The sequence below is a fragment of the Collinsella sp. AF08-23 genome (assembly GCF_003479805.1).
Classification (GTDB): Bacteria; Actinomycetota; Coriobacteriia; order Coriobacteriales; family Coriobacteriaceae; genus Collinsella.
Genome location: NZ_QUHV01000013.1, coordinates 13,657 through 65,739, shown reverse-complemented (window position 1 = coordinate 65,739; position 52,083 = coordinate 13,657). Strand labels below are relative to the sequence as shown.

At 62.8% G+C, this 52,083-nt stretch carries 47 protein-coding genes and 1 other RNA gene; 20 read left to right on the top strand and 28 right to left on the bottom strand.

Features of this window, described 5'->3' with window-relative positions:
* Nucleotides 1–2,485, bottom strand: a 2,485-nt coding sequence (locus tag DWV48_RS07810) for a Sau3AI family type II restriction endonuclease (RefSeq protein WP_118654248.1), incomplete at its 3' end; no start/stop codon positions are given.
* 172 nt (nucleotides 2,486–2,657) lie between these two features.
* Here DWV48_RS07810 and DWV48_RS07805 point away from each other — a divergent pair.
* The gene (locus tag DWV48_RS07805; RefSeq protein ID WP_118654247.1) at nucleotides 2,658–3,188 is read left to right on the top strand and encodes a cysteine hydrolase family protein; all 531 of its coding nucleotides are present in this window, start codon (nucleotides 2,658–2,660) and stop codon (nucleotides 3,186–3,188) included.
* Between the two features lie 137 nt (nucleotides 3,189–3,325).
* On the opposite strand, the gene DWV48_RS07800 is transcribed toward DWV48_RS07805, so the two are convergent.
* The gene (locus DWV48_RS07800) at nucleotides 3,326–4,303 is read right to left on the bottom strand and encodes an endonuclease domain-containing protein (protein ID WP_233546235.1); all 978 of its coding nucleotides are present in this window, start codon (nucleotides 4,301–4,303) and stop codon (nucleotides 3,326–3,328) included.
* Nucleotides 4,304–4,931: 628 nt separating this feature from the next.
* On the opposite strand from DWV48_RS07800, the gene DWV48_RS07795 reads away from it, so the two are divergent.
* Entirely contained in the window at nucleotides 4,932–5,492 is a 561-nt protein-coding gene (locus DWV48_RS07795; protein ID WP_040360524.1) for a ferritin family protein, read from the top strand.
* 246 nt (nucleotides 5,493–5,738) lie between these two features.
* On the opposite strand, the gene rlmH is transcribed toward DWV48_RS07795, so the two are convergent.
* From rlmH to DWV48_RS07735, 12 genes are all read right to left on the bottom strand, one after another.
* Nucleotides 5,739–6,245: a 23S rRNA (pseudouridine(1915)-N(3))-methyltransferase RlmH gene (gene rlmH / locus DWV48_RS07790; RefSeq protein WP_255413667.1), complete on the bottom strand. Its 507-nt coding sequence runs from the start codon at nucleotides 6,243–6,245 to the stop codon at nucleotides 5,739–5,741.
* A gap of 46 nt (nucleotides 6,246–6,291) precedes the next feature.
* Nucleotides 6,292–7,848 carry an aminotransferase class I/II-fold pyridoxal phosphate-dependent enzyme gene (locus tag DWV48_RS07785; RefSeq protein ID WP_369834846.1) on the bottom strand — a complete coding sequence of 519 codons (1,557 nt, stop codon included), beginning with the start codon at nucleotides 7,846–7,848 and terminating at the stop codon, nucleotides 6,292–6,294.
* A gap of 276 nt (nucleotides 7,849–8,124) precedes the next feature.
* Nucleotides 8,125–8,499 (bottom strand): YbaN family protein, encoded by a 375-nt coding sequence (locus tag DWV48_RS07780; protein WP_118654244.1) that lies wholly within the window; start codon nucleotides 8,497–8,499, stop codon nucleotides 8,125–8,127.
* Nucleotides 8,496–8,966 carry an ABC transporter transmembrane domain-containing protein gene (locus tag DWV48_RS07775; RefSeq protein WP_255413666.1) on the bottom strand — a complete coding sequence of 157 codons (471 nt, stop codon included), beginning with the start codon at nucleotides 8,964–8,966 and terminating at the stop codon, nucleotides 8,496–8,498. The genes DWV48_RS07780 and DWV48_RS07775 overlap by 4 nt, the downstream gene beginning before the upstream one ends.
* Nucleotides 8,967–9,089: 123 nt before the next feature.
* A complete protein-coding gene (locus DWV48_RS07770; protein WP_118654242.1) occupies nucleotides 9,090–10,031 on the bottom strand; it encodes a hypothetical protein in 942 nt (313 codons plus the stop codon).
* A 471-nt stretch (nucleotides 10,032–10,502) separates the two neighbouring features.
* Nucleotides 10,503–11,348 carry a patatin family protein gene (locus tag DWV48_RS07765; protein ID WP_199588931.1) on the bottom strand — a complete coding sequence of 282 codons (846 nt, stop codon included), beginning with the start codon at nucleotides 11,346–11,348 and terminating at the stop codon, nucleotides 10,503–10,505.
* A 129-nt stretch (nucleotides 11,349–11,477) separates the two neighbouring features.
* Nucleotides 11,478–12,242 (bottom strand): ChbG/HpnK family deacetylase, encoded by a 765-nt coding sequence (locus DWV48_RS07760; RefSeq protein WP_118654241.1) that lies wholly within the window; start codon nucleotides 12,240–12,242, stop codon nucleotides 11,478–11,480.
* A gap of 113 nt (nucleotides 12,243–12,355) precedes the next feature.
* A complete protein-coding gene (locus DWV48_RS07755) occupies nucleotides 12,356–13,807 on the bottom strand; it encodes a PTS transporter subunit EIIC (protein WP_118654240.1) in 1,452 nt (483 codons plus the stop codon).
* Between the two features lie 372 nt (nucleotides 13,808–14,179).
* Nucleotides 14,180–15,019, bottom strand: coding sequence for a PRD domain-containing protein (locus DWV48_RS07750; protein WP_118654239.1), 840 nt, complete (start codon nucleotides 15,017–15,019; stop codon nucleotides 14,180–14,182).
* Between the two features lie 60 nt (nucleotides 15,020–15,079).
* A complete protein-coding gene (locus DWV48_RS07745; protein ID WP_233546233.1) occupies nucleotides 15,080–16,009 on the bottom strand; it encodes a class I SAM-dependent methyltransferase in 930 nt (309 codons plus the stop codon).
* A 14-nt stretch (nucleotides 16,010–16,023) separates the two neighbouring features.
* Nucleotides 16,024–17,070, bottom strand: coding sequence for a hypothetical protein (locus DWV48_RS07740; protein WP_118654238.1), 1,047 nt, complete (start codon nucleotides 17,068–17,070; stop codon nucleotides 16,024–16,026).
* Between the two features lie 260 nt (nucleotides 17,071–17,330).
* Entirely contained in the window at nucleotides 17,331–18,362 is a 1,032-nt protein-coding gene (locus DWV48_RS07735; RefSeq protein ID WP_118654237.1) for a 3-deoxy-7-phosphoheptulonate synthase, read from the bottom strand.
* A gap of 395 nt (nucleotides 18,363–18,757) precedes the next feature.
* Between DWV48_RS07735 and DWV48_RS07730 the strand changes: the two genes are divergently transcribed.
* Nucleotides 18,758–19,156: a hypothetical protein gene (locus DWV48_RS07730; RefSeq protein ID WP_118654236.1), complete on the top strand. Its 399-nt coding sequence runs from the start codon at nucleotides 18,758–18,760 to the stop codon at nucleotides 19,154–19,156.
* Nucleotides 19,157–19,162: 6 nt separating this feature from the next.
* On the opposite strand, the gene DWV48_RS07725 is transcribed toward DWV48_RS07730, so the two are convergent.
* Complete coding sequence (locus DWV48_RS07725) at nucleotides 19,163–20,011, bottom strand: type III pantothenate kinase (RefSeq protein WP_233546232.1); 849 nt, start codon at nucleotides 20,009–20,011, stop codon at nucleotides 19,163–19,165.
* A 90-nt stretch (nucleotides 20,012–20,101) separates the two neighbouring features.
* Between DWV48_RS07725 and DWV48_RS07720 the strand changes: the two genes are divergently transcribed.
* Both DWV48_RS07720 and DWV48_RS07715 read left to right on the top strand, forming a co-directional pair.
* Nucleotides 20,102–21,811 carry an OPT/YSL family transporter gene (locus DWV48_RS07720; protein WP_118654235.1) on the top strand — a complete coding sequence of 570 codons (1,710 nt, stop codon included), beginning with the start codon at nucleotides 20,102–20,104 and terminating at the stop codon, nucleotides 21,809–21,811.
* 570 nt (nucleotides 21,812–22,381) lie between these two features.
* Nucleotides 22,382–23,995, top strand: coding sequence for an alpha-amylase family glycosyl hydrolase (locus tag DWV48_RS07715; protein ID WP_118654234.1), 1,614 nt, complete (start codon nucleotides 22,382–22,384; stop codon nucleotides 23,993–23,995).
* A gap of 361 nt (nucleotides 23,996–24,356) precedes the next feature.
* Here DWV48_RS07715 and DWV48_RS07710 read toward each other — a convergent pair whose 3' ends face one another.
* The gene (locus DWV48_RS07710) at nucleotides 24,357–26,873 is read right to left on the bottom strand and encodes a Tex family protein (protein ID WP_294158850.1); all 2,517 of its coding nucleotides are present in this window, start codon (nucleotides 26,871–26,873) and stop codon (nucleotides 24,357–24,359) included.
* Nucleotides 26,874–27,150: 277 nt separating this feature from the next.
* Here DWV48_RS07710 and DWV48_RS07705 point away from each other — a divergent pair, with 277 nt between their 5' ends.
* Nucleotides 27,151–27,639, top strand: coding sequence for a low molecular weight protein-tyrosine-phosphatase (locus DWV48_RS07705; RefSeq protein ID WP_118654233.1), 489 nt, complete (start codon nucleotides 27,151–27,153; stop codon nucleotides 27,637–27,639).
* 9 nt (nucleotides 27,640–27,648) lie between these two features.
* Nucleotides 27,649–28,365, top strand: coding sequence for a DUF554 domain-containing protein (locus DWV48_RS07700; protein ID WP_118654232.1), 717 nt, complete (start codon nucleotides 27,649–27,651; stop codon nucleotides 28,363–28,365).
* A gap of 178 nt (nucleotides 28,366–28,543) precedes the next feature.
* On the opposite strand, the gene DWV48_RS07695 is transcribed toward DWV48_RS07700, so the two are convergent.
* A complete protein-coding gene (locus DWV48_RS07695) occupies nucleotides 28,544–29,662 on the bottom strand; it encodes a hypothetical protein (RefSeq protein ID WP_118654231.1) in 1,119 nt (372 codons plus the stop codon).
* A 250-nt stretch (nucleotides 29,663–29,912) separates the two neighbouring features.
* Between DWV48_RS07695 and DWV48_RS07690 the strand changes: the two genes are divergently transcribed.
* Entirely contained in the window at nucleotides 29,913–30,134 is a 222-nt protein-coding gene (locus DWV48_RS07690) for a helix-turn-helix domain-containing protein (protein WP_118654230.1), read from the top strand.
* Nucleotides 30,135–30,138: 4 nt separating this feature from the next.
* A complete protein-coding gene (locus DWV48_RS07685) occupies nucleotides 30,139–30,324 on the top strand; it encodes a DUF554 family protein (protein ID WP_233546231.1) in 186 nt (61 codons plus the stop codon).
* 84 nt (nucleotides 30,325–30,408) lie between these two features.
* Here the strand turns inward: DWV48_RS07685 and DWV48_RS09455 are convergent, their stop codons facing one another.
* Both DWV48_RS09455 and DWV48_RS07675 read right to left on the bottom strand, forming a co-directional pair.
* Nucleotides 30,409–30,534, bottom strand: coding sequence for a hypothetical protein (locus DWV48_RS09455; protein ID WP_255413665.1), 126 nt, complete (start codon nucleotides 30,532–30,534; stop codon nucleotides 30,409–30,411).
* Between the two features lie 476 nt (nucleotides 30,535–31,010).
* Nucleotides 31,011–32,624, bottom strand: coding sequence for a peptide chain release factor 3 (locus DWV48_RS07675; protein ID WP_118654227.1), 1,614 nt, complete (start codon nucleotides 32,622–32,624; stop codon nucleotides 31,011–31,013).
* 320 nt (nucleotides 32,625–32,944) lie between these two features.
* On the opposite strand from DWV48_RS07675, the gene hisG reads away from it, so the two are divergent.
* The 9 genes from hisG (at nucleotide 32,945) to hisE (ending at nucleotide 41,030) form a co-directional block, all read left to right on the top strand.
* The gene (gene hisG, locus DWV48_RS07670; protein WP_118654226.1) at nucleotides 32,945–34,714 is read left to right on the top strand and encodes an ATP phosphoribosyltransferase; all 1,770 of its coding nucleotides are present in this window, start codon (nucleotides 32,945–32,947) and stop codon (nucleotides 34,712–34,714) included.
* Nucleotides 34,715–34,822: 108 nt separating this feature from the next.
* Nucleotides 34,823–36,238 (top strand): histidinol dehydrogenase, encoded by a 1,416-nt coding sequence (hisD, locus tag DWV48_RS07665; protein WP_118654225.1) that lies wholly within the window; start codon nucleotides 34,823–34,825, stop codon nucleotides 36,236–36,238.
* A 2-nt stretch (nucleotides 36,239–36,240) separates the two neighbouring features.
* Nucleotides 36,241–37,323: a histidinol-phosphate transaminase gene (gene hisC, locus DWV48_RS07660; RefSeq protein WP_369834844.1), complete on the top strand. Its 1,083-nt coding sequence runs from the start codon at nucleotides 36,241–36,243 to the stop codon at nucleotides 37,321–37,323.
* A 15-nt stretch (nucleotides 37,324–37,338) separates the two neighbouring features.
* Nucleotides 37,339–37,938, top strand: a complete 600-nt coding sequence (gene hisB / locus DWV48_RS07655) for an imidazoleglycerol-phosphate dehydratase HisB (protein ID WP_118654224.1) — start codon at nucleotides 37,339–37,341, stop codon at nucleotides 37,936–37,938.
* Between the two features lie 11 nt (nucleotides 37,939–37,949).
* Entirely contained in the window at nucleotides 37,950–38,675 is a 726-nt protein-coding gene (locus DWV48_RS07650; RefSeq protein WP_118654223.1) for an imidazole glycerol phosphate synthase subunit HisH, read from the top strand.
* Nucleotides 38,676–38,791: 116 nt separating this feature from the next.
* On the top strand, nucleotides 38,792–39,532 hold the full coding sequence (locus DWV48_RS07645) for a HisA/HisF-related TIM barrel protein (RefSeq protein ID WP_118654222.1): 741 nt from the start codon (nucleotides 38,792–38,794) through the stop codon (nucleotides 39,530–39,532).
* Nucleotides 39,533–39,535: 3 nt separating this feature from the next.
* Entirely contained in the window at nucleotides 39,536–40,318 is a 783-nt protein-coding gene (gene hisF, locus DWV48_RS07640; protein WP_118654221.1) for an imidazole glycerol phosphate synthase subunit HisF, read from the top strand.
* Nucleotides 40,318–40,641: a phosphoribosyl-AMP cyclohydrolase gene (hisI, locus tag DWV48_RS07635; protein ID WP_118654220.1), complete on the top strand. Its 324-nt coding sequence runs from the start codon at nucleotides 40,318–40,320 to the stop codon at nucleotides 40,639–40,641. Before hisF ends, hisI begins: the two co-directional genes overlap by 1 nt.
* A 71-nt stretch (nucleotides 40,642–40,712) precedes the next feature.
* A complete protein-coding gene (hisE, locus tag DWV48_RS07630; protein ID WP_118654219.1) occupies nucleotides 40,713–41,030 on the top strand; it encodes a phosphoribosyl-ATP diphosphatase in 318 nt (105 codons plus the stop codon).
* A gap of 93 nt (nucleotides 41,031–41,123) precedes the next feature.
* Here hisE and nagB read toward each other — a convergent pair whose 3' ends face one another.
* The 6 genes from nagB to DWV48_RS07600 all read right to left on the bottom strand — a co-directional run bounded on the left by nagB (nucleotide 41,124) and on the right by DWV48_RS07600 (nucleotide 46,443).
* Nucleotides 41,124–41,852 (bottom strand): glucosamine-6-phosphate deaminase, encoded by a 729-nt coding sequence (nagB, locus tag DWV48_RS07625; RefSeq protein WP_118654218.1) that lies wholly within the window; start codon nucleotides 41,850–41,852, stop codon nucleotides 41,124–41,126.
* Nucleotides 41,853–42,139: 287 nt separating this feature from the next.
* Nucleotides 42,140–42,637, bottom strand: coding sequence for a PTS glucose transporter subunit IIA (locus DWV48_RS07620; protein ID WP_118654217.1), 498 nt, complete (start codon nucleotides 42,635–42,637; stop codon nucleotides 42,140–42,142).
* Between the two features lie 81 nt (nucleotides 42,638–42,718).
* Entirely contained in the window at nucleotides 42,719–44,056 is a 1,338-nt protein-coding gene (glmM, locus tag DWV48_RS07615; protein ID WP_118654216.1) for a phosphoglucosamine mutase, read from the bottom strand.
* Between the two features lie 162 nt (nucleotides 44,057–44,218).
* Entirely contained in the window at nucleotides 44,219–44,614 is a 396-nt protein-coding gene (gene rpsI / locus DWV48_RS07610) for a 30S ribosomal protein S9 (protein ID WP_006720175.1), read from the bottom strand.
* Nucleotides 44,615–44,617: 3 nt separating this feature from the next.
* A complete protein-coding gene (gene rplM, locus DWV48_RS07605; RefSeq protein ID WP_118654215.1) occupies nucleotides 44,618–45,061 on the bottom strand; it encodes a 50S ribosomal protein L13 in 444 nt (147 codons plus the stop codon).
* A gap of 509 nt (nucleotides 45,062–45,570) precedes the next feature.
* Entirely contained in the window at nucleotides 45,571–46,443 is an 873-nt protein-coding gene (locus tag DWV48_RS07600; protein ID WP_118654214.1) for a patatin family protein, read from the bottom strand.
* A 224-nt stretch (nucleotides 46,444–46,667) separates the two neighbouring features.
* Here DWV48_RS07600 and ssrA point away from each other — a divergent pair.
* Nucleotides 46,668–47,035, top strand: a transfer-messenger RNA (tmRNA) gene (ssrA, locus tag DWV48_RS07595).
* Nucleotides 47,036–47,161: 126 nt separating this feature from the next.
* On the opposite strand, the gene DWV48_RS07590 is transcribed toward ssrA, so the two are convergent.
* The 3 genes from DWV48_RS07590 to DWV48_RS09220 all read right to left on the bottom strand — a co-directional run bounded on the left by DWV48_RS07590 (nucleotide 47,162) and on the right by DWV48_RS09220 (nucleotide 48,572).
* The gene (locus DWV48_RS07590) at nucleotides 47,162–47,584 is read right to left on the bottom strand and encodes a DUF2871 domain-containing protein (RefSeq protein ID WP_118654213.1); all 423 of its coding nucleotides are present in this window, start codon (nucleotides 47,582–47,584) and stop codon (nucleotides 47,162–47,164) included.
* A 109-nt stretch (nucleotides 47,585–47,693) separates the two neighbouring features.
* Nucleotides 47,694–48,377: a hypothetical protein gene (locus DWV48_RS07585; protein WP_233546230.1), complete on the bottom strand. Its 684-nt coding sequence runs from the start codon at nucleotides 48,375–48,377 to the stop codon at nucleotides 47,694–47,696.
* 57 nt (nucleotides 48,378–48,434) lie between these two features.
* Nucleotides 48,435–48,572 carry a hypothetical protein gene (locus DWV48_RS09220; RefSeq protein ID WP_158574848.1) on the bottom strand — a complete coding sequence of 46 codons (138 nt, stop codon included), beginning with the start codon at nucleotides 48,570–48,572 and terminating at the stop codon, nucleotides 48,435–48,437.
* Nucleotides 48,573–48,766: 194 nt separating this feature from the next.
* On the opposite strand from DWV48_RS09220, the gene DWV48_RS07580 reads away from it, so the two are divergent.
* Nucleotides 48,767–52,083, top strand: a 3,317-nt coding sequence (locus DWV48_RS07580; protein WP_199588930.1) for an alpha-L-fucosidase, incomplete at its 3' end; no start/stop codon positions are given.

The following is a 52,083-nucleotide window of genomic DNA, read 5'->3' as shown; positions in this document are numbered from 1 at the left end:
AGCATTTCCCAGTTGACAAAACTATAGGAACACCCCCCTCACTGGTAAGGATGGTTCGGGCAGGCGCGTCAACGGGGTCGGGAAAAGCCATGGCGCCCTCAGAATACCGATACGTAAAGCCCGTCTTTTTGTTGACGCGTGGCTCGTTCTTCCCACCCTTGAAATAGCGCCATTTGGCAAGCTTCGCCTCGTCGACGAAAAATTCTTCCGGCACCTCAGAATCGGAAACGAGAACGTCGCCCAGCGTCTTGCTCGGCCCTTCATACGCTGCCTCGACTTTTGCGGTCATAACTGTACAGCCCTGCATGACTCCCGCATTTTGAAACGGGGATGTCTTAAGCCCCACGCCGAAGCGCTCCGTGTTCTCAAAAGGATCGTCATAAATCGGAATCGTCGCTTCCGTCGCAACGCATCGCGCCGGAAGCGCATCCGCCATAACACCCGCGCGGAGTCGTTCCTTCAGATCCCAAGCGTCTTCCGTCCGCTCTGCGTAGATATACACTCTGCGGCGCTTCTGCGGGAACCCGTAATCCGCTCCATTCACCACACGCCATTCCGCGGAATATCCAAGCGAAGCCAAGCAAGACAGAATAATTGCGAAGTCGCGACCGCGTTGCGACGCGGGACTCTTGAGCAGGCGATCAACATTTTCGAACAGACAGTACTTGGGCTGCTTCAAACGCAGGAACCGATAGATGTCCCACCATAGAACACCCTTCTTGCCCTCAATACCGTTTGCCTGTGACAGGGGCTTTGCCACGGAGTAATCTTGACAGGGGAATCCGCCGACAACCATATCCACATCGGGAATATCGATCTCTCCCACTTCATAAGCGCCCAAAACCGCATGTATGTCTTCGTTGACCACGGAACCGTAGCCGAATCGCTCTTCATAACAACGCGCAGCAAACTGCCTGGCAGGAGAGCCCTGGGGCTCCCACTGATTCGCCCAAACCGTCACGAACGGCCCGGCAGCGGGCATCTCAAACTCCGGATGATCCTCATTGCTATAGCCCTCAAGACCCAGGCGAAAACCGCCAACCCCCGCGAACAATTCCGCAACTCGTATCACGTTTCCAGTCATTCCGCTGTGTCCTAGCCTCTCTTCAAGCGCTTCATCAGTCGGAGCGCGCAAATCCCGCCTTACTCTATCGATCTCGGATGCGATATAACGCGCGTTCAGCCAAAAGCACTTCTTCGTCTCGAACGATCCATAAGGCGTCGGAAGCGCATCTGCTTTGTTTCTGCCATGCGGCCTTACATGGCAACACCGATTTTCCGTTGATTTGACCGACTGGTCCGCATGACCGGATCTCACCCGCCGCTGCATTTCCTCATAACAGCGACGCGCTTCCAGCAGGTCCATGTCGGGCATCTGCCAAAAGAGCAGCTCAGCCAATCTAAACGTACCTTTATCGGCCGCGTCCTCCCGATATACAACGAAGAGATACTTCTGAGCCAAGTAACGCCTAAAGTCACTGGAATTGAACTCACATATCGCAAGGTCGCAGTAATCGAACGTCGGAAATGAAATCGACTCCTTGGGCATTCCGTTGCACTTGATCCTCATCGTCTTTGGCTTCACGCCCGCTTTCTCAAACTCCGCGATGCGAGAATCCTCGTCGACACCCAGGATGTGCTTCGTTATAAGCGCGCAAAGGTTCTTGGGCTTCCTATTTCCCTGCCACCCATATCCACACACGCTCGCCAATTCGTTTTCCGACAAGCCTATATATGGCTCGAATCTACGCCTCACCAACGCAAGCAAATCGAGCCCCGAACTTCCACTGTCCCTGCGAATTGCCTGTGCTTCTAGCATGCCGTTGAGCGCGACTGTCATATACGAAGGCTTTATTGCCCAAGCCCTCGGCTTGGCGGGGACATCCGAATACGGTTGCTCCGTTCGCTTCGCGGCATTCGCCGCTTTGGTCGCTGCCTCCAGATACAAGGTGTCCGAACCGGACAGCTCATGAGCCCTGCCTCGGCGAATCTTCCGCACGACGATATCCCAATCCCTTTTGAACGTCGGGATATCTTCATCCGGAATCCCCCAGAGCTCCACAAGCTTGACGAGATAATCAACGGGATTGAGCTCTTTGTCATATTGGTACGCAATGAGCAAGATCTGGTGTAGCTTCTTCTGAAGCGAGCTCGTCTCCCAAGTCTCATCAACAACGCTCATATAATTGATCATGCTAATTACCAGACGCTCTTTAGCCGAAAGTCGCCCGTCTTTCAATTGTTTGAGCGGAGTCGTTTTCAACTCAGTTCCAACTTCGGCAAAATCCGCATCAGGGTCGCTATTGATTTCATAATGGAAGTAGTACTTTTCAACCGCGTTGCCGAACGACCCCCTTCTTTTATGTGGGTCCTCGACTCGCTCCAGTCCCGGGCATTCCTCCCTGAGCGTATGGCCTTCAAGACGCTTGGCATACGCAAGGATTGACTCAATTGAAGAGCTGTCATATTCCAGGGTTGCGTCCACGATTTCCACCTTATTAGGAACGCCTGTTCGATCTCTGTATTGTACCGATCGAACAGACGTTCCTCAAAGTAGGTGCAGTCGGATTGGCGGGAACCAATGCTTGCCCGTATTCCCTTCGCATCGCCTATACAATATTGATCAACGCAATTCCCACACCAAAGGAGCCCTCGCCATGTCCAACTCCTACCTTGTCGTCATCGACATGCAAAATGACTTCATCGACGGCGCCCTGGGCACGCCCGAGGCGCAGGCCATCGTCGAGGCGGTCGCCCAACGCGCCAGCAGCTTCAGCGGCACGGTCGTTTTCACCAAAGACACCCACGGCAGCGACTACGCAACCACGCAAGAGGGTCGCAACCTGCCCATTCCCCACTGCATCGCCGGCACGACCGGCTGGGAGCTCGCACCCGCCCTCGAGACGGTTCGCACCCACCGCAGCGCTCCCGTGTTCGAAAAGCCCTCGTTCGGATCGCTCGACCTTGCCCGCTGGCTCGTCGCGCAAAACGACGCCGAGCCCATCGACTCCATCGAACTCTGCGGCCTGTGCACCGACATCTGCGTGGTCAGCAACGCCCTCACCATCAAGGCGCACCTGCCCGAGGTCCCGCTCAGCGTGAACCCCGCCCTGAGCGCCGGCGTCACCCCCGCCGCGCACGACGCCGCGATCACCACCATGGCGAGCTGTCAGGTGCAAATCCTGTAACCGGGCTCGGGCCTCGTTTTGCGGCGGCCTTTCGCCCCGATGACCCGCCTGAGACAGACCCCATACCCACGCACGGGCCTCACCCCGCGCCGTCTCTCGCGACCTTGCGATTGGCGGCGTTCTTGTTTTTTGGCCAGCTACCGTGCCAACGCTGCAGCGTACCATTTGAATGCTGGGATGAGCTGCATGCGCAGCACGTTGCGACGCGCATCGAAACCGCTGCTGCGGATTCTCAGCCGAATGCCCATCGCACGTGCAACGTCCACGACGAGCTGGTTGTACAGATGCTCTTCGACAATGTCCTCGTACCAGACGTTCAATATGGTCCAGCCCGAGCCAACCAGCTTGTTCTGCCTGCGGTCGTCGCGCTCGACCTGCTCGATCGTGTGGAACTTGCGGCCCTTGTACTCGAGACCGACCTTATGACCGGGGAATGCAACGTCCACATAGCGGTCCCCGTCGGCGGTTGAGACGCGATGGTTGAGCGAGACAGGCCCGAGGGCATAACCACCGAGTCGCCGCGGCCAGGTAAGCAATGCGCAAAGAACGGATTCCATGGGCGAGTTGGAGCCGTCACCGACCAGCTCAAGCGCCTCGCGGGCCCGGACGATCCCCGGCGCTCCGGGCATCGCATCCAGCACACGGGCGATCTGTTCGACGGAAGTCAGGGGCTTCGCCGTGTTGGTAAGACCATCCCATGAATCATCGAGGAGGTAGGTTCCGCACAGCTCGAGGCCGATCATCGCCAGCTCCTCGACGGTGCGCTGCCGCTTCTTGTGCAGGTCCACTGTTGCAAGATGCAGAAATGTCAGAGCCGGGCTCGTCACTAAAACATCCCTATTCACGTAAATAAGCGAACGAGGTGGCAACTCCGCCGCGCTGCGGTGGCACACGATGTCGTCGCGGCTGCGGGCGCCCGACTCTTTGGACACCAGGATGTGCACGGGACGCGTTTTCACACCCAAACGCCCCATGTCGTCCGCAAACATAGCTTTTGGCGATATGCCGCAGCCATCCAGTTTTTGCGTGCGTGGTCTATCCAAAAACTCCGGCGCCAATCGTCCGCTCGATCGCATAAATTCGAGCGCTGACTCTCCAAAAATGCATACGCTCATGACCGTCGCCCCCTCGGCCCGATACGTTTTGCTCAGTGTGGTCAAAATACCCTGATTGTGCGCTGAGCAATCAGTGACGCAGTTGCGTTTGCCCAGGATTGGGCAAACTGATTCCGCCGACCACGCGCCCTGGCACCCATTGCCTCCAGCCGCCATCGACAAAACCCCAGGATTGTCCCGCGCCAGAAAATATGCACGAGCGTTTTGGCCCCGCTTTCAGCGCACAATCAGGGTATTTTGACCACTTTTCCGAAAACGGATATATTGTGACCCCCTTTTGAGGGCTTGAGCGCTTTTTCGCGTGCCACGTTGCCGCCGCAGAACCACCCGCCGCCACCCCTCCCTGAGCGTCCAGACAAAAGCAGGGGTCCAATCAGCTCTTGGCCTGTTCGGACGGACACTTGAACGCCCCATCTGCCCCGTTAACACGCCGATCGCCATTACATGACCATCTCCCTAAGGCCTTGAACTGCACGTTCGCTCATTTGTGAACTATTTAAGAATGAATCCTAATATGTTTCCGTTTTAGGCCCATATGATTCTGGAACTGTGCCATAATGCAGTTGTCCGAGCGCGAGCCACCCACCGGTTCGCCCGCGCAATCGCCTGTGTTCAAAGGAGAACAAACATGAAGTTCGTTTGCCCCGTTTGCGGTTACGTTGAGGAGTTCGACGGCGAGGAGCTGCCCGCCGATTTCAAGTGCCCCCAGTGCGGCGTCTCCGGCGACCGCTTCACCAAGGTCGAGGAGGGCAAGATGACCTGGGCCGCCGAGCACATCGTGGGCGTTGCTCACGAGGAGGGCGTCTCCGAGGACATCATCGCCGACCTGCGCGCCAACTTCGAGGGCGAGTGCTCTGAAGTTGGTATGTACCTGGCCATGGCCCGCGTTGCCCACCGCGAGGGCTACCCGGAGATCGGCCTGTACTGGGAGAAGGCCGCTTACGAGGAGGCCGAGCACGCTTCCAAGTTCGCCGAGCTCCTGGGCGAGGTCGTGACCACCTCCACCAAGAAGAACCTCGAGATGCGCGTTGAGGCCGAGAACGGCGCTACCGCCGGCAAGTTCGACCTCGCCAAGCGCGCCAAGGCCGCTGGCCTGGATGCCATCCACGACACCGTGCACGAGATGGCTCGCGACGAGGCCCGTCATGGCAAGGCCTTCGCTGGCCTGCTGCAGCGCTACTTCGGCTAAGTCTTAGTCGCAAGTCCCCTAGCTTACACAAACGAAAAAACGCCGGCCTCCTGAGGTCGGCGTTTTTTCAACCAACATGACACCACATGTCGCCGTCTATATGAAACGTTTGAACGCTGGCGCTGTCACGGCGCAGCATATAGGGCGTACCCGAATATGGACGCCATCTATCACAGCCCGGTTTTTTACTCCACGCCCGCGAAGGTAGCCTCGCTCCGCTTGCGAGCGGCGCGCATCAGAAGCAAGCTACTTGTGATAGGGCTCTCCACGCATGATCTTGAATGCACGGTACACCTGCTCAAGCAGCACCACGCGCGCCAAGTTGTGCGGCAACGTGATCCGCCCGAACGAGAGGCGCTCGTCGGCGCGAGCGCGTACCTCAGACGACACACCGCACGAACCACCGATAACAAAGGTGATGGAGCTCTCCCCCCGTAGCATCAGGTCATTTAGATGCGACGCGATCTCCTCACTCGAACGCTCCTTGCCCCCAATGTCGAGCAGCACCACATGCGACCGCTCGGGAATCGCCGCCAAAATGGCCTTGCCCTCAAGCGCGCGCCCCGCCTCCTCGCCACCGGTCTTTGCCGGATCACGGTCGGGGATCTCGACCATCTTGATGCTCGCATACGCGCTCAAGCGCTTTACGTACTCCGCGCAGGCGTCCGCCCAAAAACGCTCCTTGAGCTTGCCCACTGCGACCACGGTGATCTTCACTGAATCCTCCTCGATAAACGCCATGGCGCGACTCACGCCACTGGGGCCACACGAATCGGCGCGCACCCTGTGGCTGGCGCCCCTACGCTTGACGATAGGTCTCAAAGAACTCAGCCAGATCTTCCATCGCCTCGCGCAGCACACCCATGCGCGGCAGATACACGATACGGAAGTGGTCAGGCTCGGGCCAGTTGAAGCCGCCGCCGCGGGTGATGAGAATGCCCTTCTGGTGCAGCAGGTCGAGGGCGAACTGCTCGTCGTCGTGGATGTTGAACTTCTTCACGTCCATCTTCGGGAAAATGTAAAACGCCGCCTTGGGCTTGACCGCCGTAATGCCGTCGATCGCGTTCAGCGCCTCGTACACGTAGTTGCGCTGCTCGTACACGCGACCGCCGGGCGCCACGTAATCCTTGACAGACTGGTGCCCGCCCAGCGCGGTTTGCACGATGGACTGCGCCGGCACGTTGGAACACAGGCGCATGTTGGAGAGCATGTTCACGCCGAGCATGAAATCGCTGCCCAGGCGTTTGTTGCCCGACACGATCATCCAGCCGATGCGGTAGCCCGCGATCATATGGCTCTTGGAAAGACCGGAGAAGGTGACGCAGAACAGGTCGGACGCCAGGCTCGCAATGGAAACGTGCTCGGCATCATCCATGCACAGGCGGTCGTAGATCTCGTCCGCAAAGATCATGAGCTGGTGCCTGCGTGCGATCTCGACGATGCCCTCGAGGACGTCCTTGGAATAGACCGCACCCGTGGGATTGTTGGGGTTGATGATGACGAGCGCCTTGGTGCGCGGGGTGATCTTGGCCTCCATGTCGGCCAGGTCGGGGTTCCAATCTGCCTGCTCATCGCAAAGATAATGCACGGGCGTGCCACCGGCGAGCGTGGCGCATGCGGTCCACAGCGGATAGTCGGGCGCGGGAATGAGAATCTCGTCACCGGTGTCGAGCAGTGCCTGCATGCACAGGTTGATGAGCTCCGATACGCCGTTGCCCGTGTAGATGCCGTCCATGCTCACATTGGGTAGGCCCTTGAGCTGCGCGTACTGCATGATCGCTTTGCGTGCGGAGAACAAACCGCGGCTGTCGGAGTAGCCCTCGCAGTCGGGAAGCTGTTCGCGCATATCCTGGATGACCTCGACAGGAGTGCGAAAGCCAAACGGTGCAGGGTTGCCAATGTTGAGCTTGAGAATGTGAGCGCCCTCGGATTCGAGGCGCGCGGCCTCGTCGACCACGGGGCCGCGGACATCATAGAGAACGTTGTCGAGCTTGGAAGACTTGCTAAAGGTGCGGATGGCGTTGGACATGGTAATCCCTTCGGGGTGCGAGCTGGCCGAGTCGACGGAGTCGGTGTTCTTGTCGAGGCGGCTCATGTGGATGCGGGGCTCGGGGGCGGCGGCAGGCCGCACCTCGGCTCGCCCGGGGGGATCGGAGGTCGTGCACGCGGAGGGCGCACTCTCCCCCATCAAGAAGCTAGGTTCAATTTCCAAAATATCGGATAGCAGCTGCACAACCGCGCGGCGCGGCAAGGTTTTGCCGCTCACGTACTGGCTCACTTGGCTCTTTCCGAGCTTGGCCCCTCGCTGGCTCGCCATCCGAATCAAGTCGGCCTGCTTGAGCCCTCGACGGTCCATGCCCTCACGCAAGTGCTGCGCGAACGATTCCGCCGTGGCAGGCGAATCGACAGGCATGCGCTTCTTCTCAACCATCGGCACTCCCAACAAGTCAATGGAACCAATAGTTCAATTTCTGGGAGTTTACCATATGAGTTCAATTATTAGTTCAATTAGTTCAATTTAAACGAAAGCAACGCCCCGTACGGCATCGGTGCCACGCGGGGCGCGAGGCGCGGCGCCCGCGCAGCCCGGCAATCCAACAGGGCGCGCACCCACTCCGGATGAAGCGCTGCCCTATGCGCGGCGCTCCTTCACGCCGAGCGTGAAATAGGCGAGGTGGAACACCCAAACGCACACGAGAATGATGCGCCCGACGGGCACCTGATGCATCAGGGCAAAGCCAATCGACATCAGCACCGTCACCACCGCCATGATGCGCACCTTCGCCGCGCGCGTCATGCCTTGATCCGACACGTAGCCCTCAAGATTCTCCTTGTACAGCTTGGTCCCCAAAAACCACTGGTTGAGGCGCTCCGAAGCCCGAGCGAAGCAAAACGCCGCCAACAGTAGAAATGGAAGCGCTGGCAACAGGGGGAGCACAGCGCCGACGGTGCCCAGAGCCAAAGCAAGGCACCCACACGTCGCATACGCGCATCGTCTCAAGTTCATTGGGCATCCTCCCCGGCATTGGGCAGATGGTGGTGCCAGCCCGCCTTGTTCTCCAGAAACGTGTCGCCCAGCTCGGTGTACTGGCCCCAATACCTGCTCAACAGTTTTTTCGCCCACGTCTGCACCGCGGCAATCGACACGGGGATAAGCGGCACGCACACGAGTAGGACAAGTGCCGCGCGCAGGCTCACGGTGGAAAGGACCGCGAAAAGCGTGGGTGGAGCGAGCATCGCGTAGAACAGCTGGAGTAGGTACGCCGCGAAATAAGTCTCGAGTTGCTCCACGCCTTCAACGGCGACTTGCACGACCTCGAAGGTCGCCGCGGTCTGCCGGTACGTCGCCCCAAGGCGCAGGAGCTTCTCGTAGAGTTGGGTGCGCAGCGTGCGCTTGACGGCGCGCGAGGAACACACGGCGAGCAGTGATGCTCCGAGCGAACAATGCGTCGCGCTTATACCTCTGCACGGCACCCGGGGGCCCTGTCGATATGAAAAACGCTCCGGCCCGAAGAATCGGATCGGAGCGTCTTCATGCAAGCACCTCACGCTGCGCCCACTCTGCCGTCAAACGTGCGGCAATACGGGCCGGGACGATTAGTAGCGGCTACCACCGCGACGGTCGCCGTAGTTGCCACGGCCACCACGGTCGTCACGAGAGCCGTAGCCGCCGCGGCCACCGCGGTCGCCATACCCGCCGCGCGTGTTGCGATCGCTGAACTTGCGGTCACGGTCGCCAAAGCCGCCGCGACCACCACGGTCGCCGCGGTCGCCGAAATCGCGACGAGGACCGCGATCGCCAAAGTCCTTGCGAGGACCGCGATCGCCGCCACGGCCGCCGAAGCCACCGCGACCGCCACGGTCACCGCCGCGGCCGCCGAAGTCCTTGCGCGGACCACGGTCGCCACCGCGAGCACCAAAACCGCCACGGGAGTTGCGGTCGTCGTTATCCAGGCCCATCTCGGTGAGCGGGTCAATGAGCTTGTCCATGAGGGCCACGATATCCTCAGCGTCAAGCTGAGAAAGCTGGGGGATGAGCTTCTTGCGCTTGCCGCCCAGAGAAGCGGCGATTTCCTCGGCGTTCTCGTTAGCGGAGACGAGGATGGCGCGCATGTCCTCTTCCTCGGGCATGACGCGGGTCACAGCACCGGCCTCCTCGGCCTCGCGCAGGATGCCGTCGAGCTCACGCAGACGCATGCCCAGCAGGTCGGACATCTCCTTCTGCTCCATCTGGGGCTTGAGCTCAAGGAGCTTGAGGGCGCGCATCAGTTCGCTGGCGCGGGCGGCGTCGGCCTCAGCCTCACGGCCCATGGCGAACTTACGGTTGCGCAGCAGGCGAGCGGCCTTCTGCACCTTGTCGAACAGCTGGTCGTCGAGGGAGAGCTCCTCGGCGGCCTCCTCGGCGTCGGCGTCCTCGGACTCGGCAGCGGTCTCGGCCACGTCGTCGGCGGCCTCCTCGACCTCGGCAGCCTCGGTGGCCTCGACGGCCACAGTGGCTTCGTCCATGATCTCGTTCTCGTTCTCGATGTTCTCGGACATGTCGTCCTCCTTCTGCGCCCGCAGGCGCGCTATCGGGGGCTGATCGCCCCGGCGCCACTCACGTCTTTCAAAAATGTCTGGCACCATCTCCACGCCTTCCGGCGTCTCATGCGGCACGCTCCATCTGAGCCTCGAATGCCGCCGTAAACCAGTGTACGCGCCGCAGCCTTGATTCCCGCGTGCACATTTCGTGACACACAGGTTCCGCATTCGCTCCGTTTGTGAACAAGCACTGCCCCCCTCCGCGATGGCGCCGACGCTCCGAAACGGCACCGCGCGTGTAATGTCGAGAAAATCACGATAGTAGCGCTTCAATTTCGACATCACACGCGCGGAACTTCAGCGTTCGGGTTCACCGTCGCAGGCCATGCATGCCCTGCGGCAACGCCAGGTGTTCGGGCTCGCCATCTCGCCCGTGCACGCCTCATGCCAGCGTCGGCACTCGGGGTCGTCATCACGCCCGCGCACACCTCACGCCAGATAGCGCTCGACATCCGCAACCCGCGCCTCTCCGTCGCACCTACCCACCTGGTAGACGCGCTCAAGAACCTCGGGGTCTTTGACCGAGATGGGCGCCTTTACCGACTCACTCGGGCGGATGACGAGCAGACGCCCCTCCGCTTCAAGACGAGCAACGTCATCGAGTTGTGCATTGTAGCGTTCGTGCCGGTTGGCCAGCAGCTCAATGAGCCTAGGGTACTTGCGCAAGGTCAGGCGCAGGATGGGCATGAGGCCGTTGGGCTCCTTGCGAAAACCTGCCGGCTGCGTGAGGATCGCCACGTTGCGGTCGTATCCGTGGCGAACCATCCACATCGCGGGGATGGAGTTCGCGATGCCACCGTCGAGCAGGATGTGCCCGTCGAGGCGGACGGGATTTGCCAGCATGGGCACGGACGCGGAGGCGCGGATCCAATCAAGATCCTCCTCGTCACCGCGCTCGATGTCATGGTAGATGGCCTTCCCCGTCACGATATCGGTGCACACCACCGTGAAGCGCATCGGGTTCGCCTGCAGTGCCTCGACATCGAACGGATCCAGCTCGAGAGGAACCGTGCGATACGCGAAATCGACGCTGTACAGGTCACCCGTGCGCAGCAGGTTGCGCATGCTGGCGTAACGCGGATCGGCACAGAAGCGCTTGTTGTAGCGAATGGCGCGGCCGGCCTGACGCGACTTGATGTTCACGCCGAACGCGGCACCGGCTGACACGCCCACCGCATGGTCGAACTCGATCCCATGCTCCATGAACACATCGAGGACGCCCGCCGTGTACAGGCCACGCATGCCGCCGCCCTCAAGTACCAATCCCGCCGTCATCTGCGCCTCGCCCCTCCTCGTATCACGCCTCTTTCGACAGGCAATTCTACGCCCATCGCGAAAAAGGGGGCGAGCGCGTTTGAACTGCGCCCGCCCCTCCGACTGGGCCCGCTTTCCCAGCAGGAAACCCTACAGGTCGCGATAATCGATGAGCTCGAGATCGCCCCGGCCCTCCAGCCAAGCGCGCAGGTCGGGGTCGAGCAGGGCATCGACCTCCTTGGTACGGTCCTCGGTGAGCGACGAATGCGTGAGGATGTAGTGGTCGAGGTAGCCTGGGTGGCACACGAACACGACCGTCTCGCCGTCGCGCATCTCCTCGACCGTCTCGCGGATCGCGGCGGCAGGGTCGTAGCCCGGAGCTTGCGAGCGCATGACCATCCGCACCGGAGTGCCCCCGCACTGCACCACAGCGGACGGGTCAAACGAGGGCACCTGGTACGTATAGCCGTGCTCGCGCGCCACGTGCCCGATGGCCTCGTTGAGGTTCTTGGAGAGCACGGCGTGCGCCTCGAAGTACTCCGGCTCGCGGCCGACGATCTGGACAAACCGCGCGAGCTGCGCCTCGATCTCGATGACCGCCTCGTCGAAGTCGACGAAATCGACGCCCTCCTTGTAGCAGGCGCGGTACTCGCGACTGCTCTTGAACTCGCCGTTGCCCTGCAAAAGGCTCGGGATGAGCGCGGGGTCGGCGCATGGCGCGCCCAGGCACACGTTGGTGTGCTGCCCGACGGCGATATCGCAGTCGGCGATGAGCGACCACCCGTGCGCGGCCTCGGGCATGTTCGGCATCACGCCGACCGAGCGCACCAGGCCCTCGCGGACGCTGCGCTCGATGCCCAGGTCGACGGCGCGCGAATACCCCACGTCATCGGCGCGAATCAAAAGCTGCTTCACTGCATACTCCTTTCCATAACACGCGGAAGGCCGCCGTTCATAACGACCTTCCAGCGCAAATCTTCATGCGGCGATGCGGGCGAATGGGCTCGCAAAGCATCGGTCCGCCTACCTTACAGCTTGGCTGCTGCGGCCGCCTCGGCATCCTCGGCGAGCTGCTCCTTGGTGAAGCCGAAGAAGTAGGTGACCGCTGCGGCGACCGCGAACGCCACCAGGGAAGAGACGACGCCCATCGTGAAGTTGCCGGTGCCGCCCGCAACGAACCCGACGACCCCCAGAATGTTCGTCGCCCCGAGAACGTAGGTCGTCACGTTGAAGAACGCAGCGAGGGCACCGCCCACGGCGCCGCCGACCACCATGCCCGCCAAAGCGCGCATGTACTTGAATCCGCATCCATACAAAGCGGGTTCAGTGACGCCGCCCACGATGCCGGAAAGGGCGTAGCCGAGACAGGCGCCCTTCTCGTCCTTCTCCTTCAGCCTCATGAATGCACCGAATGCCATGCCCCAAGTCGCGAACTGGGCGATTCCGCCCGCGACCATCACGCAAGAATCCGAGCCCGCGGTAAGCAGCTGCGTGATGCCGAGCGTCAGCAGAACCTGATGCATGCCCGTCATCACGAGGAACTCCCAGAAGGCGGCGATGACCACGAGCGACAGCATGGTGACCACGCCGCCGGTGTTCCCAAGCCCAAACATGACGGTGCCCAGCGCCCCGCCGAGTACGGAACCGATGGGCGCAAGCGCGCAAAGCGAAACGGGAATCATGACCGCCATGGTGAGGAAGGGCACGAATACGGTCGCGAGCATGTCGGGGACGATCTTCTTGAAGAACTTCTCAACCTGCCACATGACCGGGACGCACAAGATGACCGGCAGAACCGTGCTCGAGTAGTTGTTGAGAGCGGCGGGTATGCCGTACACCGACGTGGTGGTCGCCCCGGTCTCGGCGGCAGATGCCACGAGATCCATGAGCTCGGGCGCGATCAAAACGCCGCCCAGCATCATTCCCAGCTGAGGGGAGGCGCCCAGCTGCTTGGCGGCGGACCAACCGAGGAATATGGGCATGAAATAGAAGCCCGCGTTATAGAGCCAGTTGTTGAACAGGAGGTACTCCTGGCTGTCAGCGGCCCACATGTTCAGCATCCCGGGACCCATCAGCACGGCGATCGTGCGGAACATCGCGGCGCTGAGCATGATCGGGATGAGAGAGATCATGGACTTGGACAGGTAATTGAGCACCGCCCCGCCCGCCCCCTTGAGCGTAAAGGGCCGCTTCTCCCCGTCGAGGCTCTCGTCGACGCTGCCGCCGCCATCGACCCCGAGCTTGATGGCCTCGGCGTATACCTTCGGCACGTTCTGGCCGATGATCACCTGATACTGACCGCCGGACCACTGCGCGCCCAGCACGCCCTTGATGCCCTTGATCCGGGCGTCGTTGGGGACCGACTGGTCCTTGAGGTTGAGGCGCAAACGCGTCATGCAGTGCGTGGCGCTCGTGACGTTCTCGGCTCCGCCGACGGCCGCAAGGACCTCCTCGGCGATTTTCCTGTTATCGACTGCCATCGTCTTTCCTTCCCACAGATATGGCGTACAGCGTAGCGTGTGCGACCTCCCGGGGCCACGTGCGCATCATGGCGTCCCGCATTCGCGTTCCGAAGCGTTGATCGTGTTGTGGGAAAAGCGGTGCACTCGATCCCTCGGCATGAAAAAACGCCCCGAAGCATTACGCGACAGCACGCTTATCCAAGCGCGCCATCTTGGTAATGCCCTGCGGAGCGAGCCGTAGGTAGCACCCAATACGCGACAAACTATATCGAAGACAGGGACCGGGGTCTCGAAAATCGCGCCAAGAAGCCGCGAACGGTAGCTAACGGGCGGTGAGCGGTACCGACGCACCGCCGAATGGACGCCGCCGCGGACGGCCGCCTCAAGGCGTTACGCCACCCCCGACGTCACGCCGATAATCCGGTTGACGTGGAGGATGAGGTAGATGAGCTCCTCGCGCGTCAGCTCCGCATCGAATGAGCGGGAAATGAGCCCCGCTATGCGCCGGGCGCACGCCACGACTTCGGGATACTGCTCCTCGAGCACCTCGTACAGGCCGAGGTTCTCAGACTCGACGGGCTTGCCCTTCGCGATGCGGTCCAGCAGGTAGCGCAGATGCGTGGTGAAGCGCGTGTAGGCGAACGAGCTTTGGTCGACCTTGACGCCCATGTCGGCCTCGACGATCTGGACGATGCCTGCGAGCAGGCGGTCCGTGCGCTCGCTCAGCTCCGCGGTGCGGGCACTGCTCCCCACGGCGGAGCTCACGATGGACAGGGCGATGCCCGCCGCCTCGCCTTTTGGCATGCGGACGCCAAAGGTGCGCTGAATGCCCTTGAGCGCGATCTCGGCCAGGCGATACTCGACGGGATGCGCCTGCTCGACATCAACCGCGAGCGGCATGGAGACGACCATGTGCTCGCGGGCGCGCTTGATGGCGAACTGGATGTGGTCCGCGAGCGTGATGGGCAGGTTGGAGCTGAGCTCATAGGAGAGCTGCTGCGTCACGATGTCGGCGAACTGGGCGGAAAACTCCAGGATATCCGGATCGACCTCGTCGATGAACGAGAGGTACTTGGGGTCCACGCCGTAAAACGTGCGTTTCACGTCCTTGAGCGAGACCTCGCGCGGCATGTCGCCGAACCCCACGCCGCGGCCCAGGGCGATCAGCTGGCGCCCGCTGCCGTCCACGCAGATGGCGGCGTTGTTGTTGATGCGCTTGATGGCTCGCATTGACCGGACTCCCCCTCGGGCATCGTCATCGACTCAGATACGCTGATTATACGAGGTGCGTCAGCGCGGAGGGACGATGCAGTCGTAACGCACCGCCTTGCCCGCGATGCTGTGGCTGGGCTTGACGCCCGCGAGGTGCGGGCCCTTGACGGGGCGCTTGACCACGATCTTGCGCGGGCGCGCGGCAAGGGCGGCCCGCAGGAGGGCGTCCTCGTCCAACGGATCCGCGGGGCGCTCGAGCCCGTGAATGAGCTGGAACTTCTTCTTGACCGCAGCGCTCTTGGTGCGCCCGGGGAACATCGGATCGAGGTACACCACATCGGGCCGGGCACCGGGGTCCTGTGCCCCCTCGGCGGCGAGCGCCGCCAGCGTATCGCGGCTGTCACCCTCCACCAGGCGCATGCGGGCGACGATCGGGGCCAGCGACGGGTCCCGCGCGGCGCGCGCGAGCGCATCGGCCAGCAAGGCGGCGATCACGGGGTCCGCCTCGCAAAGCGTCACCTCGAAACCGGCGGCAGCGAGCAAAAACGAGTCCTCACCCAACCCGGCGGTCGCGTCCACGGCGCGCGGGTGCTCGACGCCCTTGATGCGCGCGGCCTTGACCAGCATCTCGCGCTGGAGGGCGCCGGGCTTGATGCGGGGCAGCATCTCGGCGAAATCCGGCATGAGCTCCATGCCGTCGCGCGCAAGGGCGAGGCCCGCGCGCGAGACCTTGAGGCATAGCCGGCCGGCCGGCGACGCGGGACCGGCCGAGCACCCCGTCAGCGGTGCGCCCAGGTGCGCCGCGAGGGTCTCGGCCTCGGAACGGAGCGCGTCGTCCCCGCACACGACCGTGATCGCCGATGCGTCCACGCGGGGCACGCCGTCGGCCTGACCGGCCGCCGCCAGCGCGTCCACGCGGGGCGCATCATCGATCCGGCTTGCCGCCGTCAGCCCCATGCGGGCCGCGCCCTCCGTCGGCCGCCCGCCCGAAGCCTCGGCTTCGTCCACGCGGAGCCGCCCCGTCATGCGCGGTCGCCGCCCTTGAACGCGCCGGACACGCGACGACGCACCTTGCGCGGGCTGAGCGCGGAGGCTGTCGCAGGAATGTCGATGTTCACGCCCAACAGAATCTTGGCGACCCAGAAGTAGAACAGCAGCACAAGAATTGGAATCAAGCACGAGGTCACGAGCATAACCGCCAGCGACTCGATGAACTGGTTGAGCGACTCCTGCGCACCTTCGACGGCACTCGAGATCCCGCCCGTCACCGTGTCGATAGCGTCTTGGAAGAAGCCGAGGATACCGCCCTCGTTTTGCTTCTCATCGCTCTTCTCCGCCTCGGCAGCGCCCTCGGCCAGCGTTTCCGCCGACTCGATGGACTCCTGCATGGAGGTCTGATACGTGGCGTCGATCCGGTTGGTCACCCATGAGCTCGTGGGGATCGCCAACAGCAGAACGGCACCGAGAACCGCCAGCTTGGCACCAATACCCAGGGGGATCTTCACCCAAGGGCTGCGCCCCCACTGCCACACCACGGCGATGCCGAACAGCGCCGCGATGGGAAATGCGAGCCCCAGCGCCGCAGCGCTGAAGATGGCGATGAGGTACTTCTCGAGGAAGAGCGCCGCGAGCACGATGAGAAAGCCCGTGCTGAGGTCCATGAGCTTGTCGGCGATGGGCGATCCCGCATCGCCAGGGATGGCGGAGATGAGAGCCGAAGCGCCCGCCGAACCCGCCGTGAGCGTGAGCACGTTGTCAATCTTTTCGTCGATCGTGGCAATCACATCAGCGTGTGCCGATGGCGACGAGAAATGCGGCAGGAGAATGAACCAGCACACGAGCGCAGCGACGATGAGGGCCGCCGTGATAATCCAACGTGTACGGTCGGGCATCGATGCACCGGGAAGTGCCGCGGCGCCCGATGGATCCCCGACATCCATGAATGCGGCGTCCCGAGACTCACCATCGGGGTACCCCTCGTCAAAACCCCGATCAACCTCGACATACCCATACTTGTCCAGCTCACGCGTGCGGTCGCGGTCCGTGCCGCGGCGATCGAGTCCGTTCATATGCGCCTCGCAATCGTGCGGCCAAGTCCGATTCGCGCCCGAGGGGGCGCGGACGCTCGGCCGGTACAGAGCCCGGCAACCAAACCATGCCGCGCTGCCAAATCTCTGCTGCCATTTTAGCAGTCGCCCCGCCTCCATCGGGAAGCGGGGCGACTCAGGCGGCGAAGATGCGACGCGGACGGCGTTACGCGCAGACCGGGACGCCGACCGTAGCCGCGATGCTACGCGCGGGCAGGAGCGTTACGTGCAGATGGACGGCATTACGCGCGCTCGGCGATGTCGAGCACGAACTGCTCGGTCTTCTCCCAACCGATGCACGGGTCGGTAATCGACTTGCCGTACACGCCGCCGTCGACGGGCTGGTTGCCGTCCTCCAGGTAGCTTTCCACCATAAAGCCGCGGACGATACCGTCGATGGTCTCGTTGCGGCGGCAGGAGTCGAGCACCTCCTTGGCGATGCGCAGCTGCTCGAGCGGGCGCTTGCCGGAGTTGTCGTGGTTGCAGTCCACCACCACACCGGGGTTGGCGTAGCCGGCCTCCTCGGTATAGCGCTCGGCCAGACGCTCGAGGTGCTCGTAATGGTAATTGGGGTAGGTGCGCCCGTCGAGGCCGATGTAGCCGCGCAGCACGGCGTGGGCCAGCGGGTTGCCGGGGGTATCGACCTCCCAGTTGCGGTAGATGAAGCCCTGCTCGGCCTGGGCGGCGTAGATGGAGTTGAGCATGACGCTCGTGGAGCCCGCGGTGGGGTTCTTCATGCCCACCGGCACCGAAATGCCGGACGCCACCAAACGGTGTTCCTGGTTCTCCACCGAGCGGGCACCCACGGCGACATAGGACAGCAGGTCGACCAAGTACTGATAGTTCGTGGGGTAGAGCATCTCATCGGCGGTGAAGAAGCCGGTCTCCTCGATCACGCGCAGGTGCATGCGGCGGATGGCCTTGACACCCTCGAGCAGGTCGTCGCCGGCCTCCGGGTCGGGATTGTGCAACAGGCCCTTGTAGCCGGTGCCCTTGGTGCGCGGCTTGTTGGTGTAGACGCGCGGGATGATGAGCAAGCGCTCGCGGACGCGCTCCTGCAACTCGGCCAAGCGGGTCATGTAGTCGAGCACGGAGTCCTCGCGATCGGCAGAACAGGGGCCGATGATGAGTACGCGGCGGCTGTCCTCGCCGCGAAAGATGGCGGCAACTTCGGCGTCGAATGCACGCTTGGCCTCGACGAGGTCGGCGCGCAGGGGCATCTCCTCGCGGATGTCCTTGGGTATGGGCAGTAGGCGCTTGAAGTGCATGGCCATAAGAGCTCCTTACGGGTTGAGCGGCGGTCGGGGTGCGTCGAGCGGGCACATGGCAGGTCGGATGCTGCGCGATGCTTGGCGATCCGGGTCAACGCAAGCTCGACAAGACCGACAGGCCACGGACGCGACGCATTTTTTCGTAGGGGAGATTATCGCTCACGACGCACAGCGCCCAGGGCGTTGGTCAAACGATTTAACCTGCGCGTCATATGTGCCATACGCGCATCTCAAGGCACAAATGCCCGTGAAGCTCATGCGCGTTCATCTATGATGTGGTGTAGAGGATTGTCTTCCACATCTTCATTCGATCTCGAGCATCGGCGCGTTCGACATCGAATTACCGTCTATGATACCGAGATACAGCACCCAACCCAAGCTAGAGATGGGATCCGAGCATGGGAGACCGAGAAGACACTCAGCGCCGCACAATCGGACCGCTTGGCATTGGAGCCGCCCTGTTTGCAGCATGCGTCGTTTTAATCCCCCTTGTTTTCCTCAGGATTCCCGTAAACAGCAGCTCATCTCATCTGTCGAGCGCAACGGGCATAATTCGTTCTATCGACATCGAAAGATCCCGAGCTTCAATAGAATTGACCGACCATGATCCTGCCGAGTTTCCGTTCCGCGATGAACCCGTTTTATTCGAGGTGCCGGAAGGCCATCTTGGACAAGAAGGTTTTGAGGTCGGAGACCCCGTCGATGCGACCTTTTTCTACACAAGCCCGCCCAAAGAACCGCTTGAATGCGTTGCGATGGAAATAGCCACGGATCTCAATTCTGCGTCTGTCACCTAATTGAAGCTAGCGTCGATTCGCGCGCCAAATGAGGTGCAGACCGCGCAGGGTGAGGGCCTCGTCGACGGTGGCCTCGTGGGCGATGAGGGCAGCGACGCGCGCCGCGCCGTCGCCCGTAATCACCACGGGGGCATCACAGCCGAGCTCGCCCATCACGGCGTCAAGGAGGCCGTCGATGCGCGCCGCCTCGCCCAGCACCACACCTGACTGCATGGCCGCACGCGTGCTGCGGCCGATAACCCGCTCGGGCGCACGCAACTCGATCATCGGCAGACGCGCGGCGGCAGACGTGAGCGACCGGGCGCCCAGGGCCACGCCGGGCGCGATGATGCCGCCCGCGAACGCGCCCGACTCGTCCACGACCTCGATGTTGGTCGTCGTGCCTAGATCGACCACCACAACGGGCGCCCCATAGGCCTCGCGTGCCGCCACGGCGTCCGCCACGCGATCGGAGCCCACCTCAGCTGGATCGTCATAACGCATGCGGATACCGGTTTTAATACCCGGACCGACGACATAGGGACGCGTGCCGCACAATTTGCCCAACGCGATGTCCCACACGTCGCTCAAACTGGGCACCACGCACGACAGAATCGCAAAGCCGGGCTCGGGCGCGTCGAGCATGTCGATCGCACGGGCAGCATGGGCCCACGCCTCGTCCGCCGTGCACGATGCGGGCGTGGTGATCTCCCACGTGCCCATCAGCCGGTCCTCGACGAATACGCCGAACTTGGTCACGGTGTTGCCCACGTCGACCGCGAGCAGACAACCCTCGGCAAACGCGGGGCGAACAGACGTCGACTCCTCGATAAAACCCTCGCTGGCACCCATGACGCCCTCCAAGTTCTCGAGCATTTTTTCCTCTTTCGAGCTTACACTATAGCGGTCCTAATGCCGTAACCCGACTCTCCAATGAGGGAGAGCGGATATACGAGGGAGATCAAATTGAATCGAACGAACGAGCGCGCGCCTCGGCGCGGGCAAATCAGCGTTGCCGGTGTCATCATCGGCTGCATCGGCTGCGTCATCATCACGGCTTCGTCGGTCTACACCGCACTGAAGATGGGAGCGCTGCCGTGGCCCACCATCTTCACCTCCATTACCGCCCTGGTGCTCCTGCGAGCCCTCGGCCGCACGAGCCTCAGCGAGGCGAACGTCACCCAAATCATCATGTCGGCAGGCTCCATGGTCGCTGGTGGCCTGGCCTTCACCATCCCCGGCATCTGGATGCTCGGCATGGGCGATAAGGCCGGCTGGGTCGAGATGCTCGCCGTGGCTCTGGCGGGCACACTGCTCGGCCTGGTGTGCACGGCACTGATTAGGCAGAGGTTCGTCGAGGAATCCGACCTCGAGTACCCCATCGGCACCGCCGCCGCCGAGACCCTCATGGCGAGCCGTGCAGGCGGTGCCACGGGCAGGAAACTGTTCGGATCCATGGCGGCAGCGGGACTGTGGTGCGCGCTGCGCGACCTGGCGGGCGTGATTCCCTCCATGCTGCTCGCCCTGCCCATTCCCGGCGTGTCGTTCGGCATCTACAACTCCCCCATGCTGCTCTCCGTGGGCTTTCTGGTGGGAGGTGCCGCCGTGGCGTTCTGGTTCGCCGGTGGACTTATCGCGAACTTCGGCATCATCGTGGGCGGCAGCACCGCGGGGCTCTGGGACGTGGCAAGCGCGCAGGGCATCGTGTCGAGCCTTGGCATGGGTCTCATGATGGGTTCGGGCCTCGGCGTCGTCGTGCACGACATCCTGCCCAAGGCCGCGCGTGCCTGGAGAGGAACGCGTGGGCATCGGGGTGCGGCCGAGACGGATGCCGGTGCGACGTCCGGGGCAGGCGGCGTCACGCCGCGCGACCGCGGTGTCCTCGCCCTGTTCGTCGCGGCGGCGGCGCTTCTTATCTGCTTTGGCCTCGGCCTCTCCCCAATCGTCTGCATCGCGGTCGTGGCGCTCGCATTCGTGACCACCATCATGAGTGCCCAGTCGGTCGGACAGACCGGAATCGACCCCATGGAGATCTTCGGCCTCATCGTGCTACTCGCCGTCGCCGCCCTGGGCGAGACCAACCAGGTCAAGCTGCTCTTCGTCGCCGGCGTGGTAGCCGTTGCGTGCGGCCTTGCGGGCGACGTCATGAGCGACTTCAAGACCGGGCACATCCTGGGCACCAGTCCGCGCGCCATGTGGATCGGCCAGGCCATCGGGGCCCTGCTCGGCACGGTGATAGCCGTAGCGGTGATGGTGGCGCTGCTGTCCGCATACGGCCCTGAGTCCTTCGGGCCGGGCAAGCTGTTTGTTTCCGCTCAGGCAAGCGTGGTCGCCACCATGGTTTCGGGCATCCCCAGCGTGGGCGCGTTCGTCATCGGACTTGTAGGCGGCGTGGCCCTGCACTGCCTGGGCATCCCCGCCATGATGCTCGGCCTCGGTGTGTACCTGCCGTTCTATATGACCATATCCGCCGCACTCGGCGCATGCGTCAAGTGGGCATACGACCGCCTCTCCGCGCGGAGCGCCGGTAAGACAGGCACTGGTACGGTCGATAACGCGAAGGAAACCACACACGACGAATCTGGCATCATCGTCGCCTCCGGTGTGCTTGGCGGCGAGTCGATTGTGGGCGTGATCATTGCACTCATGTCCGTCGCGGGGGGACTCTTCGGGTAAATCCGCGAACGAAGATGCAGGGGCGGCGCGGATTGCGGGCGCGGGCTTTATGTGCACGCATCCGTACCAAGTCCCCAAGCGCACAGTCGCTCCGCTCTTCGCACTGGGCGTCATTCTCTTCATAGGTCATGCCATCATGGGACGACTCTAGGTATTGGACAAAGAGAACGCGGTAAAGAAAACGCGGCGGCATCTCTCTTCTGCAATGTGAGTCTCTTCTGCAATGTGAGAAACCATAGGTTTGAAAAACCGCACCGGATTTCAAACCCATGATAAATCACATTACCAACCCCATTTATGTGAGAAATCATGGGTTTGAAACGTTAAGCCAGTTACAATCCCATGGTTTCTCACATTTTTCAACCAGCCGCTCGGATTCAACAGCGGATACACGCATCCTGCCGCAATCGGCTGCGAGCCCCCGTCTGCGAGGTGCCCACTTCCGCAGCAGCTGAACCGCCTACCGAGCCACTCGCCTGCAAATGCCCGCCACGCGGTATGCTGAGACCTGCGCCCTCTTGGCACCTCCGTCGGCGCAACACTCGACCACGCTTTCCGAGGGGCCTTGTCATGTGGGTTTTCGACACAACGCTCTACCAGATGTATCCGCTGGGCATGCTTGACTGCCCATTCGACGCGCCCGCCGTCGACGACGCCGAGGGCCAAGAGCGCGAACGCTCCCTGCACCGCGTGCGCTCGCTCATCGAATGGGCCCCGTACCTGGGAAAGCTCGGCGTGGGCGCCATTCTGCTCAACCCCGTCTTTGCCAGCGACTCGCACGGCTATAACACGCGTGACCTGCGCGAAATCGACTACCGGCTGGGCACGAACGAGGACTTCGCCCGCGTGGTCGACGCTCTACACGCATGCGGCGTCCGCGTGATACTCGACGCCGTGTTCAACCACGTAGGGCGCAACTTCTGGGCGTTCCGGGATGTGCGCGAGCGCCGCTGGGACTCGCCGTACAAGGACTGGTTCAACATCAGCTTCGACGGCGACACGCACTTCGGTGACGGATTTTGGTATGAGGGCTGGGAGGGCAACCAGGACCTCGTCAAGCTCAACCTACGCAACCCCGAGGTCGTCGACTACCTCCTCGATGCGGTGCGCATGTGGAAGCGCGAGCTGGGCGTGGACGGACTGCGACTGGACGTGGCCTATAGCCTCGACCACGATTTCGTGAAGCAACTACGCGGGCTCGCGGACGAACTGGGCGCCGAACCGCGCTTTGACGGCGCCGCGGGCGACGGGTTTCCGCTCATCGGCGAGGTACTGCACGGTGACTACAACCTCATCGTGAACGATGAGATGCTCAACTCCTGCACGAACTACGAGTGCTACAAGGGGCTGTATTCGAGCTTCAACTCCATGAACATGTTCGAGATCGCCCACTCTCTGCACCGCCAGTTCGGCGGCGACCCGTGGTGCATCTACCGCGGCAAGCACCTGGTGAATTTCGCCGACAACCACGACGTCTCGCGCCTTGCGAGCATCCTCACCGAGAAGCGCCACCTCGCTCCGGCATACGGTGTCTTGTTCGGCATGCCGGGTATCCCGTGCCTGTATTACGGTAGCGAGTGGGGGCAGCTGGGAACCAAGGGCATCGGGTACCTAGCAGACGTGGAGCTGAGGCCCGCCATCGGCGCGCCCGCGGCCGAGGCGCTCGACGCCCCGGTCGCCGGATGGGACGGCGGCACGGGCCCCAACGAGCTCACCGCGTTCATCAACCGTCTCAACCACGTGCGCCGCGAGTCGCGGGCGCTCTGCCACGGAGACTACCGCAACGTGATCATCACCAACAAGCAGCTGCTGTTCGAGCGTTGCGTCGGTGCGGCGGACGGGGCGGCGGCCGAGCATGTGCTCGTGGCCGTGAATGCGGATGACGCGCCGTTCACTTTCAACGATGGCTGCCTACAAGGATCATTCGATGTCCTCGTCTCGTGCGAGGCGAGCTCCCCAACTGCGAGCGCCGCACCGTCCGCGACCTCACCCGACACACGTCCTGAGCACGATGGCGAACAACCCGCAACCGGGGCAGACGTGCGCCCCGAGCCCAATACCGGGCAACACGCAGCCGCGGCCGAGGACGATGCGCACCCCGAGCCTAGCGCTAACGCCAGGCTCGACCTTCACGGGACGCTGGAAATCCCGCCCTTCGGCATTTTGTACCTCCGTCAAGCGTAAAGAGCGGCGCGTCGAGCAACGAAGCGACCCTTGGAAAAACGAAGTTGAGCTTTTTCGTATCGATTCAAGAGAAGGCGAAGTATACCGTTCCCTTTGACTCATAAAAGCGCAGGTCAAAGTCGATCGAAAATGCCTTGTACTCGCGAATTCCGATTTCCGATACGAAAAAGCTCGAGAACCCATCTGCGAGGCCCGGAATTGCGGCGGAACGCGAGCATCTAGCGTGCGGCAACGCACGCAACGCGCAGCCAGGGATGGCGCACCCGCGTCAGGCACGCAAAATGCGCCCGCCCCCAACGCGCCACGCGTTTCCAATGTGCAAAAATGCGCGTGCCCCCCAAATGCCACATGTCGCTAAACCCTACCGATCCATACGCCCCTCGACCATGGTGAGGGAGATCTTCTTGCGAGCGCGGTCCACGCCGGTGACCCACACGGTCACGGTGTCGCCCACGGCGACGACCTCGCTCGGGTGCTTCACGAAGCGGCTCGCCAACTTGGAGATGTGCACCAGACCGTCCTGATGCACGCCGATGTCCACGAAGGCGCCGAAGTCCACCACGTTGCGCACGGTGCCCTTGAGCTCCATGCCAACCTCGAGGTCCTCGATGCTGCGCGCCGCCTGGGAGAACACGACCTCCGGGGCGTCGTCGCGCGGGTCGCGGCCGGGCTTCTCGAGCTCCGCCACGATGTCGCGCAGGGTGGGGACACCGCAGCCGAGCTCGGCCGCGACCGCACCCAAGTTGCCGATCTTTGAGCCGATGCCCGGTACGCCACCGGCGGCGAGCGCACTCGGCGCAACACCCGCGCGGCGCAGCAGCTCGCCCGCGATCTCATAGCTCTCGGGGTGCACGCTCGTGGCGTCGAGCGGGTTCTTGCCGCCCGTGATGCGCATGAAGCCCGCCGCGTTGAGATAGGCCTTGGGTCCGAGCTTGGGGACCTTCTTGAGCTGGCGACGATCGGTGAACGCGCCGTTCTCCTCGCGATAGGCGACGATGTTCTTGGCGACCGCCGGCGTGATGCCCGAGACGTACCCCAGTAGGCTCGCGCTCGCAGTGTTCACGTCGACGCCCACGCGGTTGACCACATTCTCGACCACGTTGCCCAAAGCGCGTCCGAGCTCACCCTGGTCGAGGTCGTGCTGGTACTGGCCAACGCCGATGGACTGCGGCGGGATCTTGACCAGTTCCGCCAACGGGTCCTGCAGGCGGCGGCCCAGGCTCATCGCGCCGCGCGTGGTCACGTCGAGGTCGGGGCACTCCTCGCTCGCCAGCTTGGAGGCCGAGTACACCGACGCGCCCGCCTCGTTCACGATGGTGTAGCGCAGCTCGGGCGCGGACTCGGCGATGAACGCCGCCACGACCTCCTCGGTCTCGCGGCTCGCCGTGCCGTTGCCCACCACGATGGTGTTGACGCGGTGCTTGCGCGTGAGGCGCAGCAGCTCGCGCTTGGTGCCCGCGACATCGCGTCGCGGCGGCGTGGGGTACAAGATCGTGTGGTCGAGGAGCTTGCCGTACTCGTCCAGCACGGCGACCTTGCAGCCCGCCCGGTAACCGGGGTCGAGCGCGATCACGCGGGCACCGCGGACGGGACGCTGCTGCAGCAAGCCCTCGGTGTTCTTGGCAAAGACCTTGATGGCGTCCTCCTGCGCGCGCATGGTGAGGTCCACGCGCAGCTCGCGCTCGAGCGAGGGTGCCATGAGGCGCTTGTATCCGTCGGCGATGGCGGCGTCGAGCTCCCCCGCGAACGGCCCGCGACGACGCGGGTACCGGCGCTGCAGGCGCTCGGCCGCGGCCTCACCGTCCACGCGCACGCGCACGCGCAGCTTGCCCTCACGCTCACCGCGGTTGATGGCGAGGATGCGATGGTTGGGGATGGAGCGCGCGGCCTCGGAGAACTCGTAATAGGGCTCGTACGCGGTCTTCTCGTCCGCATCGACGGCCTCCGACTCGATGGCGGCCGTCTTATGCGTGTACTCGCGCAGGTCCGCCGTGTTCTCGGGATCCTCCGCCACGAGCTCCGCCACGATGTCGCGCGCGCCGGCGAGCGCCGCCTCCGCCGTGGCGAAGCCGCCCTCGGCGTTGACGTAGCCCGCGGCCGCCGCGAGCGGACCCTCCCCCTGCACGGGCTGCATGAGAATGAGGTTCGCGAGCGGCTCGAGGCCTGCATCGCGCGCCTTCGACGCGCGGGTGGCGCGCTTTTTACGAAACGGCTTGTAGAGGTCCTCCACGCGCTGCAACGTCGGCGCCTCTTCGATGCTCGAGCGCAGCTCGTCCGTAAGCTTGCCCTGGCCGTCGATCACCGCGATGACGTCGGACTTGCGCTGCTCGAGGTTGCGCAGGTAGGACAGGCGGTCGTCGAGCGCACGCAGCGCGACGTCATCCATACCGCCCGTGGCCTCCTTGCGGTAGCGGGCGATGAACGGAATCGTCGCGCCCTCATCGATGAGGGAAATGACCGCCTCGACGCGCGCGACCGGCTGCCCCAGCTCGGCGGCGAGCGCGGACACGATGCGTCTGTTCATGGCGGCGATGTCCTCCGAGGTGGGTTCTGCGCGCCGCGCTGCCGGGGCATCCGCCAAGTCATCGGCCGTGAGGGAGCCTGCGGAACCAAAGGGGCGCATCGCGCCCGCCGTTCTTGCAGCCGATGCAGCAAGCGCTGCGGGCGCGACGGATGTAGCGGGCGCGACGGCAGGGCGCGCCCCAATCGATGATTCGGGCGCAACGCCGGACCCAGACGGCATTGGGACAGGCTCGGCTTGCCCCGAATCAACCTGCGCGGTGGCGACCACATCCTTGCGCACGCCGCTCCCTTCGGGGCTCAGCGCGGCGACCATGTTCATGATGGCGGCAACATCGACGTTGTTGGAATCTGCCATACGACAACTCTCCCATCAAAATCGGTTAGGCACTCCATCCTACCCGACCGCATGGACAGCACACGCAATCACTATGCACCGAGCGGCGTCCCGCAACCGCTCGGCGCATCGGACCATTCTGTCCGACGCGCCGAAACGCCTCGCCCACGCATCGAGCCACTTCACCCATGTGTGCACACGCCTATCCATGCGCCGCACGTCGAGACGCACCGTCTGAACAACCTGCGCTCTGCTATGCTTAGCAGGGAAAATAACCTAAACGAAAGGCCCGCGCGGAATGCATCGCGTCCTATTCATCTGCCATGGCAACATCTGCCGATCGACCATGGCACAGTTCGTCTTTGAGGAGCTCGTGCGACGCGCGGGGCTCGAGAACGAATTCGTCATCGACTCCGCCGCAACCTCGCGCGAGGAGATCGGAAACCCGCCGCACCATGGGACCGTGAACAAGCTTCGCGAGGTCGGGGTACCCGTTGGTGCGCACCGCGCCCGCAAGATCACGCGCGCCGAATACAATGACTGGGACGTCATCGCCTACATGGACGCGGAGAACGAGCGAGGGCTCGGGCGCATCCTGAAAGGCGATCCTCGCGGCATTTGCCACCGGCTGCTGAGCTTCGCCGGAAGCACGCGCGACGTCGCCGACCCATGGTATACGGGCGACTTCGACGCCACCTACCGCGATGTCCTTCTGGGCTGCTCCGCCCTCTTCGAACATCTCACTGGAACCCATGCACCAGCGCTTCCCGGCGCCGACCCACGCTAGGAGCGACCCATGATCGGACTCGGCACCCTCATCGACGGCGGCTTCATCCTTGTGGGAGGCCTCGCCGGGTTGGCCTTTGGCCGCTTCCTCACGCCCCGCATTCAAGACACCCTGCTCAAGGCAACAGCGGTGGCCATCCTCTTCGTCGGACTCTCTGGCGCCTTGGCGGGCATGTTGTCCCTTGAGGGCGGCAAGCTCGCAGCCGTCAACTCGGCGCTGGTGGTGGGCTCACTTGCCCTTGGATCGCTCATCGGCGAGGTGTTCGACCTCGAACGACAGCTCGACCGGTTTGGCGAATGGCTCAAATACGCCACGCGCAGCAATGGCGATTCCGCCTTTGTCGACGCGTTCGTCTCCGCGTCCCTTTCGGTGGCAGTGGGCGCCATGGCAATCGTGGGCTCCATTCAGGACGGCCTCACGGGAGACTGGACCACATTGGCGCTCAAAGGTGCCATCGATGCGCTGCTCGTGTGCACCATGACGGCATCCATGGGCAAGGGCTGCATCTTCTCGGTCATTCCCGTCGTCCTCCTGCAGGGAGGCGTCACCGTCCTTGCGCAGATTCTGAATCCGCTCATGACCGCCGCCGCGATCGCAAACCTCTCCACCGTGGGATCGATTCTCATCTTCTGCGTTGGCATCGACCTCATCTGGGGCAAGACCTTCCGCGTGGCCAACATGCTACCCTCCGTGGTAATCGCCATGGCGGCCGCGCTGCTCGCATAGACGCTACATTTCGATCAGATTCCCCCAAGATGAAAGTCAGAGTATCGCCGCCGCAAATCGCATTCCGCTCACGTCTCACAGGCCAAGCGATGCGCCCGTCATAACCGTATCTAAGTGTTCAATCCGGACACATCGACATTGTATTTGATTGCCGCCAATCACTCTCGAGCAGTCTTTCCTACTGAACGTACTTCGGATCAACTAAATCGCCCTTTCCGTCATAGAACACATACTCGCCATCGACCTTCATGCAAACCATCCCTGCCGCCACGCCAAGGTACTTTGCACTGCTCTTCCCCTCAAATTGAACAACGCTCTCTCCGGTTTCATAATTGATAATTTCGCCTTCCGCCGTATCAAAGTACGCAACGCTGCCCGCCACCCTTCCATCGTAATAATTAATGGGATCAGCAACAGGCGACCCAGAGCCAGCGCCTAGGCGCACGAGATACCACGTTGAGCCATTGGCACCCTTGGCCTGGACTATCACACAATCATCTTTTATGAACGCATCTCCGACTTCGCGCTCCGAATAAGTCCAGAGCCATTCTCCGCCGAGTGAGTAGAACGTCAATCCATCTTTATCTGTCAAGAAGCCTTGCTCATTGCTGTCAAGCAACACTCCAGCGTCTGTCGCCAAAGAAGTAATTGATCCTCCTTCAAGGCAACACAAATCTCCCGCATGTCGCCCGTCATACATTTGGCAATAGATCGAGTTTCCAACTGTGTATATTCCCGAACTCCATAGCGATGCGCTGGCTGACAGCTCCCCACTTTTCACATCAAAGAACAGCCAGATGCTCTCCCCATTCTCATTTGAGAGCTTGATACCCGTCAGATTGCTCTGCTCAGTCGGAAGCACCCCAACCTCTAAACCCCAGGCAGACCCCTCCAATATGTCACCACAGCTTAATGGGGACCCTTCAAGCCATTCGCCCTCCTTATTGACGAGTCCGAAATAGCCGCCCACATCATCGAAACCCGAATGCTCTTCTAGAACCAGATAGGTTCCGTTGAAATCGTGTAGAACCCTGCTGCTCACATCAGCACTCTTGTCCACATGACAATGCGTCTTATTCTTTTGCCCATTATCTTCATAAAGCGTGTACCCATCCTCGCCGTTTTCATAGGAGCGAGGCAAGGTCTTTAATACCTCTCCGCTAGAGTTCAAGCGAAGCCACCAATCCTCGTCGATACCATCGCCCGAGCACTTGACTAACAGATAGCTTTTGCCGGCATCATCGGTCTCTATTGACGGCTCGTCATAAATTCCTCTTATTATTTCCTCTACCTTCACAGGGATACCATCTTGCGAAACTTTGTCCCCTTGATTTCCCTCATCGACGCTCCCCTTAGTGCCCCCATTAGAACAGCCGAGTAATCCGAGCGGCGCCAATAGCGAACAACCCAAAAGCGCCCTTCGCGACATCATTCTTTGATCAGACACTGGTCTCCCATCTCCGATGTTGTATTTGCACAACAGTAATTATATTCAATGTTGTATATAGTCCGTTGGTTAATATACAACGTTCTTCCATTCTTGATGTATGAAGAAGAACACCTTACAGATTGCGTTTGGAATCCGCTGCAAAGAACTGCGCGCAATGACCGGCATCAGCCAAGAGGCGTTTGCCCATAAAATAGGAATGGACCGTTCGTATTTCGCTTCAATTGAAACCGGAAGACGAAATGTCACGCTTAACAACATCAATAAAATCGCAAAAGGCTTCGATATATCCCTCTCAAAGCTATTCGAAAATATGGAATAGGACGATGCTTCGCCTCTTCCTAGAAATACAGGACGCCACTGATGCGCCGACCGTCCAAACGATAACGGCGTCGACGGGATCGATTCTCATCTTCTGCGTTGGCGTCGACCTCATCTGGGGCAAGACCTTCCGCGTGGCCAACATGCTGCCCTCCGTGGTAATCGCCATGGCAGCCGCGCTCCTTATGTAAATGTAGACGCTAACCCGAGCTCGAGCCTCCAGCCCCAGCTCGTGCCCACCGCGCCAAACCGCCCAGCCCACAACGAACGCGCCCCTACTGCTTGTTGGAAAGTCCATCGCGACCGAGCATGCCGATGCGCAACTCGCGCCCAGCCTTCCACAGCATGATTCGCGCGGCCCGCGCCAAGCCGTTTGGCACGCCCCACACCAGGCTCTCCATTGCTCGATTCGCGCGGCCCGCGCCAAGCCATTTGGCAAGCAGCACGCGTCCCCACATCCCCTTTAAATGAAATGAGGGGTTATTAATTAAAATGTGTGGGGTTTAACACGGCTCCCAAGATATACGCGGCTTTTTGATCACAAAACCGCAGGTTGCATTCAAAGAATTTGACCGTCTACGCGACTGCCCCTAATTAAACCCCGCACATTTTATTTAATGACCCCTCATTTAGCGTATTTAAGCACCCCGGTATGCCCAATACGTGCCCCGGCATGCCCAACACACATCAGCGTGCCGGATACGTGCCCCGGCATGCCCAACGCGCGCACCGGCATGCCCGATGCACATCCCGGCATGCCTAACACGCGCACCGGCATGCCCGATACGTCCTCAGCACGCCCGATGCGCATCCCGACATGCCCAGCACACGCCCCAGCGCGCCCAATGCGTGCCCTGGCATGCATTGGGCCATGTGTTTAAAACTCCACGTTGCCGAACTCGGACAGCTTGAGATCCGGGTTGTGCTCGGTCGCCCAATCGATGTTCCACTCGCTCGTGAACAGCAGCAGTTTGTCGCCACGCATGTTCTCCACGCGCAGAGTGTCGCGCGTAAGCGAAAGCGCGGGGATGTCGATGGTGTCGGGCTCGTTGGCGATCCAGCGCAGCGCGGTGTAGGGCAGCGGCTGGCGGCGCACCTCGACGTGGTACTCACTCTTGAGGCGCTGCTCGAGCACCTCGAACTGCAGGGTGCCCACCACGCCCACGATGACCGACTCCATGCCGGCGCCGAGCTCGCGGAAAATCTGGATGGCGCCCTCCTGTGCGAGCTGCTCCATGCCCTTGACGAACTGCTTGCGCTTCAAGGTGTCCACCTGCGTGACGCGCGCGAAGAGCTCGGGCGCGAACGTGGGGATGCCAGCGAACTGCACCGGCTTCTTGCCCGTGCAGATGGTGTCGCCGATGGAGAAGATGCCGGGGTCGAACAGGCCGACGATGTCGCCCGCGTACGCCTCGTCCACGATGGCGCGGTCGTCGGCCATCATGGTCGTGCCCGTGGCCAGCTTGATCTTGCGGCCGCCCTGCACGTGCATGGCCTCCATGCCACGCTCGAACTTGCCCGAGCAGATGCGCACAAAGGCGATGCGGTCGCGATGGTTCTTGTCCATGTTCGCCTGAATCTTGAAGACGAAGCCGGAGAAGTCCTCCCGCGTGGGCTCCACGGGCTCGCCGGTGAGCGCGTCGGTGTGCGCACCGGGGCCGGGAGCCAGGCGCAGGAAGTCCTTGAGGAAGGGCTCCACGCCGAAGTTGGTGAGTGCCGAGCCGAAGAACACGGGCGAGAGCTTGCCGGTGAGCACCGCATCGAGATCGAACTCGGAGTCGGCGCCGTCGAGTAGCTCGATATCGTCCATCAGGTTGTTGTGGTTGTGCTCGCCGATGAGCTCGGTCAGCGCGGCGTCGCCGAGCGTGGCCTCGACCTCGTCCACCTTCTTAGTGCCGTTGGCGCGACCGTCGCCCTCGAAGGCAAGGACATGGCGGCTCGCGCGGTCGAACACGCCGCGGAAATCGCGGCCGTTGCCGATGGGCCAGTTCATGGGGTACGTGCGGATGCCGAGCACGTTCTCGACCTCCTCCATGAGGTCGAACGGGTCGCGCGTCTCGCGGTCCATCTTGTTCACGAACGTGAAGATCGGGATGCCGCGCATGGCGCAGACGCGGAAGAGCTTCTTGGTCTGGGCCTCGACGCCCTTGGCGCCGTCGATGACCATGACCGCGGCGTCGGCGGCCATGAGCGTACGATACGTGTCCTCGGAGAAGTCCTGGTGGCCGGGAGTGTCGAGGATGTTCACGCAGCAGCCGCCATAGGTGAACTGCAGCACCGAGGAGGTAACGGAGATGCCGCGCTGCTTCTCGATGTCCATCCAGTCGGAGACGGCATGACGGGAATTCTGCTTGCCCTTGACCGAGCCGGCACTCTGAACCTGGCCGGTGTAGAGCAGGAGCTTCTCGGTGAGGGTGGTCTTGCCGGCGTCGGGGTGCGAGATGATCGCGAACGTGCGACGGGAGGAAATCTGCGGGGCGTAAGATGCCATGGGCGCGTGCGTCCTTTTCTGACGTGGCGACGCGTTTGAGACGCGCCGTTCGATATGACGTGATTTGAACCGCTCGTATTGTAGCGGCATACGAGGGCGATCCGGGTCGTCGTGGGCGTCATGGAGCATTATGCAGCGGATTTCCACTGCGAGGCGTTCGCCTAGGCCCCCATGGTACATTTTATGGTGGATTTTGCACCCGTCCCCAATTGCACCAATTTGCATGTTAAGAGTTGGGTGCAGCGCTCTCTCGCGCACTCCATCATGCTAAAGTGTCCGCACGAAGACAACAGACACCCATATGATGAGAGAGGGACGGTATGGCAACGACACCGCGCGGATTCAGAGATATCCTGCCCGACGAGGCGGAGATGCGCGAGCATATCGTCGCGACGGTGAAGGCCCGCCTCGTGCACCATGGCTACCGCCCCATCGAAACGCCCCTCATCGAATCGGCGAGCGTCGGCGAAGCCAACGCCTGGAGTTCCGATGCACCGTTCAATCTCTTCGACGACAACGGCGCCCTACTCGCCGTGCGACCGGACAACACGACCTCGGTGGTCCGCGCCATCGCCGCGCGCATGAGCGAGCGTGACCTGCCGCTGCGCCTGCGCTACGAGGCCCCCGTCGTGCGTCAGCAGCCCCGCGGCACCGCACGGGCGCGCCAATTCACCCAACTCGGGTATGAACTCGTAGGCGAGGGCGGGGACGCCGCGGACGCCGAGATGACCCTCATCGCCGCCGAAGCACTCGATGACCTGGGGCTCAATTCTTGGCAGCTCGTCTGCGGCAGCGTCGTTCCCTATCAGGCCCTCCTCGAGCTCGGCGTCGATGAGGCACTCGCCAACGAGGCGCTCGCGCTCGTCCACGCCAACAACTACATCGACCTTGACGAGCTCGCCGCCACGAGCGACCTACCCGTCGCGCTCCAGTGCGCCATGCGCGAGCTGCCCCGCATCACGGGTGGCCCCGAGGCGCTCGACCGTGTTGACGCCCTATTGCGCGCCGCCGGCTCCACCACCTCCACGACGACGGAGCTGCGATCGCTCGTCCAGCGCCTGACCTCGCGCAACGCCGAGCTGGCGAGCCACCTCTCCTTCGATTTCTCCCTCATGAGCTCGTTTGGCTACTACACCGGGCTGGTGCTCAAAGCCTACGCAGGCGACCTCGCCGATCCCGTGGGGTCGGGTGGCCGTTACGACGCGGTGCTCGACGCCGCCCTTGAGCTGGGTGCGGCAGCCGCGGGTTTCGCGTTCTCACTCGAACGCCTCACCGAGGTGTTGGAGGCACAAGCCGAGCAGGCGCCGTGCAGCGATATCCGCGTGGGTGGATCGGCAGACGCCGCGCGCCCCGACTCTGCCGCCACCACGGGTCCCAACGCATCCGAGACGGACGACGAGCAGGCGCCCCTGCGCATCGCCGTGCCCAAGGGCTCGTTGAAGGACGACACCATCGCCGCACTCGAAGCCGTCGGCATCGACGCGAGCGGGCTGCGCAACCCCGGACGTCACCTGATCATACGCACGCGCGATACGCGCGAGGGCGAGGGCGCGATCGGCCCGGTCGAGCTCGTCATCGTGCGTGCCACGGACGCCCCCGCCTTCGTCGCGCTCGGAGGGACCGACTGCGGCATCTGCGGACGCGACTCGCTCATCGAGGCGGACCTCGACCTGCTGCAACTCGTCGATTTGGCGTATGGAGCCTGCCGATTCATCGAAGCCGAACCAGCGGGACGCGCCGAAGCGACCAAGCGCTCCTATGCCCGGCGCGGATGCCTACGCGTGGCAACCAAGTACCCGCGCATCGCGAGCGCCTGGTACGAGGAACGCGGCGTGAATGCCGAGGTGGTGGCCTTGCACGGTAATATCGAGCTCGGTCCCATCGTGGGGCTCGCCGATCGCATCGTCGACATCACCGCCACCGGTACGACCCTGCGCGAGAACGACCTCGTGATCACCGGCGAACTCATGACCTGCACCGCACGCTTCTTCGCGAATCCCGGCCGCGCACGACTCGACCCGCGTGTGCGTGAGCTCGCCCGGCGTCTCGCTGCCTGGCGCGACGAGAGCGCCTGCGACGACGCGCATTAAGGCCGTCAACACGCTCGATACGCACGCTGAGTTCCCACCCCTCCCCCATCGACTCGGAGCATCGGCCCATCGGGCCCCTCCGCGCTCCAGCCCCAGAAAGGCCCGCATATGAACACCGTCATCCTGCTCCCCGGCGAGCGTCTCACCGTATCCAACCTTGGGCGCGAGGGCGCCGTCTCGGCAAAGATCACCCAAGCTGCCGCGAACATCATCGACACTGTGCGTGCGGAGGGCGACGCCGCCCTGCGTCGGTACGCCGCCGAGTTCGATGGTGTCGACCTCACCGACTTCCGCGTGCCGCAGGAACGCATCGACACCGCCCTCGAGCAGGTGGGTGCATCCCTCATCGCCGCCCTCGAGAAGGCCGCCGCGCAGATCCGCGACTTCCACCAGCGCCAGGTCCGCCAGTCATGGTTCACCACGCGCGCGGACGGCACGCTGCTCGGCGTGCAGGTGACGCCCGTGCGCGCCGCCGGCATCTACGTCCCCGGCGGACGCGCCCAGTACCCCTCGACCGTGCTGATGAACGCCATTCCCGCCAAGGTCGCCGGCGTGGAACGCGTCGTGATGGTCACGCCTCCCCAGCGCGACGGAGGGATCTCGCCCGCCACGCTCGCCGCGGCCAAAGTCGCCGGCGTCGACGAGATTTACCTGGTGGGCGGAGCCCAGGCCGTCGCCGCCCTCGCCTACGGCACCGAGAGCATCCCGCGCGTGGAGAAGATCACGGGGCCGGGCAACGCCTACGTGGCAGCCGCGAAACGCCTCGTCTCGGGCGATGTGGGCATCGACATGATCGCGGGCCCCTCCGAGGTCTGCGTGCTCGCCGACGCGAGCGCCGAGGCAGCCGTGGTTGCCGCCGATCTCATGGCCCAGGCCGAGCACGATCCGCTGGCGGCGTGCTACCTCGTAACTGAGAGCCCCGAACTCGCGCGCGGTGTCGAGGCGGCGCTCGAGGTCCTTCTCGCCCAAAGCCCACGCGCCGAAATCACCCGCACCTCCCTCACCGACCAGGGGACCATCGTAATCGCGCCCGATCTCGCGACCGCGATTGACGCCGTGAATACCATCGCCCCCGAGCACCTCGAACTCCACTGCGCCGATGCCCTCGGACTCGTCGGCTCCATCCGCAACGCGGGCGCGATCTTTGTGGGCGCCTGGAGTTCCGAGCCGCTGGGCGACTACGTGGCAGGGCCCAACCACACCCTGCCCACCGGCGGCACCGCGCAGTTCTCCAGCCCGCTGTCCGTCGACGACTTCGTCACGAGCTCGTCGGTCATCTGCTACACGCCGCAGGGCTTACTCGCCGACGCCCCCGCCACCCAGACCATGGCGCAGGCCGAGGGCCTGTGGGCGCACGCGCTCTCCGCGGGACTGCGCCGCCGCCTTATCGATGAGGGTGCCCCTGCCGTGGCGACCAAAGTCCTCGCCGAGGCGGACCTCACCGTCATCGCCTGGCCCGACGACGATGCTGCAACGGTGGCGTACGGCGTCGGACGCCCCGCCGCTCAGGGGGAGGTGAGGTAGCCGTGGCAGAGCTCTCCGCGCGCGCCCAGCGCCTCATGCAGCCGCACCTGCGCTCCATCGAGCCGTACGACCCGAACTTCACGGCCACACGCATCAACCTCTCCGCAAACGAGAACACCCACCCCCTGCCGGCGAGCGTCCGCGAGGCCGTGGACGAGGTGCTCGCCGCGACCCCGCTCAATCGCTACCCCGACCCCATGTCGGATGTGCTACGTGACGAAATTGCCGCCGCGAACGACGTCACGCGCGCCCAGGTCTGCGTGGGCAACGGCGGCGACGAGCTTCTCTATAACTTCCTGCTCGCTTTCGGCGGCCGGAATCGCTCCGTCCTCATCTGCCCGCCATGCTTCTCGGAGTACGCGTTCTTCGCCCAGATCACCGAGACGAATGTCCGCACTGCGGGCCGCGATCCACGCACGCTCACCTTGGACGAGGAGGCGCTGCTCGCCTGCGCGCGCACCTGTGACCTCGTGATTGTCACCTCGCCCAACAACCCCACCGGCGACCTGGCCGACCTCGGCCTCATCCAGCGCGTCTGCCACGCGTGCCACGGTCTGGTGATGGTGGATGAGGCGTATATCGAGTTCGCCGGTGAGGATGCCTCGGCCCTACCTCTCCTCGCGCACCTCGACAACCTCGTCATCCTGCGCACGCTCTCCAAGGCCTACGGTGCGGCCGGGACGCGATGCGGCTACGTAATGGCCGCCGCGGACATCATCGACGCGCTCTCCGCCGTTCGCCAAATCTACTCCGTCAACGTCCTCACACAAGCAGCCGCGCTCGCCCTCGTGCGCCAGCGCGGCGCCCTCGAGCCGCTCACCGCCTCCATCGTTGCCGAGCGCGAACGGCTGCAACGCGCCCTAGCGGGGCTTCCCGGCGTCACCGTATGGCCGAGCAGCGCGAACTTCCTGCTGGTTCGCATGGCCGACGCCACCGCCATCCGCAACCGCCTACGCGACGAGCACTCAATCCTCGTGCGCGACTTCAGCTCCGCGGCCGGTCTTGAGGACTGCCTGCGCATCACCGTGGGGACGCCCGAGGAAAACGACGCCGTCATCGCGGCGCTGACCGAACTTCTGTCTTAAGGAGGACCGATCGCCATGACCGATTCCGCCAACCGCCGCGCCGTCGTCACGCGCGTCACCGGGGAAACCGACATCACCGTCGAGCTTAACCTTGACGGCACCGGCACCTGCTCAATCGATACCGGGGTACCGTTCTTCGACCACATGCTCAACGCCTTCGGGCGCCATGGCCTGTTCGATCTCACCGTCCGTGCCACAGGAGACATCGAGGTCGACGCACATCACACCGTCGAGGACACCGGCATCGTGCTCGGCCAGGCATTCACCCAGGCGCTCGGAGACAAAGCGGGCATCACGCGCTTTTCCGACGTGTGTATACCCATGGACGAGACGCTCGTCCAGGCAGCCGTCGATATCTCGGGGCGCGGGCAGGCGTACTGCGACCTTCCCATTCCTACCGAGCGCGTGGGCTCCTTTGACACCGAGCTCGCCGTCGAGTTCTTCTACGCCTTCGCCCGTGACGCGCGCGTGACGCTACACGTACGCGAGCTCGCCGGAGCGAACTCGCACCACATCATCGAGGCAGCCTTCAAGGCGGCCGGCCGCGCGATGCGCTACGCCTGCGAACTCGACCCCCGCGTGAACGGCGTGCCCTCCACCAAGGGCTCGCTGTAAGGGAGGTGCCCGTGAACGAACCGAGCATCGTGGTGGTCGACTACCACAAAGGCAATCTGTCGAGCGTCGTGCGCGGGCTCACGCGCGCGGGGGCGCATGCCTTCGCGTCCGATGACCCCGATGCGATCGCGAGCGCCGATGGCATCGTCCTGCCGGGCGTCGGCTCGTTTTACGACGCGATCTCGTACATGGCCGAACACGGTCAGGACCGCGCCGTGATCGAAGCCACACGCGGCGGTAAGGGCACGCCGTTTTTAGGCATATGCCTGGGGCTGCAGTTACTTTTCGAACGCGGTGACGAGGGCGTTCCCGCAGACGCGCCAACCGTCCCCGCACCCGACCCCCGCGGCACGGGCCTCGATGCCGGATCGATTTTCGAGGCTGACGGGACGCGCTGGGTGCGCGGGCTCGCCGTGCTTCCCGGCAGCTGCACGCGGCTCGAATCGGCACGTCTCAAGGTTCCCCATGTGGGCTGGGATCAGGTGCACCTTACCGAGCACGGACGCCCGTGTCCCTTGCTGGAGGGGTTCGCCGAGGGGTCGAATGTCTACTTCACCCACTCCTATGCCCTCGGGGCCGACGTCAATGAGGACGACGTGGCGGGCGTCACGCACTATGCACGCAACTTCGCCTCCGTTGCGGCGCGCGGCAGCGTCTTCGGCTGCCAGTTCCACCCCGAGAAGTCCTCCGCGCATGGGCACGCGATTCTTCGCAACTTCGTGCGCCTGTGCTCCTAGGAGCTCACAGCGTGCCCCGGGAGGTGCACCTCTTCGCATCGCCCGCACCGCATCCCCCGCGTCGCACCCCACCACGCTCGCGCCACATCATCCACCCTCTACCGAGGAGGCCCCTCGTGATCCTCTTTCCCGCCATCGACCTGATTGACGGCAAAGTCGTACGCCTCGAACGAGGCGACCGCAGCCGCATGAAGGTCTATTCCGACGACCCCGTCGCCATCGCACGCGAATTCTCGCAAGCGGGCGCGCGTTGGATCCACGTCGTCGACCTCTCCGCGGCGTTCGGCGAAGACGACGGCGCTTGCGCCGCGAACATGCGCGCGATTCGCTCGATTTGCTCCATAGAGGGACTATCGATTGACGTCGGCGGCGGCGTCCGCTCCCTCGCACGCATCGACCAGCTCGCCGCGGCGGGTGCCAAGCGCATCGCCCTCGGCACCGTCTTGGTCACTGAACCCGGGTTTGCCGAGGTCGCAGCGCATGGATTTGGAGAGCTGCTCGTTGCAGACGTCGCTGCCCGCGACGGGCAGGTCAAGGTCAACGGCTGGCGCGACGGTGTTGGGCGCAGCTGCGACGAAGTCGTGTCCGAACTCGCCTCGCTGGGATTCAAACATCTCGTGTTCACCGACATCGCCCGCGACGGCATGCAGACGGGCATCGATGTCGATGCGTATCGCTCGGTCGCCAGGGTGGCCGGATTTCCCGTAGTCGCCTCGGGCGGCATCTCGACGCTTGAGAACATACGGTCCCTTGCCGCCGCCGGACCGGAGGTCATCGAGGGAGCCATTACCGGACGTGCCCTGTACGAGGGCTCCTTCACGCTCGAGCAGGCGCTCGATGCGGCGACTGGGAGGTAGACCATGCTCACCAAACGTGTTATTCCCTGTCTTGATGTGCGCGACGGGCGTGTGGTCAAGGGCGTGAACTTCGTCGACTTGCGCGACGCCGGTGATCCCATCGAGCTCGCCGCCGCCTACGACCGCGAGGGTGCCGACGAGGTGGTTTTCCTCGACATCACTGCCACGAGCGACAACCGTGCCACGACTATCGACATGGCGGCCCACGCCGCCGCCGAACTCGCCATCCCCTACACCGTGGGCGGCGGATTCCGCGACCTTCCCGGCATGCGCACCATGGTTGCCGCCGGCGCCGACAAGGTCTCGGTTAATTCGGCTGCGGTGCGCGATCCCGATCTCATCACGCAAGCCGCGGCCGCATTCGGCAGCCAGGCCGTTGTGGTGGCGATCGATGCCAAGCGCGTGGGCAAGCCCGGAGCGCCCGGTGCCGATCGATGGGAGGTGTACCTTGCCGGTGGACGCACCCCCACTGGCATCGACGCCGTTGCCTGGGCAGAGGAAGCAGCTCGCCGCGGGGCTGGTGAGATCTTGCTCACCAGCATGGACCGCGACGGCACGAAAGCCGGGTTCGACCTATCGCTCACCCGCACCGTGGCACGCGCGGTGTCCATTCCTGTGATCGCCTCAGGCGGCGTGGGCACGCTCGAGCACTTCGCCGAGGGTGTACTCGAGGGCGAGGCCGATGCTGTACTCGCCGCAAGCGTCTTCCACTTTGGCACCTACTCAATCCGCCAGGTGAAGGAATACATGGCCGCCCAGGGCATTCCCGTGAGATTGGACTTCTGATGAACATCGATGACCTGCGATTTGACGACCGCGGCCTCATCACCTGCGTGGTGCAGCAGCACGATACGGGCGAGGTGCTCATGGTCGCCTGGATGAGCCGAGAGTCGGTGCGCCTCACGCTCGAGACGGGCACCACCTGGTTTTGGAGCCGCAGTCGGCAGGAGCTCTGGAACAAGGGCGCTACCAGCGGCAACGTGCAGCGTGTGATCGAGCTGCGAGCCGATTGCGACGCCGATACGCTGCTCGCGCTCGTCGACTCGCCCGGCCCCGCGTGCCATACCGGCAACCGCACCTGTTTCTTCAACACAGTCGGGGCGGAATAACGCCATCCGTCGGCGCGACGCAACGGCGAATCGCCGTCCCACGTCATCGCATTATCAAATAGGAGACCCATATGGGAGTCAGAACTGCCAACGTACAACCCGGCAACATCGGCGAGACCCTCGAGGGGCTGGCCGTTACCATCCACGCGCGCCGCGATGTCTCTCCTCAGGAGAGCTATACGGCGCGCCTGCTCACGGATGTCGAGGACGAGCTGCTTAAAAAGCTCGCCGAGGAGGCCAGCGAAATCATCATGGCCTGCAAGGATCGCGATCACGATCACATCCGCTATGAGGCGGGCGACCTGGTATATCACCTGCTCGTGACCCTCGAACGCTACGGCATCTCGCTCGATGAACTCGCCGGCGAACTCAATGCCCGGATGAAATAGTCCCCGTCATTCGCCCGCAGGCGTCCAGGCGTCAGCACAGTCAAAAAAGGGCCTCGGCGCGCAAGCCGAGGCCCAAGGGCAATGCAGCGAAGATTACTTGCAGAGCGACAGGGCCGCGTCGTCGGCGATGACCACGCAATTGGGGTGCAGCTGCAGGATAGAAGCCGGGCAGGAAGGCTGGATGGGGCCAAAGCACATATCGTGCACGGCCTGAGCCTTCTTCTCGCCATTAGCGATTACGAGCACCATGTAGGCGTTCATGATGGTGTGGATGCCCATGGTGTATGCCTGACGAGGAACGTCCTCGATGTTGTCGAACAGGCGGCTGTTGGCCTCGATGGTGCTCTCGGTGAGGTCGACGCAGTGCGTGCCCTTGGAGAAGCAGGAGTCGGGCTCATTGAAACCAATGTGGCCATTGTTGCCAATGCCCAGGAGCTGCAGGTCGGGGTAGCCGGCCTCCTCGACCATACGGTCGTACTCGGCACACGTGGCCTCGGCATCGGGGTTGGAGCCGTCCGGCACATGGGTGTTGGCCTGATCGATGTTGATGTGATCGAACAGGTTCTCCTTCATGAAGTAATGGTAGCTCTGGGGATCGTCGTGGGACAGGCCGCGATACTCGTCCAGGTTATAAGTGCTCACCTGAGAGAAGTCCAGGTCGCCCGCCTCATAGGCCTTGATGAGGTTCTGATAGGTGCCGATGGGCGTGGAACCGGTGGCAAGACCCAGGACGCAGCAGGGATCCATGACAACCTGAGCGGCAATGAGATTTGCCGCCTTTCGGCTCATATCCTCATAGTCGGCGGCGTGAACGATACGCATGACGCGCTCCTTTCCTCCGGGACATCCAGTCCCGGCACATGCGGCCCCGTCGGCCGCAACCAACGTGAGACGCGCACCGTCCAGGGCGAGGGCGCGTATGTCAAAATCCCCACCGTGTCGAGGCCCCTGCCCGTCCACGGCGACTCGGACGCGTTCGCCCCAGCACTTCTATTGTGAAGGTTGCGCGAGGAAATGCAAGTATGGCCTCGCATGCCCTCAAGCTAAGGAAAACCCGCCAAGAGAAACTCCTGGCGGGTTTGTCATTCCAATTGCCCCATCGGGCCCCGTTACCGCGAACGAACGGTGATGAGCTGGTCGAGCTCCTCGACATCCGCTCCTTCCGATCCCTTAATGCTGGCATATTCCGCAGAATTGCAGATAAGGATCGGCACCGTGACGTCATAGCCCTCGGCTGCGATGGCCTCTCCGTCAAACTCTATGAGCACGTCACCGCGATGCACTGCATCTCCCACGGACGCGTTCACCTTGAAATGCTTGCCATCGAGCCTAACCGTCTCCAGGCCAACGTGGATGAGTACGTCGAGGCCTTCTGCGGTATGGATCGCCACCGCATGCCCCGTGGGGAAGATCGCCTCGATCTTACCATCGGACGGGGCCACCACGCGATTGCCCGTGGGCCGGATGGCCACGCCCTGACCAAGCAAGCCCTTGGCGAACATCTGGTCAGAGACTTCCGAAAGCGGGATAACATGGCCCGCCAGGGGCGAGGTCAGTACGCTCGTGCGAGCGTTCACGTTAAGCGACTTGAGAAATCTGTCGAACATCTAACTCCTTTGAGGTCCCCCATGTCTCTCCATTCTACCGAACTGTGAGACCGAAAACCAATCCCGGAAACCAGGGCTCGCTTAGGGGAGCTCGCGCTGGACCACGGCAACGATCGAGTCGACGGCGGCCTGTGCCGCCTCCTGCGTCTCTGCCTCGGCCATCACGCGCACAAGCGGCTCGGTACCGGAGGTGCGAACGAGGATGCGACCACGCTCGCCCAGCTCCTCCTCTGCCGCGCGAACGGCGTCCCACACGGGCTTGCACTCATCGAGCTCGGCCTTGCGCTCGCTGCGCACGTTGACGAGCACCTGCGGGAAGATCTTGACCGGGGCGCACAGCTCGGAGAGCTTCATGCGCTCGGCTCGGATGACCTCCATGATGCGCAGGGACGTCATGATGCCGTCTCCCGTAGTCTCGATATCGCCAAAGATGACATGGCCCGACTGCTCGCCGCCAAGGCTATAGCCCTTTTCGCGCATACAGGCGGTGACGTACTTGTCGCCCACCGGCGTAGTCTCGTACTTGAGGTTGGCACGGTCGAGCGCGCGGAACAGACCGAGATTGCTCATGACCGTGGGAACCACGGTGCCGGCGGTGAGACGGCCGTGCTTGTGCAGGTAAGTGCCGCACACATACAGGATCAGGTCACCGTCGACCACGTTACCGCGATCATCGACCGCCAGGCAGCGGTCGGCATCGCCATCATAGGCAAAGCCCACATCAAGGCCCTGCTCGACCACATGACGGCGCAGACGCTCAATATGCGTGGAGCCGCAGTCGACGTTGATGTTGAAGCCGTCGGGCGCATTGTTGATGATACGGACATCGGCGCCAAGGGCGTCGAACACGGGTTTTGCCACCGAGGAGGCGGAGCCATTCGCGCAGTCCAGGCCGACCTTCACGCCCTGCAGAGAGAAATTCGCGCTGGCGATCAGATGCGCGATGTAGCGGTTGCGGCCCTGCATGTAATCGACCGTGCAGCCAATCTCATCGCCCGAGGCGAACGGGATCTCGCTCTTGCCGTCGATGTAGTCCTCGATGAGCTCAAGGACTTCCTCGTCCATCTTGCAGCCTTCGCTGTTCATGAGCTTGATGCCGTTATCGGTATAGGGGTTGTGGCTCGCCGAGATCATGATGCCGCAGTCGAAGCGGCCGTCGATGGTTTCGTACGCAACGCCCGGCGTGGGGATGACGTGGAGCATGTACGCATCGGCACCGGAAGCGACCAATCCAGAAACGAGACCGGACTCGAACATGTAGCTCGAGCGGCGCGTATCCTTGCCCACAATGACGCGGGCCTTGCGGTTCTGGCGCGCGCCGTAGTACCAACCTACGTAGCGACCAATCTTATACGCGTGCTCGACCGTGAGGGTCGTGCCCGCCTCGCCGCGGAAGCCGTCGGTTCCGAAGTACTTCATTCGCATTCCTTCCATACGCCCAGCGCCCATACGACGCCGGTCTGATGTGGGGCGGACATTGTTGAGAACGAAAATTCCGCACCGTCGTAATGGTACAAAAAAAGGGCCCACCGAAAAACTCGGTAGGCCCATTTCCATACGGGAAACGTCTTCGCAAACGCCTTAGCGCTTGGAGAACTGGGGAGCGCGGCGGGCCTTCTTGAGGCCGTACTTCTTGCGCTCGACGACGCGGGCGTCACGGGTGAGGAAGCCGGCGCGCTTGAGGTCGGCACGATAGTCGCCCGCCTCGAGAAGGGCGCGGGCGATGCCCAGGCGCAGGGCGCCGGACTGACCGGTGATGCCACCGCCATCGCACAGGGCGATGACGTCAAAGGAACCGAGGGTGTCGGTCACCTTGAAGGGGGCGAGGGCGTCCTCAACGAGCTGGTGACGGCCGAAGTACTCCTCGGCATCGCGCTTGTTGATGGTCACCTTACCGGTGCCAGGGACGATACGGACACGAGCAACGGCGTTCTTGCGACGGCCGGTGCCGTAGTAAACAACGGTGTTCTCAGCCATCTTTTAGCCCTCCAGCTCGATCTTGACGGGGTTCTGAGCAGCGTGCGGATGCTCGGCGCCAGCGTAGACCTTGAGCTTGGTCAGCTGCTTGCGGCCGAGAGTGGTCTTGGGGAGCATGCCGCGGACAGCGCGCTCGATGACCTTCTCCGGGTGCTTCTCCATAGCCTGACGGAAGGACTCCGCCTTGAGGCCGCCATTGTAGCCGGAGTGACGGTAGTAGGTCTTGTGGTCGGCCTTGTTGCCGGTAAGCTGGACCTTATCGGCGTTGATGACAACCACGAAGTCACCACAGTCGGAGTTGGGCGTGAACTGGGGCTTGTTCTTGCCGCGCAGGATCTTGGCAACCTGGGCAGCAAGACGGCCCAGCGTGGCGCCCTCGGCGTCGATGAGGACCCAGTTACGGGCAACCTCACCCTGCTTGGCGTAGTGAGTCGACTTAAGAATCACTTTTCCTCCATGTACAGTACGTGTGTCTTAACAGAGTTTCACGGGGCTCTGGAAAGTAACTTGTCAATAATACCGCCCTGTGCTGCGAAGTCAACGTATTTCCGCCATACGTGCAGAACTTCTGCACAGGCGGGACGGAGACGGAGGCGGGCGATGGTTTTGGATGCTCTTCCCACCCCCGGCGAAACGATGCCCGGACGCCCCGGCGGCCTCCGCCTCTTCGTCGGCAACAAGCCTCTTGCAGACGTTCGGCACCCTGCCGGAACCTCTCGGGCACCTCACAAGAAGGAACCCGGGGGCCTTGCGCCTGCCCGGGTTCCCGACCTCTCCGCCCTCTGATGGGGCTTCTCTGAGTATCTCAGTGGAGAGGACCCTTTTTCACTCTTCTTATACCACGAAGTGCCAGCAGGTAGTCTTACTGGTATGAGAAATCAAGACCAACCGGTAAGCGGTCGATATTCAGCCGCCAACGGAATGCGCGGTATCGACGTCACGCCTCCGTCCAGCCCCTATTTGCCCACGAACTCCCGTATCTCATCAATATGGGCAGCCGCTTCTTGGCGGCCCTGAATATACAGATCGAGCAACTTCGCCGCATCGTGCTCGACATGCCCCACTTCAACGGGACGTGGCGGCGCCAGCACGAATGCCCGGCCCTCGCGCTCATATTCCCAAATGTGCTCGCGCTGCTCGTTGTAGCGCTCGTGGCGATTCGCCATCGCCTCCAGCAAATACGGATATGCGGCGTATGCGCGCTGAGCCGCCGGCATGAGTCCATAGGGACCCTTAACGTAATCGCGATCCTGCGTGAGCACCACGATCGCCCGGTCAAAACCCGCATCTTCGAGCGCATGCTCAACCGGAACGGAATCGGCGGTGCCACCGTCCAGGTACAGGTGCCCGTCAATCTCGACAGGCTGCGTGACCAGCGGCAAGGAAGTGGAGGCGCGCACGGCGTCGATGTCGAGCGTCGCATTGCGAACCGGCAGGTACGCGGCAGTTCCGAACATCACATCCGTGGCGCATGCATACATTTCCATGGGATTGGCCAGATAGGCGTCATTATCGAAGGGGTCAAGGCGATCCTGCACGTCGTTGAGCATGAAATCGTAGCCGACCATGCTGCCGGTGGTAATGAGCGATTGAGCGCCCATGTAGCGCGGATCATTGCAAAATGCCAGGTTCACGCGGTTTGCACGACCGATCTGACGGCTCTTGTAATTCAGGCCGTTGAGCGCACCCGCAGAGGTTCCGTAACACGCCGCGACCTCAACGCGGTGCTCCATGAGAACGTCGAGCACGCCCGCGGTGAACTGGCCACGAAAGCTGCCGCCCTCCAAAACAATCGCAACCTTACCCGCGTTTTTCGCCTTGTCTTCCATTGGAGCTCCTCTCGTCTGTATGACTTGTACCCCAATGAGTCGTGAAGATGAACAGATGTCCGCAAATCATGGGGCTTCTTCTCCCGCTGTGCGTCACATGAGTGCCCTGAAGACGCTCGAGACGCGAACGTGGTACACTGTTCGCTTACGGATTGCGGCACGTTCGCAGTTCGGGTACTTTGACAGGTCGTCGCCGCTCATGCGGCACCACGACCCTCGCATGAGGGGCCGACTGGTTTCGACACGATAGTTCTGAGAGAGGAAGCAGGCCGTGGTCTCCTCGCCCACGTTAAACAGGGGTACCGTCAAAATGAATTGACAAGAATTCTTCTTTTGAGCCCCAGCTGGCTCTCGCTGCTTAATTTATAGCGGCGCGTCAACCCGGTGATTTCCCCGACACCGGCGCGACGTCATTTGAGGGGAATGCTCCCGCGCACGTGATCGGTATGGCGCGGGCTAAGACCGAACCGGTTGGGACGCCGAGAGCGTGTCGCTCCGCGCGAGGCGTCCGAGACTAAATGAGTGACTGAGCCTGGAGATGCCGATCAGGGAGCTGTCGTGGACCGGAGTTCGATTCTCCGCGGCTCCACCATAAGAGAATTACGCGAACTGTCAACCACGGTTGACAGTTCGCCTTTTTGCTATCTTCGCCACCATCCACCAGCCGCGATGCCGCTCGGCGGACATAAGTCGCCGGAGGTTTTTCCTTGGCTTGCCATCATCTCTTCTCGGCGCGGGCCACGGCGCGTTTGACGCCCAGCAGGATGAGTACAATGCTCACACCCAAAACGATATGGCCCAACCCGGCGATGCCGGAGATCGCCGCGTCCATGCCGCGGGAAAGATCGATACCCAGAACCTGGGGCACGCCGCGAGCCACGAGCATGAGGGCGGTAACGTTGAGACCTACGTGGTAGGCAACCACCGCACGGGACACGGAGCGGTCGGCGATGTGCAGGGTCTTCTCAAGCACGAGGAGCAGCAAGAACATGATCATGCCCAGGGCAAAGTAATGCGTGTGCACGAACGCCAGGGTGGTCGCGCCGTCAAACGAAAAGAACTTGGTGAACTCGCGGAAGAACACGCCGCCGATCATGGCCAGGATCGCATAGAACAGAGCGCTGTTCGCATATTTCTTCATGAGGCACGTTCCTTTCCCACGCCTTGCGCCTCCTGGCGCCTCGGCTCATATCTTGCCCATGGCCTTAGGGTACCCTCGCAAGCGTTCTATTGCTAGATTTTTTGCACCATTAACCCCTCCCCTCGATGAACGCTCTACGCCGATGTTCAGCGGAGTCATCGCGCTCATCCAGGGCGACGTCGCGCTCCTCCCCCGCCGCATTGGCCGCCTCGTCGGCGGCATCGAGCATCTCGGCCACCTGGTCGAGCGCCAAGTCCTGAATCTCCTCCGCGCGGCGTTTGAACGCCCGCTCGCGGCTCGATTCGCGATTGCGACGCTTGATGTCCTCGATGCGGACGGACGTCTCCCATGCGTGCACGTCCTGCGCGAGCGCGCGGCGCAATATCTCAAGGCAGCTGGCACGGCCCTCCTCGTCACCAAGCGTCGACGGCGGGAAGAACCTGTGATTTGCCCCGTCGCCCAGAATGTCGAAATGCGGGTGCCCGGCGTACACGCGCAACGCATCGCCATAGCATTGCAAGTCATTGGGTTCGAGACGGTCGTTGAAAGCCTGCATAGCCGAGCAGTCCCTCGTAAAGTAGACCGTCGCATTCGGGCCGATTTGCTCGGATACCTCTCTCGGGTCAACGAGCAGGTCGCCGGACCGCGTTGGGCTCACCACGATCGCCGGGACCTCCCTCAGGAAGCGGGCGAGATGGTTGTAGACGGCATCGACGTCTTCCCCGCCGAACTCTATGGGCCCCAATGTGAGGGGGCGCTCCTCCACGCTGCAGGAGAGCATGGTGTTCCCCAAGATGCTCGCGATGATCAACGGGATGTTGGGGGACGGCTCGGGCTGGAGAGGTCCCAGTTAGCCGGGCATGTCGCCGTACGTCGTTATGATCGAGACCGACCCGGAGTTGATCGTCTTGCCCTCAAAGCCCACCTCGGTGATCCGCCGCCGCGGCGCGTATCCTGAAGCACGCGGGTCTTCCCGGACAGATACCAATGCTCCACCTTTAGCCGTCTGAAACTCATAAACCTACCGTTCATGTTCCAAATTAATACGCCTGCCGATTCCACGAGGGGGGGGGTTGGGCACCCAGGCAAACTTGTTCCGATTGAGTGCATCCTGCACCGATCGTAGCCGGATGCACCACCAGTACCTGCCAGCACCGGCTGGCAGCACGTGATGGGAGGAATATGCAGCGTAAAAACCTCGCGCGGTTTGCCATCGTGGCCGGTTTGTGCTCATCGCTCGCACTGCCCACGGCGGTGTTCGCGGATCAATGGATCACCGATGAGAGCCTCAACGGCGTTGCCACCGCACAGCCCCAAAAGGACGACATCGTCCCCAACAAGGGTCAATACAAATACGCCAAGGAGGAGCTCGCGGCGTTCTGCCACTTTGGGCCCAACACCTTCTCGGGCGTCGAGTGGGGCACCGACTACGGCACCAAGATGCCCTCGGCGGTCACCTATATGAACAACCTCGAGACCTTCGATGCCGAGGGCTACGTCAAGATGATCAAGGAGGCCGGCTTCAAGCGCCTGGTCGTCACCGCCAAGCACCATGACGGCTTCTGCATCTGGAACAGCGAGTCGACCGACTACGACATGGGCAGCACCACGAGCCGGATCGACATCCTGGCGGAGCTTTCCAAGGCGTGCTCCACATATGACCTCGACATGGGCCTGTACCTCTCCCCCTGGGATATCCATGAGCCGAGCTACGGCAACAAGGACGGAAAGCCCGACAACTACAACGACTTCTACGACGGGCAGTTGCGCGAGATCCTCGGCGATCCCAAGTACGGCAACAAAGGCAAGTTTGTCGAGGTGTGGATGGACGGCGCAAAGGGCACCGGCGCCGACGCACAGAACTACAACTTCGAGCGCTTTGCCAAAACCATCAAGGAGCTCGAGGGCGACGAGTGCGTCCTCTTCCAGTGCGGCCTGCAGTCCGAGGTCCGTTGGGTGGGCAACGAGAACGGCCTTGCCGGAGACACCGCCTGGAACCGCGTCGAGATGAACCCCAACTGGGATTCGAGCTCCGCCGAGGTCCCCTGGAACAAGAACATCCAAAACGACCCCACGGTGGGCGCGGAGGTCAGCGTTGGCTCCCCAACAGGAGGCAAGTGGATCATGCCCGAGGCGGACGCCCGCATCACCGCCGGCTGGTTCTGGCACAACAACATGAAGACTCCCAAGACCCTCACCGAGCTCAGCAACATGTACTTCAACTCGGTCGGTCACGGCGCCCCGTTGCTGCTCAACGTGCCGCCCAACGATACGGGCACGGTCGACCCCGAGATCAAGCAGCGCACGCTCGATTTTGGCGACAACGTTGAGAAGACCTTCGCCCAGGACCTCACGCGCGAGGGCGAGGGGCGTACGGCGGCGACCGCCAAGGCCAGCAGCGCCTGGGAGAACGACCCCGCGTACGGCCCCGGCAAGGTGCTCGACGGCAAGGACGAGACCTACTGGAGCGCCAAGGACGCCACGGGCACCCAGTCGCTCCTCATCGAGTTTCCCGAGGAGCGCACCTTCAACGTGGTCTCCTTTGAGGAGGCCATCCAGAACGGCCAGCACATCAAGAACTTCGCCGTCTCGTACCGCGACGCCGGCGGCCAGTGGGTGGAGTACGGCAAGGGCGGCACCGTGGGCGCCAAGCGCCTCGTGCGCGGCTCGAACGTGACCGCCAGCGCCATCAAGATCGACCTCAGCACCCTTGACGGCAAGGTCGCCCAGATCTCCGAGGTCGGCGTCTTCAAGACCACCAAAGCCTTCGAGAAGCCCATGCCCGTCCCCGAGGGCATGGAAATCCTCGACAACGCCAAGATGCAGACCAGCAGCGGGTGGAACCAGGAGAAAAACGCCAGCTTCATCGACGGCACCAGCATGTGGACCGGCCAGGCCGGCGCAACCGCGACCTTCCAGTTCGATGGCACCAAGTTCATGCTCATGGGCACGGTCGACCCCAACCATGGCCACGCCAAGATCACGATCGACGGCAAAGAGCCGATCGAGATCAACACCCGTGCCAGCAAGCGCGCCACGAGCGTCCCGCTCTTCACCTCCGACACCCTCGAGGCGGGCACCCACACCGTCAAAATCGAGGTCGTGGGCGGTGACAAGGGAGCCGTTGGCATCGACGCCGCCGCCTACCTGAACAACAACGGCGCGGGCATGATCGACTTCGACGTGACCGAGATCACCATGGACGAGAATTCCGTTTACGAGCTCGGCGTCACGCGCAGCGGCGGCTCCACCGGCAGCGCCGAGGTGGTCGTGAACTTTGAGCCCGGCTCCGCCGTTCAGGGCGACTTCGACACCGATTCCAAACACGTAGTCTTCAACGAGGGCGAGACACACAAGACCGTCCAGGTCCGCACCAAGCGCGTCGTGAGCTCCAGCACCATCGGCAACGGCCAGTTCTACGTGACCATGGCTCCGGTCTCCCCCGAGGGCCTCGTGATCGGCTCCAACGACGACGTGACGGTGACCATCATCGACCGCGAGTCCAACTACACCCTTGAGAAGCTCAAGGAGGCCATCCAGAACGCCGAGGCGGCGGCCAACGCCGGACAGTACACGGCCGAGAGCGTCCGAGTCCTCGACAAGGCGCTTGTCACCGCACACGCCGTGGTAGCCAAGGACAATCCTTCCGCCGATGCCATCTTCGAGGCCATGAAGGTCCTCCAGGCTGCACAGTCGGGTCTCGAGATCCGCAAGGCCTACTCCGAGGATGAGCCATTCGCGTTCCCGAGCATCGTTGGCACCACCTCGACCATCGAGTTCGAGCTCGGCGTGCTGCATAACGACACCACGGGTGACAACAACTGGCCCATGGCGATCAAGGATCGCGACGGCGCGAGCCTGGGCAAGCTCGTCGACTCCGTGGGCGAGAACGACACGATCGCCATTCCGTTCACCGTCGAGCGCGCAGGCACCTACAACGTCAAGCTGCGCTACATGAGCGGCTCCAGCAACAACAAGGTCGTGTGGACCGACGCCGACGCCGATGACCCCATCATCGCGAAGGGTGAGCATGCGGCCGGGCACACCAATGCGGATGCATATCAGACCGTCGACTTTACCTTCACGGTGAACAAACCCGGCACCTCCCAGCTCGTGTTCAAGGGGCCCAAGGAAAAGTCCCCACGCCTGGACAAGCTTGACATCACCCTCGCCGCGGACAGCCTCACCAGCTTTGGCGCCGTGGGCCGCGCCGGCGTGGGCGGCACCGTGACGCCCGAGGGATTTGTCGCCCTCAAGGACGGCAAGACGACCTTCACCGTGACCCCCGACGAGGGCTACCGCATCGCATCCGTCACCAAGAACGGGACGCCGGTCGATGTTGCAGGCCCCACCTCCACGACGTCCGTCGAGGTCACCGAAGTCGACACCGAGAGCGGCGATGCCGTTGTCGAGGCCGTCTTCGAGAAGATCCCCGCGCCTTCCCCCGAGCCTGAGCCGGAACCCGACCCGCATCCGCAGCCCGACCCGCAGCCGGAACC

What these genes read in the sequence shown, in the direction of transcription:
- DWV48_RS07805 (WP_118654247.1), top strand. Translation starts at nt 2,658, where the DNA reads ATGTCCAACTCCTACCTTGTCGTCATCGACATGCAAAATGACTTCATC.
- DWV48_RS07800 (WP_233546235.1), bottom strand. Translation starts at nt 4,303, where the DNA reads ATGAGCGTATGCATTTTTGGAGAGTCAGCGCTCGAATTTATGCGATCG.
- DWV48_RS07795 (WP_040360524.1), top strand. Translation starts at nt 4,932, where the DNA reads ATGAAGTTCGTTTGCCCCGTTTGCGGTTACGTTGAGGAGTTCGACGGC.
- DWV48_RS07785 (WP_369834846.1), bottom strand. Translation starts at nt 7,848, where the DNA reads ATGGACCGTCGAGGGCTCAAGCAGGCCGACTTGATTCGGATGGCGAGC.
- DWV48_RS07780 (WP_118654244.1), bottom strand. Translation starts at nt 8,499, where the DNA reads ATGAACTTGAGACGATGCGCGTATGCGACGTGTGGGTGCCTTGCTTTG.
- DWV48_RS07770 (WP_118654242.1), bottom strand. Translation starts at nt 10,031, where the DNA reads ATGTCCGAGAACATCGAGAACGAGAACGAGATCATGGACGAAGCCACT.
- DWV48_RS07765 (WP_199588931.1), bottom strand. Translation starts at nt 11,348, where the DNA reads ATGACGGCGGGATTGGTACTTGAGGGCGGCGGCATGCGTGGCCTGTAC.
- DWV48_RS07755 (WP_118654240.1), bottom strand. Translation starts at nt 13,807, where the DNA reads ATGGCAGTCGATAACAGGAAAATCGCCGAGGAGGTCCTTGCGGCCGTC.
- DWV48_RS07750 (WP_118654239.1), bottom strand. Translation starts at nt 15,019, where the DNA reads ATGCGAGCCATCAAGCGCATCAACAACAACGCCGCCATCTGCGTGGAC.
- DWV48_RS07740 (WP_118654238.1), bottom strand. Translation starts at nt 17,070, where the DNA reads ATGAACGGACTCGATCGCCGCGGCACGGACCGCGACCGCACGCGTGAG.
- DWV48_RS07735 (WP_118654237.1), bottom strand. Translation starts at nt 18,362, where the DNA reads ATGGCCATGCACTTCAAGCGCCTACTGCCCATACCCAAGGACATCCGC.
- DWV48_RS07730 (WP_118654236.1), top strand. Translation starts at nt 18,758, where the DNA reads ATGGGAGACCGAGAAGACACTCAGCGCCGCACAATCGGACCGCTTGGC.
- DWV48_RS07725 (WP_233546232.1), bottom strand. Translation starts at nt 20,011, where the DNA reads ATGCTCGAGAACTTGGAGGGCGTCATGGGTGCCAGCGAGGGTTTTATC.
- DWV48_RS07715 (WP_118654234.1), top strand. Translation starts at nt 22,382, where the DNA reads ATGTGGGTTTTCGACACAACGCTCTACCAGATGTATCCGCTGGGCATG.
- DWV48_RS07710 (WP_294158850.1), bottom strand. Translation starts at nt 26,873, where the DNA reads ATGGCAGATTCCAACAACGTCGATGTTGCCGCCATCATGAACATGGTC.
- DWV48_RS07705 (WP_118654233.1), top strand. Translation starts at nt 27,151, where the DNA reads ATGCATCGCGTCCTATTCATCTGCCATGGCAACATCTGCCGATCGACC.
- DWV48_RS07700 (WP_118654232.1), top strand. Translation starts at nt 27,649, where the DNA reads ATGATCGGACTCGGCACCCTCATCGACGGCGGCTTCATCCTTGTGGGA.
- DWV48_RS07690 (WP_118654230.1), top strand. Translation starts at nt 29,913, where the DNA reads ATGAAGAAGAACACCTTACAGATTGCGTTTGGAATCCGCTGCAAAGAA.
- DWV48_RS07685 (WP_233546231.1), top strand. Translation starts at nt 30,139, where the DNA reads ATGCTTCGCCTCTTCCTAGAAATACAGGACGCCACTGATGCGCCGACC.
- DWV48_RS09455 (WP_255413665.1), bottom strand. Translation starts at nt 30,534, where the DNA reads ATGGAGAGCCTGGTGTGGGGCGTGCCAAACGGCTTGGCGCGGGCCGCG.
- DWV48_RS07675 (WP_118654227.1), bottom strand. Translation starts at nt 32,624, where the DNA reads ATGGCATCTTACGCCCCGCAGATTTCCTCCCGTCGCACGTTCGCGATC.
- hisG (WP_118654226.1), top strand. Translation starts at nt 32,945, where the DNA reads ATGGCAACGACACCGCGCGGATTCAGAGATATCCTGCCCGACGAGGCG.
- hisD (WP_118654225.1), top strand. Translation starts at nt 34,823, where the DNA reads ATGAACACCGTCATCCTGCTCCCCGGCGAGCGTCTCACCGTATCCAAC.
- hisB (WP_118654224.1), top strand. Translation starts at nt 37,339, where the DNA reads ATGACCGATTCCGCCAACCGCCGCGCCGTCGTCACGCGCGTCACCGGG.
- hisF (WP_118654221.1), top strand. Translation starts at nt 39,536, where the DNA reads ATGCTCACCAAACGTGTTATTCCCTGTCTTGATGTGCGCGACGGGCGT.
- hisI (WP_118654220.1), top strand. Translation starts at nt 40,318, where the DNA reads ATGAACATCGATGACCTGCGATTTGACGACCGCGGCCTCATCACCTGC.
- hisE (WP_118654219.1), top strand. Translation starts at nt 40,713, where the DNA reads ATGGGAGTCAGAACTGCCAACGTACAACCCGGCAACATCGGCGAGACC.
- nagB (WP_118654218.1), bottom strand. Translation starts at nt 41,852, where the DNA reads ATGCGTATCGTTCACGCCGCCGACTATGAGGATATGAGCCGAAAGGCG.
- DWV48_RS07620 (WP_118654217.1), bottom strand. Translation starts at nt 42,637, where the DNA reads ATGTTCGACAGATTTCTCAAGTCGCTTAACGTGAACGCTCGCACGAGC.
- glmM (WP_118654216.1), bottom strand. Translation starts at nt 44,056, where the DNA reads ATGAAGTACTTCGGAACCGACGGCTTCCGCGGCGAGGCGGGCACGACC.
- rpsI (WP_006720175.1), bottom strand. Translation starts at nt 44,614, where the DNA reads ATGGCTGAGAACACCGTTGTTTACTACGGCACCGGCCGTCGCAAGAAC.
- DWV48_RS07600 (WP_118654214.1), bottom strand. Translation starts at nt 46,443, where the DNA reads ATGGAAGACAAGGCGAAAAACGCGGGTAAGGTTGCGATTGTTTTGGAG.
- DWV48_RS07590 (WP_118654213.1), bottom strand. Translation starts at nt 47,584, where the DNA reads ATGAAGAAATATGCGAACAGCGCTCTGTTCTATGCGATCCTGGCCATG.